Origin of the sequence: Andreprevotia chitinilytica DSM 18519, assembly GCF_000711875.1 — a bacterium.
Taxonomy (GTDB): domain Bacteria; phylum Pseudomonadota; class Gammaproteobacteria; order Burkholderiales; family Chitinibacteraceae; genus Andreprevotia; species Andreprevotia chitinilytica.
This window is the reverse complement of record NZ_JONM01000025.1, coordinates 1-57,671: the sequence shown is the minus strand read 5'-3', so window position 1 is coordinate 57,671 and position 57,671 is coordinate 1. Positions and strand designations below refer to the sequence as shown.

Sequence of the window (57,671 nt, the reverse complement as noted above, 5' to 3'; positions counted from 1 at the left end):
ACTCTTCGATGATGACCTGGGTGTATTCCTTGAGGTGCGCCTCGGCCAGCTCGGTAGAGAGCAATTGCGCCGCACCACGAATGCCGCCAAGCGGGTTCTTGATCTCGTGGGCGAGATTGCGGATCAGCTCGCGATTGGCTTGTTGCTGTGCTTGCAGGCGCTCTTCGTTGACGATCCGGCGTTGCTGGTCGATCTGGCGCACTTCGAGCAAGGCCGCCGCTTCCGGCGACTCAATCGGGCTGGCGGTGAGCGAGACATAGACCTCGCCGTGCGCCGTGTGCAGCAGCAGTTCGTGCTCGGTGATGCTGACGTTGTCCTTGAGTGCGGTGGCGACCGCTTGAACGAGGGCGCTTTCGGGGTTCAGGCAGGCCGAGAGCGTCAGCCCGGTCTGTTCTTCCTTGAGGCCAAGCAGGTCGGCGGCGGCCGGGTTGAAGTAGACCAGTGTGCCGCGAGCGGAGGCCGCAACGATGGCGGCGTCCATAAAATCCAGGCCTGAGAAAGGGGCGTATGTCATGCGGGGGTACCACGGTAAGGCATCTTGCTAGCAACTAAGCAATTACCGGGCCAGCAAGATACAAGTGAGTGAATGCACGGTTTGAGGCCGAAACGGGGCATCGAAAAGGGCGCCATGCCCAGCATCGTAGCGTATGGGTGCACCAGTTCTGTGCATTGTGGGCACTGAAGCGGACAAAGGGCGATGCAGGGTGAGGGAAGGGGAACAGAGCCTGTTCGTTGGAGGCGAACAGGCTCTGGTGGAGGGCCTATGACAGTTAGCGTGCCCGGGCCAATTCGTTGGTCAGTGCGGCGACGTTCTTTTCGTGCAGCACCACCGATTCGCGCAGGCGACCGAGCTTTTCGGTGTACTTGGATGTATTGGCGCGTTCTTCCGCAGTGCGATTGGTATCGGCATCGGCCAGGGCGCGGCGGGCGTCTGCCAAGGCTTGTTGCTCGGCGTTCAGCTCTTCTTGCAGGATCAGTTTGCGGTTGCTGTCGCGGCTGCGCTGCGTGGCGGCGTCGACCTTGGGGAAGTTGCCGGGCGACGGGCTGTTGACCTTCGGCGTGTTGCCCGATTTGGTGCGCGTCTTTGGTGCGTTTACCGTAACCGGGTCGGCGTAGATGCGCTGCGAGCCCTTCATGGGAATGTTGGAGAAGGTCACCCGCCCCTCTTCATCGACATATTTGTAGATGTCCGCAAAGGCAGGGGAAGCAACGAGCAGGAGGAGTAGAACGCGCAAAGTCATGGTGTACCTATATCACAGCGAGGCTTACTCGGGGTTACGGTCGCTGTGGCGGTCGTTATGGCCTAGGGGGCGATCAGGGGCGATTTGATCGCGCACGCGCTGCTTGAGTTCCTTGGCTTCAGGAAAGCCGCCATCGCGCTTGCGCTCCCACACTAGAACGTCGTCGCAATGGATTTCGAATACACCGCGGGTGCCAGGTAGCAGTGCCACTTCGCCCAATTCATCGCTGAAGGTGGAGAGCAGCTCTTGCGCCAGCCAAGCCGCGCGCAATAGCCATTGGCATTGGGTGCAGTAGCGGATGGTGACGCGTGGCTTGGTGGTTTCGCCGGCGCTTGGGATGGTTGCTGGTGTCATACCGGCAGGCCCCATGCCCGCAATTGCGTCGCGGTAGCGGCCGGGTCGGTGTGATGGATGGCTCGCCAGCCCAGAGCGCGGGCGGCATCGACGTTTTTCAGGACGTCGTCGATGAATACCAGCTGTTCCGGTTGTGCACCAGGATGGTGCTTGCGGATGCGCTCCAGCATCAGCTGATAAATCCGCGCATCCGGCTTGATCAATTTCTCGTGCCCGGAAACGAGCACGTCTTTAAAGCGACGCATGAACGGGTAGTTGTCCCACGCATACGGAAAGGTCTCTGCCGACCAGTTGGTGAGCGCATAAACCGGCACGTCATTGGTTTCCAGCGCTTCGAAAATCGCCATGCCTTCATCGAGCGTGCCGCGCAGCATTTCCGTCCAGCGATCATAAAAAGCCGCGATCAAATGGGCATGGTCTGGATATTTGGCGCTGAGTGCCGCCGTGGCGTCGGCGAGCGAGCGGCCGGCATCCTGCTGGATGTTCCACTCGCCATTGCAGACTTCGGCAAGGAACCACTTGCGCTCCGCCTCATCGGCGATCAGCTCGCGAAACAGGTATTCCGGGTTCCAGTCGAAGAGAACGCCGCCGAGATCGAAGACAACGATGGTTTGGGTGTCGGTTTTCATGTGCGCCATGATACCAGCGAGTATTTGGCACCAGCACTACGAACCCCGCCGTATCTGTTACGGCCTGTGAGCCGTTCATTCCGGCGCTTGATCCCGGAGCGCGCGCAACTGGCTTTGCATTTCCACATCCCAGCGTGGCATCCATTTCTGGAAGAGCGGGATGAACGCCGCCTGCTCCGTGTGGGTGAGTTGCAGCAGTTTTTTGCCGACCGGTGACGCATACAGGGCGGTGAGTTGTCGAAGCTCATCGAGCGAAAAATGGCTGGCGTAAAGATTGGCGGCAAATTCATCCAGATCGCGAATCAGCTGCGGGTTATGCAGCAAGGTGTGCGTCATTTCCGGGAGTTTGGCGGTCGCGATATCCAGTAGCTTGAGGCGCTGGTTTAACTGCCGCTCTATGTCTTCCGGCTTTGTTGCCTCTGATAGCTGTTCGTTTTCAGCCAGCAACTTGCCGATCATCACGCCCGATTTTGCGGCGAAATAGTCGTGTATCCCCGCTTCCATCGTATTGGCCATGACTTCGCCGTATTGCATGGTTTTCATCAACTGGCGTGCGGTTTCCAGCTCCTTTGATTCGGCCGCCCAAGTCGTGAGACTGAAAAATTGCATGGCAACGACCATGATCCATGTGAAGCAGTTTTTCATTGAACGTGCCTTGAATCGAGCGTTGGCTGCGTTGCGGTGCTCATTGGGGAGGGGGCGTAAAGCAGGAAATGAAAAGCCCCGCATTGCTGCGGGGCTTTCCGATTCGCGATGACTACTTGCTGATTACAGCGAGTAGTACATATCGAATTCAACCGGGTGGGTGTTCATACGGATGCGGTTGACGTCGTTCATCTTCAGTTCGATGTACGAATCAATCCATTCGTCGGTGAACACGCCGCCACGGGTCAGGAACTCGCGATCCTTGTCCAGCGCGTCCAGTGCCTCGTCGAGCGATGCGCACACGGTCGGGATCAGCTTGTCTTCTTCCGGCGGCAGGTCATACAGGTTCTTGTCAGCCGGATCGCCTGGGTGGATCTTGTTCTGGATGCCATCGAGGCCTGCCATCAGCAGGGCGGAGAAGGCCAGGTACGGGTTAGCCAACGGATCCGGGAAGCGCGCTTCGATACGACGGCCCTTTTCGGACTGAACGTGCGGAATGCGGATCGAAGCGGAACGGTTCTTGGCGGAGTAAGCCAGCTTCACCGGTGCTTCGTAGTGCGGAACCAGACGCTTGTAGGAGTTGGTGCCCGGGTTGGTGATGGCGTTCAGTGCCTTGGCGTGCTTGATGATGCCGCCGATGTAGAACAGGGCGGTTTCAGACAGGCCAGCGTAGCCGTTGCCTGCGAACAGGTTCTTGCCGTCTTTCCAGATCGACTGGTGAACGTGCATGCCCGAACCGTTGTCGCCAACGATCGGCTTCGGCATGAAGGTCGCGGTCTTGCCGTATTGGTTGGCCACGTTGTGCACCACGTACTTCAGGATCTGGGTCCAGTCAGCGCGGGTGGTCAGGGTGTTGAACTTGGTGCCGATTTCATTCTGGCCGGCGTTCGCCACTTCGTGGTGGAACACTTCGACCGGCACGCCCAGCTCTTCCAGCACGATGACCATCGTGGCGCGGATGTCTTGGTGGCTGTCGACCGGCGGAACCGGGAAGTAGCCGCCCTTGACGCGCGGACGGTGGCCGAGGTTGCCGCCTTCGAATTCTTCGCCAGTCGCCCAGGCACCTTCTTCGGAGCCGATCTTGACGAAGCAGCCGCTCATGTCGGCGCCCCAGCGGACGTTGTCGAAGATGAAGAATTCAGGTTCCGGACCGAAGTAGGCGGTGTCACCAATGCCGGTGGCCTTCAGATAGGCTTCAGCGCGCTTGGCGAGCGAACGCGGGTCGCGGTCATAGCCCTTGCCCGTTGCCGGCTCGATCACGTCACACGTGATGAACAGGGTCGGTTCGTCGTAGAACGGGTCGATCTTGGCGGTAGCGGTGTCCGGCAGCAGCAGCATGTCGGAAGCCTGGATGCCTTTCCAGCCAGTGATGGAGGAGCCGTCGAAGGCATGGCCATTGACGAACCACTCGTCGTCAACCACGTGCGACGGAATCGTCACGTGCTGCTCTTTGCCAATGGTGTCGGTGAAACGCAAGTCAACGAAACGGATATCGTTGTCCTTGATCAGCTTGAGAACGTCGGCTGCCGCCATGGTGTGCTCCTGAATACGTAATAGAAAATGGGTAGTGAAAACGAATCCGGTTATTCACCCGCCCTACGGGGCGTCGGAATGGCCGTAGCAGAAGCAGGAAGCGTGCCAGCTGAATCTGCAAGGCCGGCTTATTGTGCCACAAACGGCTGCAGACGCTTTGCACCGTTTGTAACCCGCATACAGGAATACCCTGACGCACCGTTTTTGTGCGTTTTGCGTGCATTGTGCGTGACTTTGGTGCGTTTGCACGCGCGCGGCTCCCCATTTGCGATACGCATTGCCTTGCGTGGCGTCGAGGAAGAAAATTTGAAGATCGATAGGGAGATTCAAGTCATGAGCCGCACCAATACCATCCTGCAAACCGCCCGCCAGCGTGCGGCAGAGCTTGGCCTGCCTTATTCCGGCGCAGTCACGCCCACCGAGGCGCAGGAGCTGGTCGCCCAGATGGGCGCAAAAATCGTCGACGTGCGCACGCATGCGGAATGGCAATTCGTCGGCACGATTCCGGGCTCGGCCCAGATTGAGTGGAAGCGTTACCCGGGCATGCAGCTGAATCCGGATTTTCTGAGCCAGCTGAAGCAACAGGTCGATCCGCAAAACGTGGTGCTGTTCTTGTGCCGTTCCGGTGCACGCAGCCACGACGCCGCCACATTGGCCGCGCAACACGGCTACAGCGAGGCATTCAACATCCTTGAAGGCTTCGAGGGCGACAAGGATGGTAGACAGCACCGTAACAGCGTCAATGGCTGGAAAGCGGCTGGGCTGCCGTGGGTGCAGGGCTAGCGCCTTGTTTGCAATCTTTTTGGTTATGCGCCTGCGGCGCGGCTAAAAGCGTTACAGCGGGAATCCGTCCCGCGGCCGGGGAAGGGACTTTGTCTCGCCAAAGCCCCCTCCACCCTAAAGGCGACCCCCGCTGGGCGGCCTTCCAGGCTACCCTCGGTCGGTCGCGAGCCTAAGGTCTCGCGGACACTCCCTCGGCGCTTAGCGAAAGGGGAGGAAAACCCGCAGCGCCACCATCGCGACAAAACGTGACGTCTTCTATGTAGGGCGCAATCCCCGCAGGGCATTGCGCCGCATCTTTTCCCTGAATCGACTTCTCAAAGATCTTAAACAGGCCCTAAGTGCCACGTTGAATCACTGTGGCGCCGTTGCCCGAGGCTGGATCGGCGCGTAGATGATCGCGCCAGCGGTGGGCGCGGTTTCGCGCGTCAAAGATTTGAAGTCCAGCGTCTCGTCGACGTCCGCGCTATCCAGTCCGATGCGATTGAGCCGGTAGGGCGTCAGATAAGGGATGATCGTTTTGCCGCTGGCATCGGTGCGATTGGCGAGTTGTCCCTCGGCGAGCACGTTGGGATAGCCCGGCGCGTCGACGAGGGCAATCGTGTCGCCCAGTGATTGGCCGAATACCACGCCGCCTGCATAAGCCACCACACTGCCTGCTATGTCCACACTGCGCTTGCTGTAGCTCTGCCCGCGACTATCCCGCCCTTGTTCATAACCGGCTTGCAGCCGGCCTGCATCAGCCTGATAGGCGGCAAAAACGCTGGTTTGCGCGCCTTCCTCGCGAGATCGCTCCTGGCTGAGGTTGTAGGTGAGGCGGGCGTCTTCCAGTGCTGATCCGGATAGCCGATTACTCCAGGACACCACGCGCTCGTCCGACTTCGCAAGCGAGGTCTCATAGCGCAAGGTGCCAGGCAATTTGGCGGTCTCCAGCGGAATCGACAAGCTGACCAGAAAGGCGTGATTGCGCCGAGTACCGCGTTGCGTCGCGGATGCTTGCAAATCGATGTCGAACTTGTCGCCCGACCAGTTCATGCCGATTTGGGCACTGATCCGGTCGGGATAGTCACCCTGAAACCGCCGGCCGACCACGGTGGCATACAGATTGCCCGCATCGCTGAACGATTGCTTGAAGGTCAGCGCCAGCCGGCTGGCCGGTGATACTTCTGGCGGCAACATGGCCATCCATTCGTCCCCATCGTAAAACTCGCTGAAGAGGTTGCCGTAGAACGCGATCTCCGTATCGCGCTGCAGCATGTCCTCCAGTGTGCGAAAGCGCCCACCCGTGAAGCGCTGGAAATCGATACTCAACCCGCTGCCTGTGCCTGGGAACGACTTGGCGTAGCGCACACGCCAGCGCTTGCCGATGGGATCGGCGATGTGTGTTTTGAGACGGGAGCGTGTCAAGTCGACCGACACCGCGCCGAAGGCGTCCAGATCCCAGCCGATGCCGGCCGCTTCGCTTTGGTAATCCCGCGCGGCCAGTACGCCGACGAAGGTGCTCAGTTTCAGCGGCAGGCCATACCCTAACGTGGCTTGCACGAAATCGGGGCTTGCCATGTCGTCTTCGTAACTGGGGGGGCGGTAACGGCCGGCGGTCAGCGCGTACTTCCACACGCCGCGCTGCGTCAGTAGCGGCATGGCGGCGTAGGGCACGATGAACACACGCTCGTCGCCATCTGCTTCACGCACGGTGACTTCGATATCGCCGCTGCTACTGGGCGGCCGGATGTCGGTCAGCTCGAACGGGCCGGGTGCAATGGACGTGCGATAGAACAGGATGCCGTCCTGCCGCACCGAGATTTCGGCATTGCTCTGGGCGATACCGCGTACCACGGGCGCATAGGTGTGCAGGTGGTCAGGCAGCAATTCATCCTCGGACTGCAACTGCACGCCGTTGAACGGCAGGCTGTCGAACAGGATGCTGTCTGAATCGCTTTGCCGTTGGCCTTGGCTTCACGCAGTTCGCCTTCAGCGTTGGTGATTTCAGCTTGCACGTGGCGAACGTCTTCCTGCTTGTCGGCCACCTTGCGTTCGGCGCGGGTCTTTTGGCCTTCCGGTGTGCAATTGGCTTGGGCTTCTGCCAGCGAGGCTTGCAGCCCTGCGGCCTTGGCGGTGTGGCCGAATTGCTTGGCCACTTCGATTTGCGACTGAATCACTGCAATCTTGGTTTCGCAGGAGTTCGTGCCGGCAAAAGCGGTGGAGGCGATCAGCATGCTGAACGGGATGACGGCGGCGGCGATGAGGGTCTTTTTCATGATGTTTTCCTTTGGGTTGGTGAGGGGTTGATTCAGCGCGTTGGCTGCTGACCCGTACTTTGCCAAAGGGGCTTTCGAGCGAACATCGAACAAATTCGAGATTGGGGGGGCGAAGGCTTTTCTCCTCTCGCCCTAGCGTGCAAGGCTTTGCCTTGCCCAGTAATAGAGGGAGAGGGGGCGAAATAGCGTGATCAATCCATCAAGTACGGTTGCAACGCCTGCATCAACCGCACCTGCTGTTTTTCCAGCGCGGCATGTTCTGCTCGTTGCGACAGCATTTCCAGCACCACGCAGGCTTGATCGACATCGGCATCTTTGACCACGCAGGCCACCGCGCCACGAATGCGGTGGGCGATGGCGGCAATGTCACTGCGGGCGACGGTTGCAACGGCGGTTGCCAGCTCGGCGCAGTCCGCACGCAGGCTCGCGGCCAAGTCCTGCTGTAGCGATGACAGGTCAGGCGGCGCAATGGGCGCGGCATCGGTACGGATCGTCACCTGATCGGGAAACCAATCTGCCAGCACCTGGCTGATGCGCACCAGTTCAACCGGTTTCACCAGCACGTCATCCATGCCGGCAGCGCGGCATTTCTGGTGTTCTTCCGGTAGCGCGTTGGCGGTGTAGCCGATCACCGGGATACGCGGCCTCCCTTCGCATGCTTCCTGCGCGCGGATGCGGCGGGTGAGCTCCAGCCCGCTCATGCCGGGCATCTGGCAATCGGTGAGGATCAGGTCCACACCTTCACCGTAGTGCTGCAAGGCACCGATGGCGTTGCCGACGCAGATCGGCGCATAACCGAGCCAGCTCAACTGGCTACCCATCACCTTGAGGTTCACCGGATGGTCGTCCACAACCAGGATGCGCAGCGGCGCGGTGGCGAACCACGTCTGTGCTAGCTGCAATTGGTTTTCTGCCGCCACCGGACAAGGCAGTACGACGCTTACCGTGGTGCCGGCCCCCTGTTGGCTGGCAATCGTGGCATGCCCGCCCATCAGTTCAGCGAGGCGCTTGACGATATTCAGCCCCAGCCCGGAGCCCATATGCGCCTGTGGAGACGAGGCTTGCTTGAACGGCTCGAAAATGGTCGGCAGATCGGTCGCTGCAATGCCGGTACCGGTATCGCGCACGTCGAATCGCACCCATTGGCCAGCCTCGTCGGGCATCGGCTCTACCCACGCTTGCAGTGTGATCTCGCCGTGTGTGGTGAACTTGACCGCATTCGAGAGCAGGTTGTGGAAGATCTGTTTGGCGCGCACCGGGTCGATCCAGACCCATTCGGCGATATCCGCTGCCACGGTGCAAATGAGGCGGATGCCTTTTCCCTGCGCGGCTTGCTCGAACAGGTAGACGGTGTTACTCACCAGCTCTGGCAAATGCACGGCGCGTGGGGAGAGCGCCAGTTCACCCGCCTCGATCTTGCGGACGTCCAGGATGCCGCCGACGATATCCAGCAGGCTCTTGGCCGAGGTTTCGGCCAGTGCCAGCGCTTCGTGATCCGTTATCCCGGCCCGGCTGTTCCGATTCGCCATTTCCAGCAAGCCGACCACGGCGCTCATCGGCGTGCGGATTTCGTGGCTCATCACCGCCAGGAAATTGCTTTTCTCGGTGCTCGCACGCTCGGCTTCGTCCTTGGCCTGGCGCAGCTCGCGTTCCAGTTGTTTGCGGCGGCGAATCTGGTACTGCAGCAGGCTGTTCCAGGCCACGATCAAGGCCGCCAGTCCCAGTGCCCACGGTAGGTATGGGAAGAGCGTTCGGCGCAGGCGCTCCCAGGTGCTGGTGGGGTAATTGATGTGCGCCAGCCACTTGGCGGAGATGACGGCGCGCTCGCTGGGAGACATGCTCAGCAGCGCTTTGTTGATGATGCCCAGCAATTCCGGGGCGGTTGCCGTGACGCCGAAACGGGCCTGATAGGGCTGCTCGAACGCGGTTGCCGCAACGTGCAGCGGCTTGTCGTCGAAATGCCGTTCGATGGCATAACTGGCGGCGGCCATGCTTTGCAGCGTCGCATCGGCCTTGCCGCGCACCACCATGTCCATGCCATCGGCGGCCGTGCGGGTGAATACCAGCTGAATGCCTGGATAGCGGGCGCGCAGTTGTGGCGCGAGGCCATGCCCTTGCACGATGGCCAGCCGCTTGCCGCGCAGGCTTTCCAGGCTGTCGATACCTGGGTCGTCACTGCTGGCGACGATGGCCCACGCCATCGGGGCCACGTCGACTGAAAATGCCATGAATAGCCGCCGTTCGGGGGTATCTAGCAAGGTGGTGGCCAGATCAGCGCGCCCGTCGCGCAAGTCACTTTCCAGCGCGCTGATCGTTTCGTGCGGCACCACCTCGAAACGCAGCCCGGTACGTCGGCTGATGACCTTGAGCAAATCGGCGTACATCCCGGCGAATTCGCCGGCGGAATCGATAAAGGTGTAGGGGGCGTCGGCTGTATCGACGCCCACACGCACGACAGGGTGGCGAGCAATCCATTCCCGTTCATGGTCAGTGAGCGCGAGTTTGTTCTCTTCCGTATCCAGTGCGATGCCGGACGCCCAGCGGCGCAGGATGTTGGCGCGCATCCATGAGGGAATGGCATCCAGCCCCTCGGCAATGATCTGATCCAGTTGCGACTCGTCGTTGGCGGTGAGGAAGGAGAACGTCGTCTCGGCGCGTTCGAGGCGGGAGACGCGCAGATTGAGAAACAGGTTTTGCTCGACGTAATAACTGGCGGAGATCGCATCGCCGACGAAGTAATCGGCCCGCTCCAGCGCCACGGCTTCCAGCGCCTTGAACAAGGAATGCTGGGGGGGGACGGTGGTGTCTGGCGCTTGCTTGGCGAATGCCAGCGCGGCCGGGGCTTCCTCGACCACGCTGGCCCGCCCGGCCGGTGTCTCTTCATCGGTCGAAACAGGACCGGCACGGCGCACGATGGCGAGCGGGATTTGCAAATAGGGTTCGCTTGAGACTTGCGGCGACAATCGTTCGGTGTCGCTGCTCTGGGTGCTCAATAGATCGATCTGGTGATCGGCCAAGGCGGCGTAGGCGGCTTGCCGATCCGCAAACCAGCGCACACGCACCGGTATCTGCAAGGCATTGCCGAGCAGGATCAGATAGTCGGCAGCGATGCCGACCACGGCACCATTGCCCGCCCGGAACTGGATTGGCGCGTAGTCGTCGCCCCACATGCCGACCACCAGATGCCCGCGTTGCCGCAACCAGGCGATATCGCTCGGGGCGAGGTCGACCTGAAAGCGCGTGGGGGCGATCTGGCTGTTGAGCGATAGCAGCGGCGGAATTGTGGCAACGGTGGCCAAGGCGCTGGTGGCGATCAGTGCGCCAAGCAAGCCGCAGCAGAGGGCTTTGATCGGACTAAACAATGCCGACCTCGTAGGCGTAGCAAATCAAATCCGCATTGCTGGCGATGCCGAGCTTTTGCATGGCGTTCTGCTTGTGGGTGGCCACGGTGGTGACGGCCCGGCCGAGATTGGCGGAGATGTCCTGCAAGGTGTTGCCCTGCGCAAATAGCCGGACGACTTCCAGTTCGCGCTGGGTGAGCAGGGCCACGGGTTGATTCGGGCGGTGTTGCGCCTGGCTGTCGGCCAGCCAGTTGCGCATGCTTGGCGAGGCATAAGCCTCTTTGCTGCCGCCCTCGATCTTGCGGATCGCCGTCACCACCTCGCTCATCTCATCGTTCTTGCTGACCAGCGCATGCACGCCCAGTTTGCTCAGCCGCTGCAATAAAGCGGGATTGGAGAGCATGGTGAAAACAATGATCTTCACCTCGGGATGCAGGCGTCGTACCCGTTCGATCATGGCGAGGCCATCACCGCCGAGTGCGCCCTGGTTCATCGAGTAGTCGGTGATCACGATGCTGCAAGGCTGGGCGTTCAACGCCTTCAGCAATTGCTCGCCGGTGCGCGCCTTGAAGGCGACGCAGCATTCGTTCGCGGCAGCCAGCGTCGCTTGCAGGGCATCCATGATGACGGGGTGATCGTCCGCCAATCCAATAATGCGCATGGGGTTTTCTCCTGGGCAGTACAGCCTGAGCGGCTGACTGGATGGCCCGGCGTGTCGGGGTTAGATGGGTCGGTCCAGTTTAAAAAGGGTGCTACGTGGCAGTCTGTGAAGTAAAAAGGGTGAATCACTGTCGCTGTTTGCTTGCAGTCATGCCAAGTAAGTGGGTTGGTTCATGCGCGCCCGCGATGGGGATGGAAGTGCTTTCGATTTTCGTCAAACGAAACTGCTCTAAAATGCACGTATTACAGTGCTCGATCCGGCACGTTGCGCTGAAATGCGCGATATCTGGATGACGGCGATAGAGTTGGGAGCAATATGGATCGGAACGATTTGCTGGCTGCGACACGCAGCGAATTCCTGCGTGCGTTTGCCGCCGAGCTGAATGGATTGACTGAGCGCTGCGTGCAGAGCCTGTTCGAGCGCGCCGACCATGCCGGCTCGATGGCGGATCAGCACAAGCTGCTCGATGCGCGCACCGTGCTGCTGACGGCTGGCCAGGATTTGAACCGCCAGCTATACGATGGCATGGAGCGGTTGCTGAACCGCAGTTTCCAGACCGCCTACAGCACGTTTCGCCCCTCGTTCTCCGACACCATTGCCAGCAGCACCTTGTCCCTGTCCCTGATCGACGTGTCCACCGTTGAAGGCGAGATCCGCCTCGATACGCTGACCAACCGCTTTAGGGCGGCGGCGGAAGAGCCGCTGCGTGATCTGAATATTCGCGTGGCGTTGTTGTTCGAACAGGAAAACATCAAGGAACGCGAAAACCCGTTCCGTCCTTATCTGTTCTCGCGCTGCATCGCCACCGTGGCCGAAGGGCTATCCGAATCGCCTGAGACGGCCTTCCTGTTGACCGAACATCTGGCCTTCGCCCTGGTCGACCGGATCGGCTACATCTACGAACGATTGAATGCCTTGCTGGCACAGCGGGGTATCGCGGCCGAGCTGCAGCTCAAGGTCAAGAAAATGCCTTCGCCGCGTGGCGGGGGCGCTGGCGCGTCGGCAGGCGCGGCAACGGCTGAGGCAGCTGCGCCGGGTGGAGAAGGCGACGCAGGCTTCGATGCGGGCGGCGCAGGGGGGGGCTTTCAAGGTGGTGGCTTTCCAGGTGGCGTTGCCCAAGGTGATGGCACAGGGGGGGGCGGCGGTGTTGTCGCACCCAATCTGGCGCAATTCAGCCAGGCACTGGCCGGGCAAGGCCGGGTGGAGTCGCTGATTCGCATGGTGCAGAGCCCCGGCGCGGCCGGGCCGCAAACCGGGGGAGGGGGATCGCCCGAAGCAGGCGGGGGTGCCCCGTTTGATCCGGCCGTGTTGGCGCAACTGGCGCAGGCGTTGAACTCGACCGGTGCCTTCCAGGCGGGTGTGCCACCGGCAGGGGCCGATAAGCCCAAGACGGGCTGGCTGAGCGGGGCTCATTCGGTTGGCGGTGTGTTGCGCAGCTTTTTTTCCGGCGCGCAGCGGCTGTCCTCCGAGCCGTCCCCGCTGGCACCGAACCAGACCGGTTCGTTTATGGCCGGTATGTCCGGCGCTTTGGCTGAGTCATCGCCGCTGGTCAATATCGTGCAGGAGTTGCAACAGGTCAGTGCGGCTGGCCGGATCGCCATGGTCAGCGACGATGGCGCGGTGCGTAACCTGATCCTGGAAGAGCGACCCCGGCTCAGCGGTCTGGCGGGCGATAGCAACGAGCAGATGATCATCGACATCGTCGGCATGCTGTTCGAGTTCATCCTGCGCGATGGGCAAGTCCCGGCTGAAGTCCGGGCCCAGCTGGGGCGGCTGCAGTTCCTGGTGTTGAAGATCGCCTTGCTCGATCCGGACCTGTTCTCGCACAAGAACCACCCGGCGCGGATGCTGGTGAACCGGATCGGGACGATTTCGGCCGGCCTGCAAAAAGTCGACCCGAGCGGCGAGCGCGTGGTGGAGGAAATCCGCAAGATCATCGAGACCTTACTGGCCGAGCCGACCGAAAATGTCTCGCTGTTCACCGCCATGCTGGACGAGCTGGATGCCTTTATCGCGCACGAGCTGCGCATGGCCGATGCGCAAGTCGATCGCGCGGTGCAGGTACTGGAAAACGCCGAAAGCCGCACGCTGCAATTCGCCCGCACCACGGCCATGATCGCCGATGGCTTGTCCGGCCTGACGCTCGATCCCTATCTGCGTGATTTCCTCGTCAACACCTGGGCGCTGGTCATCGAGCGCGCCGGGCGCGACGACCCCGGGCAGGCTGAGAAATACAAGCTATTGATTCCAGACCTGATTTGGAGCATCGCGCCCAAGGTCGATCCGCACGACCGCAAGCAGTTGTTCGCGCTGATTCCATCCTTGCTGCCCTCGCTGCAGGAAGGTCTGGCCATGATCGGCTGGAGTACCGCCCAGCAGCAGGAGTTAGTGCACTGGCTGGTCGATGCGCACAAGGACGCGCTGCGGCCCGTCGAGGTGCCGGCCCCGGTGCCGCCGCTCTCGATGATGCATGACCGCTTCGAGCCGGTATTCAGCCAGCCGATCAGTGAAATGCCGGTGCAGCTGCCGCCGGAACATCATGTGCTCGACAGCCGCTTCCTTGGCGAAGCGATCCAGGAGCTGGAGGCCGATCTACACCTGTTCGATCAACTGATCGACGCCGATCACGATGGCAAGACCCCACCCCCCGAAGTCGTGAAAAGCGAGGTCGCTGTCGACGAAGTGATGCTGCGCATGCAAAACGGCGTTACCGTCGAGATCAACCTCGACGGCAAGATGGCGCCGGCGCGCTTGAACTGGGTCAGCCCGGATGCCAAGACCTTGATCCTGACCATGGATGAGAGCCGCAAGCCGGCCGTGATCAGCGTCAAGGTATTCCGGCGCATGCTGGCCAGCGGCCGGGCGCATTTGCTGGAGGTCGCGCCGCTGTTCGAGCGCGCCGTACAATCGTTGCTCGAATCGGCCGACAAGGTGACATGAGCCGCGTTGCCGCAGTGCCATCCCCGCTCGTACGTTTGCCTGCGAATCACGCTGCGAGCCCGATCCCTCCATGTTTTCCCCTCATCTGAATCCTTCCATGCGCTATGTCGTCGTCGGCAATCCGGTTGCCCACAGCAAGTCCCCACAAATCCATGCTGCGTTCGCAGCCCAGTTTGGCCTGAGCGATTTCAGCTACGAGCGGCTGTTTGCGCCGCTTGATGGGTTCGAGGGCACGCTCCGGGCATTCATGTCCGAGGGCGGTCGCGGCTGCAATGTCACCGTACCGTTCAAGGAACAGGCGTTCGCATTGGCGGACGTGCTTACGCCGCGTGCCGAAGCGGCCGGTGCGGTGAATACGCTGTTACGGCAGGACGATGGCCAACTGCTCGGCGACAACACCGATGGCGCAGGGTTGGTGGCCGATGTGCTGCGCCACGCCACCTTGGTGGATAAACGCATCCTGCTGCTTGGCGCGGGCGGCGCAGCGCGCGGGGTGATCTTGCCGCTGGCGGAGCAAAAACCTGCCGCGATTGCCATTGCCAATCGCACCGCCAGCAAGGCCGTTGCGCTAGCGGACGAATTCGCCAGTCGCGTGACGCGACCTTTGACCGGGGTAGGTTTTGACGAGGTGTACGACGAGTTCGACATCGTCATCAATGCCACATCGGCCAGCCTTGGCGGCGAGCGTATTCCCTTGCCATCCGGCGTGTTTGCGTCCGGCGCACTGGCCTACGACATGATGTACGGCCGTGATGAAACGCCGTTTCTGGCGCAGGCGCGCGAAGCGGGCGTGGCATCACGCGTTGACGGGCTTGGCATGCTGGTCGGCCAGGCCGCTGAGGCATTTGCGTTGTGGACCGGCAAGCGCCCGGATATTGCGCCGGTGCTCACCGCCCTGCGTGCAGCGCTTTGACAGGTAGCCCGGAGACGGCTTTGCCGGCCGGGGGCGTTATGTCAATGAACCCTCGGCAAGGTCTTGCTTCACATGCAGCGGCCCCGGCCAGCAAGCTGTCCGGGCTACGAAGTGCTTCTTGTAAGCAAATCAATCGCAATGCCTGCGGCCCGGTATAATCCGCCCCGTTTCCTCTTGTTTTGATTGGCGAAATTCTTATGGCGAAGGCAAGGCATTCAGTCGGCTGGTGGGTGGGCCGCATCCTGCTGGCGCTTGTTCTGTTCGTGTTGCTGTGGAACCTGTGGATTTTCCTGCACGTCTGGTGGTGGCGCGATCACAACCCGGACGTCACTGCCTTCATGGAGGAAGGATTGGCACGGCTGCAGCAGGAAGACCCGGAGGCAGAGCTGCATCACAAATGGGTGCCGTACGGCCAGATTTCGCCCAATCTCAAGCGGGCGTTGGTGGCGAGTGAAGACGCCAAGTTCCTCGATCACGACGGTTTCGATTGGGAAGGTATTCAGGTGGCGTGGGAGAAAAACCTGAAAAAAGGCCGCATCGTGGCTGGCGGTTCGACCATCAGCCAGCAGCTGGCAAAGAACCTGTTCCTGTCATCCGGCCGCACGCCCTGGCGCAAGACCGAGGAAGCAGTCATCACCGTCATGCTCGAACACCTGCTCGACAAGCGCCGCATCTTCGAGATTTATCTGAACGTGATCGAGTGGGGTAATGGCGTATTCGGCGCAGACGCTGCGGCACGCCACTACTACAACACCAGCGCTGCCAATCTTGGCACGGGGCAAGCGGCCAAATTGGCGGCGATGGTGCCCAATCCGCGTTATTACGATGACCATCGCAGCGACCGCAAATTATTGCGCAAGGCGGCGATCATTCAGCGCCGTTTGCCCTACGCGGATATTCCATAAGCTGTTCGCCACTGGCCCTTGATGTGTCCAGAGTGTGACGCGCATGACAAACGAATACAAACCCTGTTAAATCAAGCTCCAATAAGCTGACAAATCAGCTATCAATTAAAGAATCTAAATAAAGCAGGATGTCGTTCACAAAAGCCCGCTGGCCAGGCCTGCGATGCGCAGACAGCGGGCTTTTGTGAACGGCACCCATGGGATTGGGGATGAAACGGGGAATCTGGCGGCGCGATTGGGTGGTCGGGCTGGTCGTCGTCGCGGTCTATCTGGCCGCGTGGTGGCTGACGCCGCTTATCTCCGGCATCGAAAGCCGGGCCTACGATGCAGGCGTGCGCATGACCTCGCGCACGCCGAACGACAAGATCGCCATCATTGCCATCGATCAGCAAAGCCTCGACAACATTGGTCGCTGGCCGTGGTCGCGTGAAATCCACGCCCAATTCATCGACAAGCTCGCGGCAGCCCAGCCGCGTGTGCTCGCTTCCACCATCTTCTTCACCGAGCCGCAAAAAGATCGCGGCCTTGTCGCGCTGCAAAAACTCAAAACACGCGTCGATGCCCAAGCCGCCTCGTTTCCGGCTGATTTTCCACAAGAACTCAATGCCTCGATTGCTGCGCTGGATGTCGACAAGCAATTGGCCAACAGCATTGCCCACGCTGGTAATGTGATGTTGCCGATGCTGTTTCAGGTCGGCGAATCCAAGGGCGCGCAAGACAAGCCCCTGCCTGATTTTGTCAGCAAGACCCGGCTGGATGCCGGCCGCGATGCGGCCAATAGTTGGCCCATTTCCGTCAATGCCGCCGTCTGGCCGATTCCGGAGATCGGCAGCAAGGCGATCGGCGTGGCGGGCGAGGCGGAGCTGCCGGACGTTGACGGCGTGGTGCGGACGATTCCGCTTGCCGTGCGCTATTACGACCAGATTTTCCCGACCTACCCGCTGCTGGGCGCGGCCTACGGGCTGAATCTGAAAGCGAAGGACATCAAGCTGGTGCCGGGTGAGTCGTTGTCGCTGGGCAACGTGCATATCCCGATCAGTCCGGACGCGACCTTCCGGCCGTACTTCTACCGGGGGGCCGACGGCGCATCGCCATTCCAGGTCGATTCTTTCTACGACGTTTACGCCGGCAAGATTCCGGTCGAGAAATACCGCGGCAAGATCGTGCTGATCGGCGCGACTGCGCTGGGCGTCGGCGCGTCGCTGGTCACCCCGGTCTCCGCTGCCGAGCCGCCAGTGCTACTGGCAGCGAATACCTTGTCCGCTTTGCTGGAGCAGCACTACTTCGTGTCGCCGTGGTGGGCGGTGCTGGCCAGCCTGATCGTCACCTTGCTCGTTGCCGTCTACCTGACGGTGGCATTGCCGCGACTCAAGGCCGGCGCGGGGGCGGGGATCACGGGCGGTGTGTTCTTGCTGCTGGTGGCCGCGCATTTCGTGTTGATGACGCAAGCGATGCTATGGGTGCCGCTGGTGGGGCCGGGTCTGTTGTTGCTGGTCGGGCATGGCGTGTTGACCACCAAGCGCTACCTGATGACTGAAGAGAAGGAGCAAAAGAGCTCCGCTGATTCGGCTGAATCCAACCGCATGCTCGGCTTGGCATTCCAGGGGCAAGGCCAGCTCGATCTGGCGTTCGACAAATTCCGCAAGGTGCCGCTCGACGACGGCATGCTGGAGATCCTCTACAACCTGGCACTGGATTTCGAGCGCAAGCGCCAGTTCAACAAAGCGGAAAACGTCTACCGCTACATGGCTGGTTTCAATCCCAAGTTCAAGGATCTGGAAGCGAAGCTCAAACGCGCCCAGCAGTTGTCCGAGACAGTGATTCTCGGCGGTGGCGGTTCCAGCCCCGGCGGCACCGTATTGCTGGCGGGTGGCGAAGTGGAAAAGCCGATGCTGGGCCGTTACCAGGTGACGAAGGAGCTGGGCAAGGGCGCGATGGGCGTGGTCTATCAAGGTACCGACCCCAAGATTGGCCGCGTGGTCGCAATCAAGACCATGGCGTTGGGGCAGGAGTTCGAAGCAGACATGTTGCAGGAGGCGCGCGAGCGCTTCTTCCGTGAGGCGGAGACGGCCGGCCGGCTCAACCACCCGAATATCGTCACCATCTTCGATGCCGGCGAGGAACACGATCTCTGTTACATCGCGATGGAATTCCTCAAAGGGCGTGATCTGACGCCCTATATCAAGGCCGGCCAATTGCTGCCGCTGCTCGATGTGCTGGCGATCGTGCGGCAAGTGGCCGATGCGCTTGACTACGCCCATAAGCAGAACGTGGTGCATCGCGATATCAAGCCAGCCAACATCATGTACGAACCGGAAACCAAGACCGTCAAAGTCACCGATTTCGGCATCGCGCGCATCACCGATTCATCCAAGACCAAGACCGGCATGGTGCTGGGTACGCCGTCGTACATGTCGCCGGAGCAGTTGTCCGGTCACAAGATCGACGGCCGCTCCGATCTCTTTTCGCTGGGCGTGATGCTGTATCAGCTGTCGGCTGGTGCGTTGCCGTTCACGGGTGATTCGATGGCGGAGCTGATGTATCGCATTGCCAATACCGACCCGACCGACCCGCGCACTCTGAACCCGAAGATGCCGGGCATGTTGGCGGCGATTATCATGAAAGCACTGCAAAAGAACATCGACACCCGCTTCCAGAGCGGCGCCCATTTTGCTGCGGCACTGCTCAAGCTGGAAACGGGCCTCAAGGCACGCGACGCGGCGGGTTGACGGGTTGATTGAAGACGCTCAAAAACGAACCAACGGTTAGATGAAAACAATATGGTTAGCCTGATTCAAGCATTGGAAATCGCTGGCCTGACCAACCCTGGCTTGGTGCGTGAGCACAACGAGGACGCGATCGGGTTCGACGCGGAAGCGGGCTTCGTGGTGTTGGCGGACGGCATGGGGGGCTATAACGCTGGTGAAGTGGCCAGCGGCATCGCGGTCGAGGTGATCAGCCACAACCTGCGGGAGCTGCTGGGCCAGCACCCGCCGCATCGCCCCTTGCGTGGCCGCACCTTGCCCGCTGCGTATGACTTGCTCGCGGAGTCGGTGCGGCAAGCGAACGTCTCCATTTACGGCACCGCACAAAGCCAGCCGCAATGCGCCGGCATGGGCACGACCTTGGTGGCGGGGGTGTTCTTCGATAACCGCATCCTGGTGGCGCACGTTGGCGATTCGCGGCTCTACCGCATGCGCGGCGAGGAGTTCATGCAGCTCACGCGGGATCATTCGCTGCTGCAAGAGCAGATCGATAGCGGGCTGATCACACCCGAAGAAGCCCGCTATTCGGCGAACAAGAATCTCGTGACGCGCGCAGTGGGCATCGAAGAAGACGTTGAGGTCGAATTGTCAGAATTCGAAACGCAACCGGGTGATGTGTATCTCTTTTGTTCGGACGGACTGTCCGATATGGTGGACGACAGCGAGTTGGGCGAACAACTGATGGCGCTGTCCGGCAATCTGCCGCTGGCGGCGGGGCAACTGGTGCAACAGGCCAACGACAACGGCGGCCGTGACAATATTTCCGTGATTCTGGTGGCGATCAAGCGCGAATACCCGGCGCATTGGGGGCTGTGGTCGCGTCTGGCCGCCTGGTTAAGCTAGCAACTGCTTCACCCGACTGGCCGGAGCGCTGCGCCGCGGGCTTTGTGAATGGTTTTGAGAACTGACGAGAAAATATCAATGGCCAAATTACTGCTCTGCCTGGAAGGCAACGTCATCAAGGAATTCCGCCTGAACCGCGACCGGTTCACCATCGGCCGGCGGGCCAACAACGACCTGCAGATCGACAATCTGGCGGTGTCAGGCGAGCACGCGGCGATTACCACCGTCGGACGCGATGTCTTCGTTGAAGACCTGGATAGCACCAACGGCACGATCCTGAACGGCAGCCCGGTCAAGCGCCAGCTGTTGCAAGACGGCGATGAAGTCACCATCGGCAAATACGTGATCAAGTTCTGGAAAGAGGCGCAAGACGCGCCCGGCAGCGCGACGGAAGGAACCGATTTTGAAAAGACCATGATGTTGCGTGCGCCACCTGGGGGGGGTGCCGCTGCGCCTCCCAAGCCCGTGCAGCAACCCGCGGCACCACAAGCGGCCGCTGCGCCGCAAGCACCCGCCGAGCCGGTCAAGCTCGGCGTCGTCAAGGTGTTGACGGGTGCCAATGCCGGCCGCGAATTGCCGCTGACCAAGAATCTGACCACGCTCGGCAAAGCTGGTGTGCAGGTGGCGGTGATTACGCGCCGTCCGCAAGGCTACTTCATCACCCATGTCGAAGGTGCGACCACGCCGCGGGTGAACGGCACGGAAATCGGCAATGCCGCGCGCCAGCTCAATGAGGAAGATCTCATCGAGTTGTTGGGGGTGCAGATGGCGTTCTTCACCCATTGACCGTGTCGCACTGATCGATCGACGGCGACCGCGATGAAACGCTGGCTCACACGAAATTGGCAGCAGCTCTTGATGAGCTGCGTGTGCATCGTGCTGTTGCTGGCGCACGTGGTTGGCGTCGTGCGGTTGCCGGCGATCGAACGGCTCGAGGACTACCTGTACGACGTCCGCCTGCGCTTGGCGATGCCGGGCGGGCATGATCCGCGGGTGGTCATCGTCGATATCGACGAAAAGAGCCTGGCAGCGCTTGGGCATTGGCCGTGGCAACGCAGCAAGCTCGCGGCGCTGATGGATTCGCTGTTCGACCGCTACCACATCCGCGCCGCCGGCTTCGACGTGGTGTTCGCCGAGCCCGACGAGAGCACCGGTTTGCCCGTGCTCAAGCAACTGGCGCAAACCACCTTCAAGGGCAATGCCGAATTCTCGGCTGAACTGGCCAAGTTGGCCCCCAAACTCGACAACGATCATCTGTTTGGCGCTGCGCTGACCAAGCGCGGTGTCGTCACCGGTTTTTACTACAGTAACGAAGCCGGCGCGGTGTCCAGCGGGCAATTGCCGCCGCCAATCCTGGGGGCCTCGGCTTTGGCTGCGGTGGCGAATGATTTGACCTCGGGTCAGCATTACGGCGCCAATCTGCCGGTGCTGCAGGATGCAACCCCACACGGCGGACACTTTGTGCCGGTCGTTGATGCGGATGGCGAAACCCGCCACGTACCCTTGGTGGCGCGGATTGGCGATGCCTATTACCCGGCGCTATCGCTGGCGCTGGCGCGGCTGGCGCTGGGCGATCCGCCATTCCGGCCATTGCTCGCCGAAGCCGGCCAACCAGTACTCGAAGGCTTCATGCTCGGTGATCGCCAGCTGCCCACCGATCCGCACGGTTGGGCGCTGGTGCCCTATCGCGGCAGCGAACGCAGCTTTCCTTATGTTTCCGTGATCGACGTGCTCGATGGCAAAGTCCCGGCCGACGTGCTGCGCGACCGGATCGTGCTGCTGGGCACCACCGCACCGGGCCTCAAGGATTTGCGGGTGACACCGGTGGGCGAGGCCTACCCCGGTGTGGAAGTGCACGCCAACATGATCGCCGGCATTCTCGATGGCAACTTGCCGCAGAAACCGGGTTACTTGCTGGGCGCGGAATTCCTGCTCCTGCTCTTCATCGGCCCACTGGTGATCTGGGTGCTGCTGACGCGAGCCCCCCTGGTGGCGACCTCAATCTGCGCCGTCGTGATCGCGCTGCTGGCGTTCGGCAACGTGTGGCTGTGGCAGCATGCACGGCTGGATTTGCCGTTTGCCAATGCGTTGCTGCTGGTGGCGATGCTGTATGTGCTCAACATGGCATATGGCTATTTCTTCGTCTCCCGCCGGTCACGGCAGTTTACAAAGCTGTTCGGCCAATACGTTGTGCCAGCCCTCGTGCAGAAGATGAGCGAGGACCCGGAAAAATACACCATGGTCGGCCAGAGCCGGCAGCTGACGGCGCTGTTCACCGATGTGCGCAGTTTCACCAAGATTTCGGAAGGGTTGCCGGCCGATCAGCTGGCGAATTACATGAACACCTTCCTGACCGAGATTTCCAGCGTGATCAGCCACAAGCGGCTTGGCACCATCGACAAGTACATGGGTGACTGCGTGATGGCGTTCTGGGGCGCTCCGGTTTACGACCCGGATCATGCCACCAACGCCGTGCTGGCCGCGATGGAGATTCAGGTGGCGATTGCCGCGCTCAACCCGAAGCTGGTCGCCGCCAACTGGCCGCCGATCAGTGTCGGGGTCGGTGTGAATACCGGGCATATGACCGTGGGCGACATGGGTTCGCAATTCCGCATGGCCTACACCGTGATGGGCGATGCGGTGAATCTGGCCTCCCGTCTGGAAGGGCAGACCAAGTACTACGGCGTTGGCGTGCTGGTGGGCGAAGAAACCCACGACGCTACGCGCGGCATCATCTATCGTGAAATCGACCGTATTCGCGTCATTGGTCGTCATGAAGCCGTGGCGATCTATGAGCCGCTTGGCGTGACGCCGGATGCCGCGGCGGAAAAAAGCGCCGTGTTGTTTGGCGAGGTGCTGCGCCTTTATCGGGCGCGTGAATGGGATTTGGCTGAGCTGCAGCTGTTGAACCTGCAACGTGCCGCGCCGGACAGCAAGCTTTTCAAGGTGTACCTGGAGCGGATCGCCGGCTTCCGGAAGAACCCACCCCCCGATGACTGGGATGGCGTGCACGTTGCTGAATCCAAGTGAGGCCGGCTCATGCCGTCCATCGACAATCATTCGATACATCAGATCGATCAAATAGCCCACACATCGAAAACCTAGCATGCGACTACGAATTCTCGGCTGCAGCGGCGGCATCGGCGGAGCGAACAGGACGACATGTTTCCTGCTCGACGACTCCGTATTGATCGACGCCGGCACGGGGCTCTCTGCGCTGAGCTACAAACAGCTACAGCTGATTGATCACGTGTTCCTCACGCACGCGCATCTGGATCACATCGCCTGCCTGCCGATGCTGTTGGATACCGTGGTGTCCAGCCGCACCATGCCGATTACCGTCCATGCCACGACCGAGACGCTGGATGTGCTCAAGACCCATATCTTCAATTGGCGGGTCTGGCCTGACTTCACCACCATTCCAAGCGCGGAAGCGCCGGTGTTGCAATTTGCCACCATGGAGCTGGGCGAAACCCGCGCTGTGCCGGGTGGCAAGGTGACGGCGCTGCCGGCCAAGCACACCGTACCGGCCGTGGGCTATTTGCTGGAAAGCAAGCGCGGGGCGCTCGCGTTCAGCGGCGATTCGACCGATTGCGCCGCTTTTTGGGATGCGGTCAACACCGGCCCCAAGCTCGACTACCTGATTCTGGAAACCGCCTTCAGCAACCGCGAGGAAAAAATCGCTCGCGCGTCGCGCCATTTCTCGCCCGCATCGATGCTCCACGCCATCCACGGTTTCAAGCAGGATGCCGAAATCCTCGTCACCCACCTGAAACCGGCGGATGCCAGACTCACGATGCGGGAAATCCTGCGGGATGGCCGGCACCGCTCGTTTTCGCGCCTCAAACAAGGCCAAGTGCTGGAATTTTGATCCATGAACGCTGAATCCCACGACCAAAAACATGCACTGGAATTCATGCGCCAATTGCAGGCGCTGACCAACCGTATCCACGCCACGGCGAATCTGGATGAGTTGCTGCTGGAGATCAGCCCGGATGTGTGCAGCGTGTTTCACGCCGAGCGCTTGTCGATCTATGTGACTTCCGAAGATGGCCGGGAAATCGTCTCGCGCATCAAGACCGGGCTGGAAGGCTTCAAGGAATTACGCATCCCGATCAACGACAAAAGCATCGCCGGCTTCGTGGCCAACCAGAAGCGGCTGGTCAACATCCAGGATGTCTACGATCAGAGCGAGCTGGCGAATTACAGCAGCACGCTGCAGTTCTTGCTGGCGGTCGACAAGCAGACCGGCTATCGCACCCGCGAAATGCTGGTCGCGCCGATCCAGGCCGAGGCCGATGGCACGCTGATCGGCGTGGTCCAGCTGATCAACCACGTGCCCAAAGTGCCGTTTGGGGTATTCGCCGAAGAAGGCGTGCGGCTGCTGTCCAAGACGCTGGCGGTGGCGTTGCGCCAGCGCCAGCAACCTTTTCCGTTCCTGGCGACCGGCAAGTTCCAGGGCCTGGTGGCCAGTGGTGCCATCACGGCTGCAGCAATGCAAGTCGCAGCCAAGGAAGCGGCACGCAATCACGAGGATCTGGAAGCGGTCCTCACCAATAACTACAAGATCAAGGCCGCCGCGCTGGGTACGTCGCTGGCCTCGTTCTATGGCGTGCCCTATGAGCCGTTCAAGCCGGATCGCATCAAACCGCTGGATTTGATCCGGCTGGTAAAACGCGAGCTGGCGACCGAGAACGAATGGGTGCCGATCGATGGCGATGCCAGCGGCATCATCATTCTCAGCTCCGACCCCGAGAAGTCCCGCGCCAGTCACACCATCGGCCATGTCTTTCCGGGCCGCAAGGTGGAATTTCGCGTCTGTTCGGATCAGGAATTCCGTCAGACGCTCGACCAGTTTTTCGGGGCGCAAGGCGGCAGCGGAGAGTCGATCGACTCCTTGTTGTCCACCATGGGCGAGGACGAAATCGAAGCGCTCTCCGCCGAAGACATCTCCGCCGCGCAGGACAACGAGCTGGTCAAGCTCGTCAACCAGCTGATCGTCGAAGCGCACAAGCTCGGCGCATCCGATATCCACATCGAACCATCGCCCGGCAATGAGAAGACCCGCATCCGCCTGCGCCGCGATGGCAGCCTGATGCAATACCGCGATGTGCCGGCCAGCTACCGCAGTCCGCTGGTGACGCGGCTCAAGATCATGTGCGATCTGGATATCTCCGAGCGCCGCAAGCCGCAGGACGGCAAGATCAAGTTCAAGAAATACGTGCCTGGTCTCGATATCGAACTGCGGGTGGCGACCATCCCGACCGCGGGCGGGGTCGAAGATGTGGTGATGCGGATTCTTGCCGCCGGCGAGCCCTTGCCGCTGGAAAAACTTGCGCTGTCGCCGCACAACCTCGAAACGCTCAAAAGCGTGATCTCGAAGCCCTATGGCCTGTTTTTCGTCTGCGGGCCGACCGGTTCGGGCAAAACCACCACACTGCACTCGGTGCTCAAATACCTCAATACGGTAGAAACCAAGATCTGGACCGCCGAAGACCCGGTGGAAATCACCCAGAAGGGCCTGCGGCAAGTGCAGGTGAACGTGAAGGCAGGCCTGACGTTCGCCAGCATCATGCGCTCCTTCCTGCGGGCCGATCCGGACGTGATCATGGTCGGCGAAATGCGCGATGCTGAAACCACCAGCCTTGGCATCGAAGCCTCGCTGACCGGTCACCTGGTGCTCGCCACCTTGCATACCAACAGCGCGCCGGAATCGATCATCCGGCTGTTGGACATGGGCATGGACCCGTTCAATTTCGCCGACGCGGTACTGGGCATTCTGGCGCAGCGCCTGGCGAAGCGGCTTTGCAGCTGCAAGACGGCGTATGCCGCCACGCAGTCCGAAATCAAACTGATCCTGGCCGAATACTGCGAAGAGCTCAAAAATACCGAGAGCTGGCAGAAAGACCCCAAGGTCGCGTACGAGAGCCTCTACAAGGACTGGGTCAAGCGCTTTGCCAACGACAAGGGCGAGTTCACGCTCTACAAGGCCGTTGGCTGCGATGTGTGCAGCAACACAGGCTACAAGGGTCGGGTTGGTCTGCACGAATTGCTGGTGGGCTCCGATGAAGTGAAACGGCTGATTCAGGAGCGGGCCCGTGTGCCGCAATTGCTTGGTCGAGCGCTGGAAGATGGCATGCGTACGCTCAAGCAAGATGGCATCGAGAAAGTGCTGGGTGGCCTGACCGATATCGCACAGGTGCGAGCGGTCTGTATCAAATAGCCGGGGGACGCATGAAAAATCTGCACCGCCAGCTGGAAGCCCTCAACACCATTGGCATTGCGCTGTCCCGCGAAACTGACATCAACCGCTTGATGGAGCGCATCCTGTCTGCTGCGCGCGAGCTGTCGAATGCGGATGCCGGCACGCTGTACCGGGTGGAAAACGACGCGCTCAAGTTCGAGATCGTGATGACCGAATCGCTCGGTATTGCGCTCGGTGGTACGTCAGGCAAGCCGGCCAAGCTGCCACCGGTGCCGCTCATGCACGAAGACGGCAAGCCCAACCTCAACAACGTCGTCGCCTGTGCGGTCAATCAGAACCGTACCATCAATATCGAGGATGCCTACACCGAAGAGGGCTACGACTTCTCCGGCACCAAGCGCTTCGACGCCGCCAACGGCTACCACTCGCAATCCTTCTTGTGCGTGCCGATGAAGAATCATGAAGGCGAAGTCATTGGCGCACTACAGCTCATCAATGCCCAAGACAAAGATGGCCGCGTGATCGGCTTTTCCGACGACAGCCAGCACCTGGTTGAATCGTTGGCGTCGCAGGCGGCGATTGCGTTGACCAATCGCCAGTTGATCCAGTCACTGGAAACGCTGTTCGAAGCCTTCATCGGTTTGATCAACTTGGCCATTGACGATAAATCGCCCTATACCGGCGGCCATTGCCAACGTGTGCCGGTGCTGACCATGCTGCTGGCCGATGCGGCGAGCAAGGTGAAAGAGGGGCCGCTCGCAGGTTTCAGTCTGACCGAGCGAGACCGCTATGAGTTGAAAATAGCCGGCCTGCTGCACGATTGCGGCAAGGTGACGACGCCGGTGCACGTGGTCGACAAGGCGACCAAGCTGCAAACCATTGTCGATCGCATCGGCTTGGTCGATACCCGCTTCGAAGTCCTCAAGCGCGATGTGGAAATTGCCCGGCTCAAGGGTGAGCTGGACGAGCCGACCTACCAAGCGCTGCTGATGCAACTGGATGAGGAGCGTGAGTTCATCCGGCAAGTGAATATCGGCGGCGAGTTCCTGAGTGATCAGGCGGTCGAGCGGATTGCAGCGATTGCTGCCCGCCAGTGGCGCGGCCCGGATGGCACGCAGCAGCCGCTGCTCACAGCCGAAGAGCTGGGCAATCTCTCTATCCGCAAAGGCACGCTTAACGATGCCGAGCGGGAGATCATCAATCACCACATCGTCGTCACCATCCAGATGCTCGAAGCACTGCCGTGGCCGCGATACCTGAAAAACGTACCCGAATATGCTGGTGGCCACCACGAACGCATGGACGGCAAAGGCTACCCACGTGGCCTGACGCGTGAGCAGATGAGTGTGCAGGCCCGCATCATGGGGATTGCGGATATTTTCGAAGCGCTCACCGCGCGCGACCGGCCGTACAAGCCTGGCATGAAGCTATCGCAAGCGCTCACCATCCTTGCCCGCATGTGCAACGATCACCACGTCGACCCGGATCTGTTCGAAGTATTCGTCAAGGAAGGGGTGTGGAAGGAATACGCCGACCTGTTCCTGAATCCGAACCAGATCGACTACGTGGATATCGGGCCGGTGTTGGCGATTGCGCGGGGGTAGGGCGCTCTCCTCGGTCCCATGAGTAGGGCGCAATCCCCGCAGGGCATTGCGCCCTACTACCTACCACCACACCGTGCCGGCTTGATCAGTACACCGAAGGCCCATTCGGAGAAGCTGGCGCGGTAGTCGGATGAGCTGCTGGTTTGAACCGCTTGGCGAGCGCCTCCGCCTGCCGGGCCAGCAAGGTGGTATCGACACCGACCGCCACGAAGGTTGCACCCAGTTCGATGTAATGCCGCGCCAGTGCTTCATCCGCGCACAGAATCCCGGCTGCCTTATCGGCAGAGCGGATGCGGCGGATGGCGTCGGTAATGGCAGCTTGTACATCCGGGTGGCCCGGATTGCCGAGATGGCCCATGTCGGCGGATAGATCCGCCGGGCCGATGAACACCCCATCGACGCCATCCACGGTGAGGATCGCATCCAGCTCCGCCAGACCTTGGCGCGTTTCGATCTGCACCAGCACGCACAATTCATCCGACACGTTTTTCAGGTAACCATCGACGCGGTTCCAGCGCGAAGCGCGAGCAAGCGCACTGCCGACTCCGCGGATGCCTTCCGGCGGATAACGGGTGGCGGCGACGGCCAGCCGTGCCTCGTCAGCCGATTGCACCATCGGCAGCAGCAGGGTTTGCACGCCGATATCCAGCAACTGCTTGATGCGCACCGGGTCATTCCACGGCGGGCGCACGATGGGGTGAGCGGGGTAGGGCGCGATGGCTTGTAGCTGCGCGAGGATGGTCCGCACGTCGTTGGGTGCGTGTTCGCCGTCGATCAAGAGCCAGTCGAAGCCGGCACCGGCCAGCAGTTCGGCGCAGTAGGGGTCGCACAGGCCCAGCCAGAGGCCGATCTGGGTTTGGCCGTGCTGGATGGCGCGTTTGAAGGGATTGATGGGGAGTTGCATGGGCGGATTCCTAGGTGCCGTTCCAAATATCGCTGGCGGGTTTCTCCCCTCGCCCATTTATGGGAGAGGGGCGGGGGGGGGGGGGGTGCCAAGCGCACTGTTGTTTCAAGCACCCTCTCCCTAACCCTCTCCCATAAATGGGCGAGGGAATAAAAATGCCGGGCCACTCAAATGAAATGGCAGCTGATCGCCCCCAGCGGGCCATAGTCCACATGAAACGTATCGCCAGGACGCGCATGTACCGGGCGGGTGAACGATCCACCCAGAATGACCTGCCCCGGCTTGAGCTCGACATCGAACGGCGCGAGCTTGTTGGCCAGCCACGCCACGCCATTGGCCGGATGGTTGAGCACGGCCGCCGCAACGCCGGATTCCTCGATCACGCCGTTGCGATAACAGATTGCGCTGACCCAGCGCAGATCGAGCTCATCCGGCCGAATCGGTCGGCCGCCAAGTACCACGCCCGCATTGGCGGCATTGTCGGCAATGGTGTCGAACACCTTGCGCGGGCGTTTACTGTCCGGGTCGATCGATTGGCTGCGGGCATCGATGATTTCCAGCGCCGGCACCACGTATTCGGTCGCGTTATAGACATCGAACAAGGTGACGTTCGGCCCCTTGAGCGGCTTGCCGAGGATGAAGGCCAGCTCGACTTCGAGGCGCGGCACGATGAAGCGGTCGGTCGGGATGCTGCCGCCATCGGCGAAGAACATGTCGTCCAGCAAGGTGCCGTAGTCCGGCTCGTCGATCTGCGAGGTGTACTGCATCGCCTTGGAGGTCAGGCCGATCTTGTGGCCTTTGACGGTGCGGCCTTCGGCCAGCTTCATGTCCACCCACGTGCGCTGGATCGCGTAGGCATCCTCGATGGTGATCTCGGGATGGTCGAGCGAGAGCTGGCGAATCTGTTCGCGGCTTTTTTCGGCTTGATGCAGGCGGCTGGCGGCATCACGGATGATGGATGGATCGAGCATATTGGTTCCTGTTTGGTTTGGCGCTCGTGCCAAGCTTTTGTGAGCAAGGTCTTGCGCCGTCATCCCCCCCTTTTTGTGCCGTGCGAATCTTTTGATTCGTACAGGCAGAGGGGGCTAGGGGGGATTTCTGCGGCATTTCACAAGCAATGACTTCGAAATCCATCGCGGCCCTCTTTGCAAAGAGGGAGAAGAACTGCCTTGTTAAGGCGCTTATTGGTTAATGCCGCCGAAGCAGATGTATTTGATCTCCAGATAGTCATCGAGACCATGCTTCGATCCTTCTCGTCCCAGACCAGATGACTTGACGCCCCCGAACGGCGCGACTTCGGTCGAGATCAGTCCTTCGTTCACACCCACCATGCCGACTTCCAATGCCTCGGCCACGCGCCAGATGCGGCCGATGTCGCGGCTGTAGAAATAGCCGGCGAGGCCGAACTCGGTGTCGTTGGCGAGGCGGATGGCTTCGGCTTCATCCTTGAAGCGGAATAGCGGCGCGAGCGGGCCGAAGGTTTCTTCCTTGGCGACGAGCATGTCGGCGGTGACGCCGGCCAGCACGGTCGGCTGGAAGAAGTTGCCGCCGCGGGCATGCGGCTCGCCACCCGTCAGCACCTTCGCGCCTTTGGCGAGTGCATCGGCAATGTGCTCGGTCACTTTGTTGACGGCCGCCTGATTGATCAGCGGGCCTTGCTGGAATGCGCCTTCCAGTGCCGGGCCGGCTTCAAAACGGCGTACTGCAGCGGCGAGTTTCTCTGCAAAGGCATCGTAAACGCTGTCCTGCACCAACAGGCGATTGGCGCAGACGCAGGTCTGGCCGGTATTGCGGAATTTGGAAGCCAGCGCGCCTTCGACGGCGGCATCCAGATCGGCGTCATCGAACACGATGAACGGCGCGTTGCCGCCGAGTTCGAGCGACACCTTCTTGATCGTCTCGGCACATTGCGCCATCAGCAACTTGCCAACCCGGGTCGAGCCGGTGAAGGTGAGTTTCTGCACCGTCGGATTGGCGGTGAGTTCGCCGCCGATCTCGCTGGAGCGGTTGCCCGTCACGATGTTGAACACCCCCGCCGGGATGCCGGCTTGTTCGGCCAGCACCGCCATTGCCAAGGCGGACAACGGCGTTTCCGTCGCCGGTTTGAGCACCACGGTGCAGCCAGCCGCCAGCGCCGGGCCGACCTTGCGGGTGATCATGGCATTGGGGAAATTCCACGGTGTAATCGCAGCAACCACGCCAATCGGCTGCTTGATGGTGACCAGTCGCTTGTTGCTGGCGGGCGTTGGAATGGTCTCGCCGTAAGCGCGTTTGCCTTCCTCGGCGAACCACTGGATGAAGCTCGCGCCGTAGGCAATTTCGCCCCGGCTTTCTGCCAGTGGCTTGCCTTGTTCGGCGCTCAGCAGGCGGGCGAGGTCTTCCTGATTCTCCAGTAGCAACTCGTACCATTTCAGTAGCAGGTTGGCGCGGGCTTGCGCGGTGAGCGCACGCCATGCTGGCAATGCATCCGACGCGGCGGCAATGGCCCGGCGGGTTTCCTGTGTGCCAACTGCGGCGACGCGGGTAATGCATGCACCGCTGGCCGGATCGAGCACATCGAAGGTGCGACCGTCGTCGGCAGGCACCCATTGGCCGTTGATGTAGGCGTTGTGCTGCAGCAGGGCGGGGTTGTTCAGTTTGAGAGTCATGGTGCGGTGTTCTCCATTGCCAATTTCAGGCGGGGCGGCGGCGCGGTTAACAAAAGTCAGCGAAGCGGTGCTGGCAAGGCGCGCGCCGCGCAGACAGTACGTTTAGTACGGCAAGCAAGCGCAACGCAGCCAGCAGGCTTTTGTTAACCGCGCCTAACGAAACCGGTCGTGAACGTTGTTTTGCTTGTAGTTCAGCTCGGCATGCAATTCGGTGATCTCGAACGACAGCGCCAGATAGCGCTCGGCACTGATCGGCGCGAAGTGCGCCTTGATGAGCGCGAACAGTTCTTCACCAACCCGCTTGCGGTCTTCGATGCTGCGGCCATGGCCGATCTTCAGTGTCATGTGCGCGAAGGCGTAATCGTCTTTGCCATCGATCTTGGCCCCATCTGCCATGCGCCAGGTATCCAGCCAGATGGCTCGGCTACGGATGCCGCCGAGCGGGAACAGGCTAGTGCCGGCGAGGTAGGTGTGGACTTTTTCGAACAGGCCCGGCAGATCAGCGGATTCGCGCAGGTTGTCGGTGCATTCGGCGATGAAGTGCGGCATGGGGATTCCTTCGTTGGTGCAGGTCAGACCGGGAACACGGCGTTGATCTGGCCGGTGCCGGAGCTGGGGAACAGGTCGGTGATGATTTCGACTGGTTGGTCATAACTATCCCAGCCCAGCAAGCCCAGCAGCATCGCGGTGTCGTGCATCTTGCCTTCGCCGTTACAGCAACTGGCGTAGTCGGGCAGCATTGCGCAGAACTCCTTGAAGCGGCCTTGCTGCCACAACTCGACTACGTGCATGTCCACCTGCCGATCGAATTCGCGCGTGTAGTTATTCATGTTGCCCAAGGCGATGCGGTCGGGGATGAAGGTGTGCGAGAGCGAGCCGCTGGCGAGCACGGCCACCGTGCCGTCGTAGGCGTCGATGGCGTCTTTCACTGCTTCGCCAAAGCGCTTGCTGTCTTCCAGCTCGTGGGCATTGCACCACGCCGCGATGGAGATGACCTTGAAGTGCTGGTCTTCATTCATGTAGCGCATCGGCACCAGCGTGCCGTATTCCAGCTCCAGGCTCGGAATGTTGTGCGCTTGTGCCCGCACGCCGCGCTCGACAGCGAATTCGGCGATGCGCCGGCCGAGTTGCGGGTTGCCGGGGTAGGCGAAGCGCAAGTCCTTGATGAAATGCGGTAGCTCGTTGCTGGTGTAGATGCCCTCGAACCATTCGCCGCAGTTGATGTGGTAGGCGCTATTCACCAGCCAATGCGTATCGAACACGACGATGGTATCCACGCCCAGTTCACGACAGCGGCGACCGATCTCCTTATGGCCATCGATAGCGGCCTTGCGGCAGCCATTATTGGGGCCGGGTAGCTCGGACAAATACATCGACGGGACGTGGGTAATCTTTGCTGCGAGTGCCAACTTGCCCATGATTCTGACTCTCCATCTGCCGGTGTTTGCACCGGTGATTTGTTACTCAACGGAGTAGAGGTTTTTGTAGGAGCGAGCTTGCTCGCGATGGCGAGGTCTGAAATGGCGCTATCGCGAGCACCCCAAGGGTATTTCCACGCTGAGCGATGCCAAGGCATCGCACGCTTGCGGGGCACAAGCTCGCTCCTACAGGGGTATCCAGCTAACGAGGGAAGCGTGTTGTGATTTCGGGTGCTCGCGCGAAGTGGCCGCGCAGACAGTACAAACTCGTACGGCAAGCGGCCAACGACAAAGCGAGCGCCCGAAAGCGCAATACGCTTAGAGGCCCCAGCGGGGGATGTGGTGGCCGCCCATCGAGATACACACGTTCTTGATCTCCGCGAACACCTCGAAGCTGTATTCACCGCCCTCACGCCCGGTGCCCGATGCCTTCACGCCGCCAAACGGCTGGCGCAGGTCGCGCACGTTCTGGCTGTTGATGAACACCATGCCGGCCTCGATGCCACGGGCGAGGCGGTGGGCCTTGCCGACGTCCTGGGTCCAGATGTAGGAAGCGAGGCCGTATTCGACGTCGTTGGCCAGCCGTAGCGCATCGGCTTCGTCCTTGAACGGAATCAGGCAGACCACCGGGCCGAAGATTTCTTCCTGCGCGATACGCATGCGGTTATCCACATCCGCGAACACGGTCGGCTGGATGAAGTTGCCCTTGGCCAGATGCGCCGGCAGGCCAGCCGGGCGGTCCAGACCACCCGCGACGAGGTTGGCACCTTCTTCGATGCCGATTTTGATGTAGCCGGTGACCTTGTCGTAGTGCTGGCGGGTGATCATCGAGCCGACTTGCGTCTTCGGGTCTTGCGGGTCGCCAACGAGGATGCGCTTGGCGCGGGCAGCGAATTCGGCGACGAATTCCTTGTAGATGCCTTCCTGAATGAAGATGCGCGAGCCCGCGGTGCAGCGTTCGCCATTGAGCGAGAAGATGGTGAACAGCGCGGCATCGAGCGCGCGGCCGACGTCGGCGTCGTTGAAGATCAGCACCGGCGATTTGCCGCCCAGCTCCATCGAGTATTTCTTGATACCAGCCGATTGCATGATCTTGCGACCGGTGGCCGTGCCGCCTGTGAACGAGATGGCGCGCACGTCATGATGACGAACCAGCGCATCACCGGCCGTTGCGCCATAGCCCTGCACCACGTTGAGCACGCCCGGCGGTACGCCGGCTTCGAGTGCCAGCCGGCCCAACTCATTGGCGGTCAGCGGCGAGAGTTCGGACATCTTCAGCACGGCGGTGTTACCGAGCGCCAAGCATGGCGCGGTCTTCCACGTGGCGGTCATGAATGGCACGTTCCACGGCGACACCAGCCCGCACACGCCCACCGGCTGGTAGAGCGTGTAGTTGAGCATCTGGTCGTCCACCGGGTAGGTGCGGCCATCCATGCGGGTGCAGACTTCGGCGAAGAAATCGAAGTTGTGCGAGGCGCGCGGGATCAGCACGTTGCGGGTCTGGTGGATCGGCAGGCCGGTATCCAGCGTTTCCAGCTCTGCCAGTTGCGGCACGTTCTTGTCGATCAGCTCGCCCAGTTTGCGCATCACCTTGGCGCGTTCCTTGGCGGGGGTGTTCGACCATTTCGGGAAAGCTTCCTTGGCGGCTGCAACGGCAGCGTTGATTTCTTCCGCGCCGCCAGCGGCGACTTCGGCGATGACTTCGCCAGTGGCCGGGTTGAGGGTTTCGAACACCTCCGCGCTTTCAACTTCGCGGCCGTTGATCCAGTGCTTGATCATGCTTGTTGCTCCTGTGCAGAGACGGAAAGCGTTGCCTCGTAGTCGGCTTCGCTGACGATGTGGTTGACGAGACGGCCGACCTGTTCGACCTCGACGATGACTTCGTCGCCGGGCTTCACGTCCGCCAGCCCTTCCGGCGTGCCGGTGGCGATCATGTCGCCGGGGGAGAGCGTCATGAAACCGGACAGGTATTCGATCAGGTAGGGAATGTCGAAAATCAGGTCACGCGTGCTGCCTTGCTGGCGTAGCTCGCCATTCACATAGGTGCGCAGCGTGAGGTTGCCGGGGTCGGCCACGTCGGCGGCATCGACGATCCACGGGCCGATCGGGGTGAGCGTGTCGCGGCTCTTCACCCGCAAATTGGGGCGGTAGTAGTTCTCGAGGAAATCGCGCACGGCATAGTCGTTGCAGACGGTGTAGCCACCGACATAGGCCATGGCGTCTTCACGCTTTACGTTGCGGGCCGTCTTGCCGATCACCACCACCAGCTCGGCTTCGTAATGCATGTATTCGACGTTGTCCGGCCGCACCGAGACTTGGCGATGGCCGGTGAGCGTGTTCGGCGCCTTGATGAACACCAGCGGCTCGGTCGGCGCCTTGAAGGCGAGTTCGGCGGCGTGGTCGGCGTAGTTGAGGCCGAGCGCGAAGATCGTGCCGCTAGCGGGCGGCAGCCATTGCACTTCGGTTTCGGCCAGCGTGCGGCCATCGGGCAAGGTGACGCGGTTGTCGTCGCCCACCGTTACGTCGTAGGCCTGGCCTTGCCAGTGGATGCGGGCGCGTTTCATGCGGTTTCCCCTGTGGTGGCAAACGGGCTGGCAACAATGTGGTTTTCCAGGCGGCCAAGCCCGTCGATTTCAATGGCGACGGTATCGCCGGCAGCTAGATCGATGCGCGGCGCGGCTGGCCCACAAATGATCAGGTCGCCCGGATTGAGCGTGATGAAGCTGCTGATGAAGGCGATCAATTCGCCGATCGGCCGCAGGAAATCGTGTGTGTTGGCGATGCCGCTCAATTCGCCGTTCACGTAGGTGCGCACTTCCAGCCCGTGCGGGTTGGTGATGGCGGCGGCGGGGGTGACGAGAGGGCCGATAGGGCAGAAACCGTCGCGGCATTTCGCCTTGATCGCCGGCCGGTAAACGCTGTCTTCCGGCAGGCTGAGTTCGTTGACGATGGTGTAGCCGGCAATCACCTGCCCGGCGTTTTCCGCCGTGATGTGGCGGGCGCGTTGGCCAATCACCACGCCGAGTGCGCCGCCACTCTGAATCGGCGAGCCATCTTCCGGCAGCGCCACGGCAGTGTTGTGCCCGGTATGGGTATTGGCCGGCTTGACGAACAACACTGGCGTTTTCGGTGGCGTCTTGTAGGGCGCGTCGTAGAACCGTGAATTCCAGGCCGCGCGCTGGCCGGTGTCATTCAGCGCCACACCGAACACCGTGCCGCTGACCGGTGGCAGCCACTGCACCACGTCACTACTGACTTCGCGGCCGTCATCGAGCCGGGTGATGCCGGTTGCTGTTGTTGCGACGTCGACTGCCTGCTGCGCCAACAGGATCTTTCCTTGTCTCATTGGGTGCTCGAATCTGAAAAATATTAATATGTTAAATTTATAAAGTTTTGCATCGGTTCGTGTCAAGCGCCGTGCAGGAAAATTGTGCTTATGGTGGAATTTTTCCTTTTTAAACCTTGTATTTTTGAGGAATTTTTAAGAAATATTGCTGCATGTGCACATTTCATGGATGTTTTGTCCGGCAGGGTAGACGTCGGGAAAGTACCAATATGTGTCGATAAAATCTCGGAATAACGTTCATAAAATTAATATGTTAATAAAATGCTGAGGCTGCTTGTTTCGGCAGGTGCGGGAGCGGATTGTTTCGTGGGTGCAGCACAAAGGAAGGGAGTGCAATGAAGAACGCCGCGGTAGCCAAGTCACCGATTCCAAACATCGACATCGGCAAGGTCTATGACCAGCGTTATGCCGACATGGACGTGCATTGCGAGGTGTTTTCGCGGCTGGCGGCTTTCTTCGGCCGCAACATGCCGGTGCATTGGCATGACCGCTACTTCCAGGTCCATTACCTCGAGACCGGACAGATCCGCCTGAATCTGGAAGACCGCTTCCACATTGCGCGTGCGCCGCTGATTGTCCTGACGCCGCCCACGGTGCCGCATGCGTTTGTGACCGAATCGGATAGCGAGGGCTATGTGCTCACGGTGCGACAAGAGCTGATCTGGGCCTTGTTGCCGACAGTTGGTGATTGGTATGGCGATCCGCGGTCAGCGCAGCCGGCCTGCGTAGAGCTTGTTCAAGTACCGGCCGAAGGTGCGCGGCTCTCTAGCTTGTTCCGCTTGCTGAGCGATGAGTTCGAGAGCGAGCGGGCCGGGCGGGCTGACAGCCTGATCATGCTGGCGCGCATGGTTTTCCTGACCCTGTTCCGCTTGGCAGGTAGCGCGAATCGGGGTGATGACGATGCGCGTGTGCGTGGTTGTGAGCTGGCCTTGTTCCAGCGCTTCAATGTCTTGATCGAGGCGCGCTTTCGCGAACATTGGACGTTGACCCGCTATGCCGCCGAGATCGGCGTGACCGAAACCCGCCTCAATCACATCTGTCGGCGGGTGGCGGGCATGCCGTCCAAACGGGTGATTCATGAGCGCCTGCTGCAAGAGGCCAAGCGTCTGCTGTGCTTCTCCCTGGCCCCGGTCAGCCAGGTGGCTTACGAGCTGGGCTACACCGACCCGGCTTATTTTTCCCGTTTCTTCAGCCGTGAAGCCGGCGTGAGTCCGCGTGACTTTCGCCGTGGTCACGGTGAAACCGTGTTCGATTCAGGCTGTGCCGCAACGGCTGTGGCCGCAGCCTGAATCGGTTTTCAAGCTGCCCTCGTGAGCGGGCAGAACCGTAGTCGTAGTCCTGTCAGCGCCCGACTGGTTGGGCTGGTTAGGCCGGGTTAGGCCCATTTAGATAAGAGGGGAGTCTTTCCATGAACGATGTTCAGTTGCGCAGCATTGCGCAAAACGCCGATTTTCAGCGGCTGGTACGCCGGAAGTCACGCGGGTCTTGGGGTATGACTGCCGTCATGCTGGTCATCTATTTCGGTTTTGTCGGCCTGATGGCGTTTGCACCCGGTCTCATGGGCAGGCCACTGGGCGCTTCGGTGGTGACGCTAGGCGTTCTGCTTGGCGTGCTGGTGATCGTGTCGTCCTTCGTCTTCGCTGGCTTGTACGTGCGCTGGATGCGGGTCGAGATCGAGCCGCTGACCCGGCGTATCTTGAAGGAGCTAAAGGTATGAAGCGCGCGCTTGCTGTTTTCGTCTCGGGCCTCGCTGCCCTGCTGCCAACGCTGGCCTGTGCTGCTGGCACCATCGATGGGCCGGTGACGGCCCGGCCGACCAACTGGATCGCCATCGGCATGTTCTTGCTGTTCGTGCTGTTCACCTTGGGGATTACCTGGTGGGCGGCCCGGCGCACGCGTTCGGCAGCGGATTTTTATACTGCTGGCGGCGGCCTGAACGGCTGGCAGAACGGCCTCGCCATCGCTGGGGATTTCATGTCTGCCGCCGCTTTCCTTGGCGTATCCGCGTTGATCTACGCCAGTGGTTTCGATGGCTTGATCTACGCGCTGGGTACGGTGGTGGCGTGGCCGATCATCCTGTTCGTGATTGCAGAACGGCTGCGTAATCTTGGTCGCTATACCTTTGCCGACGTCGTGTCGTTCCGGTTGGCACAAAAGCCGGTGCGCATCGTGGCGGCAACGTGCACGCTGGCGGTCACCATCATCTATCTGACCGCGCAAATGGTCGGAGCGGGCAAGCTGGTGCAACTGCTGTTTGGCACCAGCTATCTGTCGGCGGAACTGCTGGTCGGCACGCTGATGGTGTTGTACGTGATGTTCGGCGGCATGTTGGCCACGAGCTGGGTGCAGATGATCAAGGCGGTGTTGCTGATCTCCGGCGCGACTTTCATGGCTGGCATGGTGCTGGCGCATTTCGGATTCAGCTACGAAACACTGTTCCGCGCGGCTATTGCCACCCATCCAAAGGGCGACGCCATTATGGCGCCCGGCCTGATGGTGAAATCGCCGGTGGATGTGTTCTCGGTTGCCGTGGCATTGCTGTTCGGCACCGCCGCGCTACCGCACATCCTGATGCGCTTCTTCACCGTGGCAGATGCGCAAGAGGCGCGCAAATCGGTGTTCGTTGCGACGGGCTTGATCGGCTATTTCTACCTGCTGTGCTTCACCATTGGCGTCGGCGCGATCATCTTTGTCAGCACCAATCCCGAGTTCCGGGATGCCGCCGGCAAGTTGATCGGTGGTGGCAATATGGCGGCCGTGCACTTGGCACAAGTGGTCGGTGGCGACGTGTTCCTCGGCTTCATCTCGGCGGTGTCGTTTGCAACGATTCTGGCGGTGGTGGCGGGATTGACGCTCTCCGGCGCATCGGCCATTTCGCATGATCTTTACGCATCGGTGGTCTGCAAAGGCAAGGCGAGCGAGGCGACGGAAATGCGCGTATCGCGCGGCGCAACACTCATGCTGGGCGTGATTGCGATCTGCATGGGCCTGCTGTTCGAGCGCCAGAACATCGCCTTCATGTCGACGCTGGCGATGTCGATTGCCGCCTCGGCCAATTTCCCTGTATTGATCTTGTCGATGTTCTGGCGCGGCCTGACCACACGTGGGGTGGTGGCAAGCAGCATCGGCGGGTTGGTCTCGGCCGTCGGCCTGATCGTACTCGGCCCGGCGGTGTGGGTGGATGTGTTCAAGCACAGCGAGCCGCTGTTCCCGTTCTCCAACCCGGTGCTGTTCTCGATGCCGATCGGCTTTGCTTGTGCGTGGCTGTTCTCGGTGCTGGATACGTCCGAGCGTGCCAACGAGGAGCGCGGACGCTTCCTGGCGCAGTTTGTGCGGTCGATGACCGGACTGGGGTCGGCTGCGGCAGCGAAGCACTGAGGCTTCTTCGCGATTACACCCGCTGTAGCCCGGACGGCTTTGCCGGCCGGGGTGGCGTTATTGCAAGTGACGTCCTAGCCGTGGTTTGTTCATGCCGCTGCCCCGGCCGGCAAAGCCGTCCGGGCTACGCGGGTTGCTTTTGTAGGGCGGGTTACTCCCTGTCGCTGAGCGACGTAAACGTCGCTCAGCGACAGGGAGTAACCCGCCGGACAATTCCGTGGCAGATCGCACATACGGCGGGTTACGCAGCAAGCTGCTAACCCGCCCTACGAAACTTCATGTCCACGGATTGGGCTCTCGGAAAGTGCAAGCGATTACCCGGTTTTGCCATTCAAGCGGGCAACCGGCGTCACTACAGTAGGTGCCTCGCGGTTTGTTCCGTCGCCGCTCACCTGTCTGGAGTTCCACATGAAGCCCGAACAAATCCATCTCAATCCCGAAGATTTCCGCGCTGACGCCAAGCGGCCGTTTACCGGCGCGGAATACCTCGCCAGCCTGCGCGATGGTCGCGAAATCTATATCTATGGCGACCGTGTGCACGATGTCACCACCCATCCGGCGTTCCGTAACGCCGCCGCATCGATGGCCAAGCTGTACGACGCCTTGCACGACCCGGCCTCGAAAGACGAACTGTGCTGGGACACCGATACTGGCAACGGTGGCTATACCCACAAATTCTTCCGCTATGCCCGCAGTGCCGACGACTTGCGCCAGCAGCGCGATGCCATCGCGGCCTGGTCGCGCTTGTCCTACGGCTGGATGGGGCGTTCGCCGGATTACAAGGCGGCGTTTGGTTGCGCGCTGGGCGCGAACCCGGAGTTCTACGGACCCTACGAAGCCAACGCGCGTACCTGGTACAAGCGCATTCAGGAAGCGTGTCTGTATCTGAATCACGCCATCGTCAATCCGCCGATCGACCGCGACAAACCAGTCGATCAGGTGCGTGATGTCTATATCTCGATCCAGCAAGAAACCGAAGCCGGTATTTACGTGAGCGGCGCGAAAGTGGTCGCGACCAACTCGGCCCTGACCCACTACAACTTCGTTGGCCAAGGCTCGGCGCAAGTGCTGGGCGACAACACCGACTTCGCACTGATGTTCATCGCACCGATGAACACCAAAGGCATGAAGCTGATCTGCCGGCCGTCCTACGAGCTGGCGGCAGGCGTGGCCGGTTCGCCGTTCGATTACCCGCTCTCCAGCCGTTTCGACGAAAACGATGCCATTCTCGTGCTGGATAACGTGTTTATCCCTTGGGAAAACGTGCTGATCTACCGTGATTTCGACCGTTGCCGAGCATGGTTCCCGCAGGGTGGTTTCGGCCGCTTGTTCCCGATGCAGGGCTGCACGCGGTTGGCGGTGAAGCTGGATTTCATCTCCGGCTTGCTGGTGAAGGCGCTGGAGGCAACCGGTTCGCTGGAATTCCGCGGCGTATCCGCCTCGGTCGGTGAAATCCTCGCGTGGCGCAATCTATTCTGGTCGCTGACCGATGCCATGCATGGCGCGGCAACACCGTGGAAAAACGGCGCTTGGCTGCCGAGCACCGAAGCCTTGCAGTCCTATCGCGTACTCACGCCGCAGGCATACCCGGAGATCAAGAAGATCATCGAACAGGTGGTTGCCAGCGGCCTGATCTACCTGCCATCGAGCGTGCGCGATTTCCAGAATCCAGAGGTCGACAAGTACCTGCAGCAATACGTGCGCGGCTCGAACGGCATGGATTACAAGCAGCGCATCAAGATTCTCAAGCTGCTGTGGGATGCGATCGGCACCGAGTTCGGCGGCCGGCATGAGCTGTACGAGATCAACTACGCCGGCAATCAGGACGAGATCCGCTTGCAGTGCCTGCGGCATGCGCAGGGCAGCGGCAACCTGGGGCGGATGATCGGCATGGTCGATCAGTGCTTGTCTGACTACGACGAATTCGGCTGGACGGTTGGGCATCTGACCAACCCGGATGACATCAACGCACTCGACCGCATCCGCCAATAAGCGCCACTCACAAAACCCTGCTGGCTGCGTTGCGCTCACTTGCCGTACGACTTGTACTGTCTACGTTTCGCGCGCCTTGCCAGCACCACTACGTTGGGTTTTGTGAGCGGCGCTTGCCGGGCAGCTTGCAGAACTATGCCAGGAGAAACAGCCATGACGATCCAAGATCCCATGAAACAAACCTTCCGCAACGCGATGGCGCGGTTTTCCGCTGCCGTGAGCGTGCTGACTACCCAGGGCGAAGCCGGCCGCTGCGGCATCACCGCCACGGCTGTGTGTTCGGTCACGGATTCGCCGCCGACGGTGTTGGCGTGCATCAATCGCAATAGCGCGATGAATCCGGTGTTCAAAGCCAACGGCCGCATGTGCATTAATGTGCTCAATGGCGAGCAGGAAATCGTGGCACGACATTTCGCCGGCATGACGGATATCGATATGGATGCCCGCTTCGCGCATGAGGCGTGGCGCGAAGGTCGCGATGGCCTGCCGGTGCTGGATGGGTGCCTGGCCTCGATGGAGGGCCGGATCGAGCAAGTGACCGAAGTCGGCACGCATTCGATCTATCTGGTGGTGCTGGACGAGATCACCGTCACGGAATGCGGCGATGGGCTGGTGTATTTCGAGCGCGCGTTTCATCGGTTGGCGAGCAAGGCTGAGGTGTTGCGGGCGGCTTAGGGGGCATGATCTTTTAAATGGCTTTCAAATGCTTGGGTTCCCCCCCTTCGCGGAAGGGGGGCTAGGGGGGATTTCGGTGGACTTTCAGGTTGAGGAAGAAAAAGGCCACAATGCTGGCGTTGATGGGGGAAAGTGGCACTTAGCAAACGCAACTTGCTGTTGAATCAAAATTCCCCCTCGCCCCTCTGGCTGGACGAATCAAAGATTCGCACGCCACCGCGAAGGGGGAATAACTTCTGCCCCTATCTCATCCCACCGCCAGATTCCCAGCCATGCCCCCAATCCACGTCATCGCCCTTGCCACACTCCGCAACGCCCGCCTGCTCACCGTGCGTAAACGTGGCACGCGGTTATTCATGCTGCCGGGCGGCAAGCCGGAAGTGGGCGAAACCGATGTGGCTTGTTTGCTGCGCGAAGTGAAGGAAGAGCTGCGCTGCGAAGTCGACCCTGCCTCATTACAGTTCTTGGGAGCGTTCACTGCGCCGGCTGCGAATGAGGTCGGCAGGCTAGTTGTGGCGCGGGTATATCGCGGGGATTTGCTGGGCGAGCCGGCATTGGCGACGGAAATCGAGGAGATGATGTGGGTCGACCCGGCGCAGCCTCATGTAGCGCTAGCCCCGCTGCTGCAAGTGCACGTGTTGCCGACGCTATTGGAACAATGCGTCGAATAGCTACGGTCGGCGGTGGTGCCGCACGTGTTTCTTGAGCAGCGGTTTTTTGACGGCGCTGACTTCCTGAAACGGCCGTGGCCCGGACCAACGCCCGGCATCGGGCAGATGCAAGGCATAGGGATAAAGCTGATGCACCCGGCGCACGTATTGCTGCGTTTCGGCATAGGGCGGAATGCCGTGATGCCGATCCACTGCTTTTTCCCCCGCGTTATAACCGGCCGCGGCGAGCATCACGTCGCCGCGATAGCGATCCAGCAACCAGCGTAAATAGCGCAAGCCGCCGCGAATATTCTGGCTGGCGTTGTAGGCATCGCGTACGTTGAAGCGGTCGGCTGTCGCCGGGATCAGCTGCATCACCCCCATCGCCTTCATCGACGAACGCGCACCGGGCTCGAAGCGTGATTCGACCGTGGCAATCGATAGTGCCAGGCGCGGGTCGACTTCGTACCAGGTCGCCATCCTTTCCACCAGTGCCGCGACCCAGCGCTTCTTTTGCGGCAGGCTCGCCAGAATCTGATCCAGGCTGGCATTGCCGGTCAATTCAGGCTCGGCATGGGGTGGATTCACATCGGCCAGCACGCAATCGGGTAGGGCGTCGGCGCTGTAATGGATCGTTTCCAGCATGACCTGCGCTTCGGCATGGCCTTGCTGTGCGGCCACCGAGAATAGCGATGCGGCGGCTCGGCGGTCTTCCGGCACGCCGACACCAAAGGCATAGAGAATGCCGAGCCGGTATTGCGCTTCGATCACGCCAAGCCGGGCGGCACGGCAGTACCGTACCGCTGCGGCCCACGGGTTCTGGCCTTCCAGTTGGGCTGCTGCTTGTATTTCCTGCTTCAGTGCGGCGGGTTCGTCCGGGTTGATGGTGGGCGAGCTGCTGGCAAGCAGGGCAACCAGTGCGGTTGCGAGCATGCTGGACTCCTTGCCGCTGACAGGCGCAGGGCAAAGAAAGAGATGCTGAAAGCATACGCTGGCGATGGGCGCGGGTTGTAAGCTGGCTGCCGTGCGGTTGGAGTTGCTCGGGTGTTTTCAGTGAGTAGGTTGGGCTAAATGAAATGCAGCCCAACATTTGCTGTGCATGCATGAATAGCCATGCTGGGCTTCGCGTTGCTCAACCAAACCTGCTCACTTTGTCCCTTCACCCTGTTCCGCCCCAACCTGCAGCTGCTTCACTTCTTCCAGCAACGCCATCAATTGCTCCAGATGCTCGTGCGAGAGCTGCATTTCGATGTCGTGATAGCGCTGCTCGATTTCCGGGCTGACGGTTTCGTAGAGGTCTTGCCCTTCGGCGGTCAGGGTGATGAACACTTTGCGCTGATCGTTTTCCGGGCGGAGTTTCAGGATCAGGCCATCGCGCTGCATGCGCGTCAGGATGCCGGTCATGCTCGGCGGCAGGATGCAGGTGACGTCGGCCAGCTGCTGAAAATCGACCGTGCGGCGCTCGATCAGCACGCGGATGATGCGCCATTGCTGTTCGGTCAAACCGTGCCGGTTCAGGATCGGCCGGAAAAAGCCCATGGTGGTTTCGCGGGCTTGCAGCAGTGAGAGGGTGAGGGATTTGGTCAGCCGGGGCATGGTGGCGATTTTTATTATGATCGTAATGAATTCGCCATTATAGCGATGCGCTGTCACTGCCCCAGTATTTTCTGATCTGGTTTTGCGCTTGATCTGCTTAAATCTGAAGACAAAAAATAACGCCGGGTATGCCGGCGTTATTTCATTTCATTTCAAACAAAAGTCGAACAAAGGTCGGTCTGGGAATCAGCCCTTCGCACGTTGCTCCAGGATTTCCACTGCCGGCAACACCTTGCCTTCGAGGAACTCAAGGAATGCGCCGCCACCGGTCGAGATATAGCTCACGTCGTCGGTGATGCCGTACTTGGACACCGCTGCCAGCGTATCGCCGCCACCCGCAATCGAGAACGCCGGCGATGCCGCGATGGCGCGGGCGATGGCCTCGGTGCCGTGGCCGAACTGGTCGAATTCGAACACGCCGACCGGGCCGTTCCAGACGATGGTGCCGGCGCTCTTGAGCAGGTCTGCCAGCTGGGCGGCTGAATCCGGGCCGATATCGAAAATCATGTCATCAGCAGAGACGGCGGCCAGCGGCTTGGTGACAGCCGGCTCGCTCGGGTCGAATTTCTTGCCGGTGACTACGTCGGTCGGCAGCGGCACGTTGCCGCCACGGGCGCGGATTTTGGCGATCACGGCTTTGGCGTTGTCCACCAGATCGGCTTCAGCCAGCGACTTGCCGACCTGATGGCCTTCCGCCAACAGGAAGGTGTTGGCGATGCCGCCGCCGACGATCAACTGGTCGACCTTGTCGGCCAGCGAATCCAGAATGGTCAGCTTGGTCGAGACCTTGGAGCCCGCCACGATGGCGACCAGCGGGCGAGCCGGTTGGGCCAGCGCCTTGCCGAGCGCATCCAGCTCAGCCGCCAGCAACAGGCCGGCAGCGGCGACCGGCGCGAACTTGGCGACGGCGTGGGTGGAGGCTTCGGCGCGGTGGGCGGTGCCGAAGGCATCGTTGACGAACACATCGGCGAGCGCGGCGTATTTCTGGCCGAGTTCGTCGCTGTTCTTCTTCTCGCCCTTGTTCACGCGTACGTTTTCCAGCAGCACCAGCTCGCCCGGCTTCACTTGGTAGCCTTCCCAGTTGGCGATCACCGGCACATCGCGGCCGAGCAGTTCGCCCAGGCGCTTGGCAACCGGAGCCAGCGAGTCTTCCGGCTGGAATTCGCCTTCGGTCGGACGGCCCAGGTGGCTCATTACGATCACGCCAGCACCGGCTTTCAACGCCGTTTCAATGGTCGGCAACGAAGCGCGGATGCGGGTGTCGTCGCCGAGCACGCCGTCTTTTACCGGCACGTTGAGGTCGGCGCGGATCAGTACGCGGCGGCCGGAAAGGTCGAGTTCGGTCATCTTGCGGTAGGCCATGACTTTTTCCTTCTGGAAGGGTGGGGGTTCGGGTGATGGATTGGGATAAATCAAATGAGAGGATTCGACATCGCAATGCATGGGGGGCGTCGATAGAATTGCCTAATCGACCCGAAGTTTAGCATTCGTCCCATGACCAATCTCATCTCCGATCCCATCCCTGTACCCATCCCCCTTGCGGTCCCTGCCGGGGATCAGCTCGCCCATCCGCCATCCCTGCTGCGCAATCGCAATTTCTTTCTCGTTTGGCTGGCCAGCGTGGTCGGCAATTTCGCGCTGGCCGTCGCGACCATTGCCGAGACGTGGTTCGTGGTCAAAACGTTGGGCGCCAAGGAACAATTGGGGCTGGTGATGATCGCCGGCTCGGTGCCGCGCATCGTGCTGATGTTGCTGGGTGGCGTGGTGGCGGATCGGATGAAGCGCAGCCGCATCATCTTGGGTTCGCTGGGCATGCGCGTACTGCTGATGTTCGCGCTGGTCGGCCTGCTGGCGATGGGCAAGCTGGATATCTGGGTGATGACCGGCTTCGCCTTCATTTACGGCTCGCTCGATGCCTTCTTCTGGCCGGCGCGTGATGCGCTGTTGCCCAGTCTGGTCGGCCCGCAAGACCTGACCCGCGCCAACTCCATCATGCTGACCACCAACCAGATCGGCCTTGTTTTCGGCCCGGTGCTGGGCGGCGCGCTGCTGGCGCTGGTGTCCTACGAATGGGTGTTCTCGATTACCGGCATCCTGCTGTTGATCGGGGTGGCCTGTATTGCCTTGATCCGCGAACCGGCCTTGGTCGCCAATGGTGAGCGCCGCCACGTGCTGCACGAGCTGAAAGAGGGCATTCAATACGCGCTCAGCACGCCGGTCTTGCGCAGCCTGATGTTGATCTACGCCATTGCCAACCTGCTGTTCATGGGGCCGCTCGGGCTTGGGATTCCCATCGTGGTGACGGATCACCTCAAGGGCGAGGCGAGCACGCTGTCCTTCCTGCAAAGCGCCTTTGCGGTCGGGATGGTAGTCGGCGGCACGCTGTTGACTATTTATCCGCCGCTCAAGAAACGCCTGCTGATGATCGTGCTGGTGATCGCGGCCGAGGGCGTGCTGCTCGGGCTGCAAGGGCATTCGTATCTGCTGTGGGCCTCCATCGCCATCCAGTTCCTGCTCGGCTTTGGCGTGGTCAGCAACAACGTGCCGATGATGTCGCTGCTGCAGCAATACACCGATCGCGACAAGATCGGCCGGGTGATGAGCCTGAACACCGTGGCATCGATGGGCCTGTCGCCGATCTCCTACGCGATGGTCACGGCCTTGCTGTCCTTGCATGTCGATATCGGCTGGATCATGCCGGTGTTCGGTTTGACGATGACCGTGCTGGTGCTCGCGATGGCGGCCAAGGTGCCGACGATCCGGCAGGTGGATTGACGGTGGGTAGGTTGGGTTGAGCAACGCGAAGCGCAACATCAGTTCAAGCGTCGATGGTGGAATGTGTCGCATAGTGAATGTTGGGCTTCGCTGCGCTCAACTCCAACCTACGAACTGCGTAACCTGCCGCATGTGCTGTTTGTCACGGCATTGTCCGGCGGGTTACGCCGTTGACGGCTAACCCGCCCTACGAATGATGTAGCGAAAAAAAGGGGAGCATCTGCTCCCCTTTTTCATGTCCATCCCGAACAAATCACTTCGCCGCGACAGCATCACCCGCAGCAATCGGTGCTTCGTATGGCGCGACCATATAGCCATACACGGTTGCTGGGGAGATTTGTACTTTCTCCGTCGTTGCACCGGCCAGATCGACGTCCATGCCCACATGCACGGTGTCACCTGGCAGCAAATACGGCTTCGGCAGCATGCCCTTGGTGTTGCCCGGCAGCACGGTCACTTCCTGTGACAGGCGCACCACGTACGGGGTGTCGTTCGAGACCCACAGCTTGCCATCCGCCACTTTCCACTTGAGCAACGTCCACGGTGTGTTGTTGAACGCCAGCGACTTCGGATGGATCACCACTGGCAAATTCTGGCGTACCGACAAGGTGATCTTGTTGGTGTCGCTCGGCTTGCGCTCGGAAATGCCGTCGAAAATCACCCGGGCCAGCCGTTCGGTCTGGAGTGGTTCCTTGTTGGTCAGGATGAAACGCACCAGCTGCGTGCCATCCGGCTCCACCCGTGCGACGGGCGGGGTGATCTGGATCAGCGATTCCTGGTCTTCGGCGATGTGCTGGATCGTGGTGTGCAGCAAGGCCACGGTCGGGTCCGCGTTCTTGACGCTCATCACGGCTTCGCCGTCGGCTTCCTTGATCAGCAGCACGGACGTTTCCGGCACCATGCCGGCGGCGTTGGCCAATTGCACTGCGCCGGCGACCAAGGCGCAGGCCAGCCACTTCATCGAATGGTGTTGAATTGCTTTCATGGTGTTTCTCCAGGGTTAAGAACAAAAAAATGGCATCCCGGCTGGGTACGGGCCGTCTGGTGGGGCTAAGGACGGGTGAGCAAATCAAAATCGCCAAGCGCTTCGAACCCGGTGGTATCCGCAACGCCAAGGGCCGTATTCGGGATCGATGCCGTGATTTCCAGCTGCACATCGAACCGCTTGCCGCGCACTGCCGCGCCACCGGCCGGCGCAATGCCGTCCTCGGGCTTGAGCACGAATCCGCCGGCTGGCGTTTCCGGCGCATCGTCCAGATTGGCGACCCGCACCGGCTGCACCGATTGACTGTCGAGCTGGGCACTGACCACACGGATGGCGTAACTGCCGCCGCCGAAGTTCAGCGCCTTGCCGCTGCCGGCATTACCGCGAAACGTGATGGCCAGCTGCGTGGGGGTCGGGCAGACGGCGGAGAGGGTGCGGCGCATCGGGCCATACGTGGCCAGCGTGCTGTGCACCGAGCCACGGGAGCGGGTCAGCCGCCCGTAGTCCACCTTGGGGTTGTCGAAGCTCAGTTGGCACTCGGCCGCCTGAGCGATGGAAATGGCGCAGGCGATGCAGGCCACGGCAATGAGCGCCAGAGGCTTGCGTTGCCGCGAAGACTGCATATGGGTCATGTCGTACTCCATGCCAGGGCGTGGGGAGGCTGGGATCAGGTTGCGCATTTGGCCTCCACGCTTTCGTAGGGTCGTTCCGTGTCTTGCTTCTCGGGCAGCGAGAAATCGAGCCGGCAGATGCCGCCGTCGGGCTTGGTGGCGTGTAGCGATGACTTCGGCACGGTGTCCAGGAACACCACGCCGTCATCCACCGAGGTCGTCACATAGTTGCCTTCGCCATCGAGAATCATCGAGCGGCTGGGTAAAGGCGTGCCGTCGTGCAGCTTGGTGTCCAGCAACATCCGCCGCACGCGGACCATGCCGAAATCGACCAGATTCACCGAGCCACGGCCGGCGTTGAGCATGCTGATGCCGTTCTTCACGTCGATGCTGCGCGGCAGGCTCTTGGTGACGACTTCCACGCGCGACGTCTTGAAGGCCGGCAGGTTGGGAATGGCGGCATGGCCCCACGGATCGGTCCAGACCGTGCCCTGCGGCGTGCTTATCCGAACGCCGCTTTCGCCATCGGCGGAAATCATCCCGAACGTATCGCCGATCTGATGGGGCGAAGGCGTAATGCCGGCACGGGTGGCGACCACGCCGCCCTGCAACTGGGCCGAGAAGGTGTTGCTGTCCGTGCCGCTGCGGGCGTAGCCGAAGCCGGCCTGCGTATAACGCGGCAATACGCTGACGTTGCCGGAGAAGTTGGGAGTGCCGCGTGACGAGGTATCCGCGCTCACGTTGTAGTTGAGGTAATCGCTGACTGTCTGGCTGGCCGCCGCGCCGTATTTGGTTTCCCCGTTGCCGCTGGTATTGACGTAAGTACGGGCGCTGGCCGAACCCAGCGGGAACGACAACATGGCGTAGACACGGGTCTTGCCGTTGAGCGAATAGCCGCCCAGATTCCGCTCCACGTTGACGGACAGCGTGGTGCGTTTCACCTGCTTGCTCCAGGCCGCCATCATCCGGCGCGATGACGAACCATTGAAATAGCTCGATTGCGAATACGCCATCGTGAACCCGCCCAGCGTGGCGTTTTGCCAGGTGGCCGATATGCCGTACTGGCTGCGCATGGCCGGGGCCGAATTGGCGTCGCTGGTTGCGCCGATCACGTCGGTCAGGTCGCGATAACCCCGGGTTTGCTGGATGGCGTACGCATTGGCGGAAAGCTGGTAGGCCGGCAGTGCGCCGTAGACATTCATATCGACCTTCGCCCCGCGCTGGCCATCCTGCTGCGCGTTTGAGAAGGTCGTCGTGGCGGTCCCACTCAAGCCGGGGATCGGTTCGCTGGCAAGGGTCACCACGGCGGCCTGATAGCCACGTGCGGCCAACACCCCGCCACCCACGTTGAGCCGCTTGCTGATGGTTCGGCCATCGGTCGCCGTGATCACCCACGGCCGGTCGCCATTGCCGGTTTCCCGCGCCAGCCCGGCAGCCATCGACAGCCTTTGCGGCGCGCCCAGCCAGCTCTGCACTTGCGAGGCGGGCAGGGAATAACGCTGCTGGCCGCCGCTGGCTTCGGTAATGGTGACTTCCACCTCGGCCGTCGTATTCAGCAGCGGAACGTCTTTGAGCGAAAACGGGCCGCCCGGCACCATGGTCGAGTAAATGATCGCGCCGAGCTGCCGCACCTCGACCCGCGCCTGACTATTGGCAACGCCGTCGATCGAGCCGCTGCTGTTTTGCGGTGTCAATGCGCTATCGGGAAACCACTGCGCGCCGATCAACGACGGCAGCGCAAACAGCGTGCTGTTGGCATTGATTTCGCCCACTTGCAGCAAGGCGCGCTGCTCGACGAAGGTCTTCTGCGCGTAGGAGTACAGATACTGGAAGCGCCCCTCGCCACGGTCGGACGAATAGCTCTGGCGGCTGCGCACCATCCAGTCGCCCGCGTTGAAACCGACTTCGGTATTGGCGTAGGTGAAGTTTTGCTGGGTATCGAGCGACTGGGTCTTCGTGCTGACGATGTCGTAGTTCAACATCGCGCCGACCCCGCCGCTGCTGTGCGCAATGTTGAGCTCTTCCTCGCGCAGCGCGTCTGAGGGCACCACCAGGCTGATCTCGTTCTTGTTCGGATCGAGCGTGGTTTCGGTTTGCGGATAGGCGTCGCGATAGTCGTAGCAGCCGGCCGGCGTGGCTGAATCGTCCTTGGCATCCCGCTCCAATGCGGCCGGCAGGATCAGGCCGGCTTGGTCGATGAATGCACGGTCGAAGCACAGATTGCCCTTTTCATCAAAGCGGGCCGTGACCGATCCCTTGGGTTTGCCGTTCAACACCAGCGCAACCCGGGTCCGGCCAGGATGGAAGCGGGGTTTCTTGGAAAAATACGCCGCAACCGCCGGATCGATGCCGCGGCTTTTCAATGCCTCGAGATCGAACGCCGTGGCGCTGTCCTCACCAACTGAATTTGCTGCTGCCACGCCAACCGGGGTCGGCTCCGCTGCGTAAGCAGCGAAGGACGAAAACATCGTCAGAATGAACAAAGTGATCGGGCGAAATGGGAATAATGGCTGAGGAAATAAGCCGGATATTCCATAGGGCGCCGATACGGGTTGATTTTTCATGGGCTGCAGCTGGTTATTTAAGCTGGTAATCGTATGGGGTTATCACTGCTGGCTAAATAAGACGATTCTTAATTCTGGTGGGTTGAAGTGCTGAATAATCCGTATGGCATAAATTGACCGCATGCCCTCGTGAGCACTAAAAAGCAGTAATGGCGCGGTTCTTGGCGATGTTGCAGCCCGATCCATAGCGTGTTTGTGCGCTTCAATGACGGTCTATTTTTAATGATGTTGGAATAATCAAATGGGCGCGGATGGTTGCGATTGATACAAAACTACGCGGGTCGATGCGTGATCTGAATATTCATTTCAAATTTATAAATTCAGGGTGATTTAAGCGGGGAAGGCAGGAAGTCAAATGCAGGATGGGGTAATTGGGATACTGTTCGCACGCTTCTGGCAAAATGGGTAAAGCAATGGCTTTTTTGTTGCCAATGAGCTGGCGAGGACGGGGGCTAAGCGCTTGTTTGCGATCTTGCAAAACCGCGTATTCGAAGCGCTTCAAGGTGTTGCCTCCCCCTTTTTGAAGGGGGATTGAGGGGGATTTCGACGCCGTGGCAATTTGAGATGCCGCAGAAATCCCCCCTAGCCCCCCTTCGAAAAGGGGGGAACAACAGCGTTTGCTGCCATTTGAGAAGATCGCGACCAAGCCCCCAACATGCTCGACACAAAACGCGTACGCAGCACCAATGCAACAGGGCGCAAGGGGTTCCCCCCTTGCGCCCTGTATTTGCCCCCCGAAGCAGAGGGGCATCGATGCCAAAGTGTGATCAGGCTCGTGGCCGGATCAGCTCGGGGTCTGATTGAGATCAGATGACCCGGGCACGACCCCGATCAAGTGCATCAGAGGTAAGACACCTCGAACTGCGCTGCGCCATCCAGCGTGATGTCCTTGGTGGTCGGCAGCACATTGCCCTTATTCGCAACCGCATGCAGCGTCATCGGGAACTGGGTGACCAGACCGGAGATGTTTGCGTTTGCAGCAGTGCCGGCGGCGTAGAACTCGGAGCCATCGGCGGCCAGGAACTGCGCCGTGGCCGCCTTGGCCCAGGTCTTCTTGTCAGTGGTCGTGATGGCCGAGCTGGACGCGGTGGCATCCACGGTCGGGGCGGATTTGATCTTGATGTTGTAGGAACCGATCTGCACATCCTTGTCGGTTGCGTCCTTGACGGTGCCCAGGCCGAACAGTTTGGTGGCGGCGACGTTATCGAGCGAACCGACCGCTGTGGCGATGGTGGAGGTGGCGCGGCTGTCGGTCACACGCATCACGGCGACCACCGGGGCGTCGCAGGTGACTTGCAGCGTGACGTCGCGGGTGCCGAGGTCTTTGTAGCCATCCGGCGTCAGGCTGGAGGCATACGTTGCGCCGAAGTTGACGGCGCTGCTGCCGCCAACGAAGGTCGGTGTGCAGGCCGCCGGGCTGACGGTGCCCCGGACGGTCAGGGTGGTGGCGGCAAAGCCGGCGGATGCAGCGGCGAACAAAGCCCCGCCGAGCAGGGCGGTGGTGATGGCGCGGGTCAGTTGAGTATGTGTCATGGTCAGTCTCTCAAATATCAATGAATGGGTTGGGTCGTCAGCGCGTCGGGTCGATTACAGGTAGACCATTTCGAACGTAGCCGAGCCATCGAGGTTGATGGTGTTCACCAGGTTCAGCGCTTCGCGCTTGTTGAGCGCGGCGTGAATGCGGATCGGGTAGGTCATCACTCTTGCTGCTGCAGGCACCAAGCCGCTACTGGCAGCGGAGAAAGTGACAGTACTCGGTGTGAACCAGTTGGGGCTCGCACTCCAGCTCGTGCCGCCATTGGTGCTGTAAAGGTTCTGCGCCATCTTCGTGCCGTCAAAGGTCGCCGCGTCCGAGAAATACATGATGTATGCACCGATGCTGGTGGTGCCTTGCGTACCCAGGCCATACACGTCGGTGGCGGTGGGGGTTTTGGCATCGGTCTTTAGCGCGGTCAGCATGGCTGCATCTTTGAGGGCGGACGATGCTTTGTCGTCGACGGATCTGAGGCCAACCTTGATTGCAGCGCTGCAAGTGAGGGTCGCCGTTGTGTCCTTGGTGCCCAGATCGTAATAAGCGCCGGCCTTCAGGAGTGATGCCTTGGTCTCGCCGAAATCCACCGTGTTGCCAGCGCTAAAATCCAGCGTGCACGGTGCGGGGGAGATGGTGCCGCCGACGGTGAGGTCGAGGGTACTGGTCGCGGCCGCCGCCGCCAGGGAAGCGGAGCCGATCAGCAGGGTGGCGAGCAGGGTTTTGCGCAGATTCAATTGTTTCATGGTGATTCCTAAGTCTGGGTGAATGGCGCCCATCCTGTTCAGCCAACCGTTGTATTCGAGATCAAGGCATGGATTGGGGCGGGTCAAGTTATAGGCAAGATTTTCGTTGGATACGGGGTAGCAACGAAATAAGAAAAGTCTTAATTCTTGCGCCGGTATTTAATATTTATTTGGATATGCCATAGGTGTTAATCAATCGTTGAGATTCATATCAATTTGCAATGACATGTGAATGGGGTGAATCCATGCTTTAAATCGGTGGCCATTGCGTTTTTCTGATTGCAAGATCACTGAATTGCCCTGTCTTTGAATCATCGACTCACTTGGAACTTGTTTACGACCATTTGCAAATGGCAGCAAATGCCGTTGTTCCCCCCTTTGCGAAGGGGGCTAGGGGGATTTCTGCGGCATCTCAATATCTACCGGTGTCGAAATCCCCCTCACTCCCCCTTCGAGAAGGGGGAAGTAAAACCCCCGTAGCGCTTCAAATTGACGGTTTGCGAGACTTTGAACAGCCCCTTACAGGTAAGACACTTCGAACTGCGCCGCGCCATCCAGTGTGATATCGGCTGTGGTCGGCAGCACATTGCCCTTGTTCGCGACGGCATGCAGCGTCATCGGGAACTGGGTGACCAGACCTGAGATGTTTGCGTTCGCAGCAGTGCCGGCAGCGTAAAACTCGGAACCGTCGGCGGTCAGGTACTGCGCCGTGGCCGCCTTGGCCCAGGTTTTCTTGTCGCTGGTCGTGATGGCCGAGCTGGAAGCGGTGGCATCCACGGTCGGGGCGGATTTGATCTTGATGTTGTAGGAGCCGATCTGCACATCCTTGTCGGTGGCGTCCTTGGCGGTGCCCAAGCCGAACAGCTTGGTGGCGGCGACGTTATCGAGCGCAATGTTCGCTGCGGCGATGGTGGAGGTGGCGCGGCTGTCGGTCACGCGCATCACGGCGACCACCGGTGCATCGCAAGTGACTTGCAGCGTGATATCGCGGGTGCCGAGGTCTTTGTAGCCATCCGGCGTCAGGTTGGAGGCATAGGTCGCGCCGAAGTCGACTTTGCTGCTGCCGCCAACGAAGGTCGGTGTGCAGGCCGCCGGGCTGACAGTGCCTTTGACGGTCAGGGTGGTGGTGGCAAAGCCGGCGGATGCAGCGGCGAACAAAGCACCCCCGAGCAGGGCGGTGGTGATGGCGCGGGTCAGTTGAGTGTGTGTCATGGTCAGTCTCTGTAAATAGCAATATTGAATGGGTTGGGTCGTCAGCACGTCGGGTCGATTACAGGTAGACCATTTCGAACGTAGCCGAGCCGTCAAGGTTGATGTCGTTCACCAGATTCAGCGCAGTGGATTTGTTCAGTGCGGCGCGAATGCTGAGCGGGTAGCTCATGACCTTGCCGGCGGCCGGTGTGGTGCCGGTGCCTGCGCTGTAGCTATATCCGGAGGGTGAAATAAACCCCGGGGTTGCGATCCAGGTGCTGGAGCCGGTGGCTGTACCGCTGGTGTACATGTTGTTTCCGGTCTTTTTGCCGTCAAAGGTCGCCGCGTCGGTGAACCGGATTGCATAAGCACCAATATTGGCCGAGCCAGCGGTACCCAAGCCGAACAGTTGGAATGCGTCGGTGCCCGAAATCAGCGTTGCCATTGTCGAATCGTTGATGACAGTTGCGGCACGGTTATCAATCGTCTTGAAGGCGACCTTGATGGCCGCGCTGCAGGTGATATTGGCGCTGGTGGTTTTGGTGCCCAGATCGTAATAAGCGGTCTTGCTCAAGGCGGATGCCTTGGTCGTGCCGAAATCCACCGTGTTGCCAGCACCGAAGTCCAGCGTGCAAGGCGCCGGGGAGATGGTGCCGCCGACGGTGAGATCGAGTGTGCTGGTGGTGGCCGCGAACGAGGTGGCGGCTGCGCCGGTCAGCGCCAGGGCAATCAACGTGTTACGCAAATTCAGATGTTTCATGGTGTTTCCTGACTGGGTTGGCTGCTGCTCATGGCACGCCGTTGGGGTTTCAAATTGGTTGGGCGATCAATGCGCCGAGGTCGATTACAGGTAGACCAGCTCGAAGGTGGCTGCGCCGTCGAGGTTGATGTCGTTCACCAGATTCAGCGCAGTGGATTTGTTCAGCGCGGCGTGAATGCTGAGCGGGTAGGTCATGACTTTGCCGGCAATCGGCCCGGCCGCAGCGCTTGCGCCTGCGGAGTAGGTGAAATTTGGGGTCATCCACTTCACGTTGATCGTCCAGACTTTGTTGTCGCCCGAGTACAGATTGGTAGCGAGTTGCGTACCGTCGAAGGTGGCCTTGGTCGACATGTCGATCACATAGGAGCCGATCTGCGCGGTGCCGACGGTGCCCAGCCCGTACATCTCCCCTGTGCCCGGATTGCCGAGCGTCGTGCTCATGGCGGTATCTTTGATGGCGGACGCGGCGCGGTCATCGGTGACCTTGAAGCCGACCTTGATGGCCGCGCTGCAGGTGATATTGGCGCTGGTGGCCTTGGTGCCGAGATCGTAATAAGCAGTCTTGCTCAAGGCGGATGCCTTGGTCGTGCCGAAATCCACCGTGTTGCCAGCGCCGAAGTCGAGCGTGCAGGGCGCCGGGGAGATGGTGCCGCCGACGGTGAGGTCGAGCGTGCTGGTGGTGGCGGCGAATGAGGCAGCGGCCGCGCCGGTCAGCGCCAAGGCCATCAAGGTGTTACGCACATTCAGATGTTTCATGGTGTTTCCTGACTGGGTCGGCTGCCGCTCAGGGCGCGCCGTTGGGGTTTCAAATCGGTTGGGTGGTCGCCGGCTCGATTACAGGTAGACCAGCTCGAAGGTGGCCGCGCCGTCGAGCTGGATATCGTTCACCAGATTCAATGCAGTGGCTTTATTGAGGGCGGCCTTGACCTTGATCTGGTAAGACATATTCCGGCCGGCGGCTGGTGTCGTGCCGGAGCCGGCCGAATAGAACGTTTTGCCCGACGGGTCGAGCCACGTATTGGTGTTGTTTGTCCAAGCGGTGCCGTTCGTGCTGAGCATATTGTTCGCCTGGGTCGTGCCGTCGAAGACCGCGGCTTCGGTGAAATAAATGCCGTAAGCGCCGATGTTGATCGAGTTGGCCTGACCCAAACCAAACAAATAACTTTGGCCGAAGTTGCTAATGAGGGCGTTCATGCCGTCATCCCGGATCGCGGATGCCGCGCGGTTATCGACGATCTTGAATGCGGCCTTGATCGGCGCGCTGCAAGTGATGTTGGCGTGGGTCGACAGGATGCCGAGGTTGTAATACGCCGTCTTGCTCAAGGCGGATGCCTTGGTCGTGCCGAAATCCACGGTATTGCCGGCGTCGAAATCCAGCGTGCACGGTGCGGGGGAGATAGTGCCGCCGACGGTAAGGTCGAGCGTGCTGGTGGTGGCCGCGAACGAGGCGGAGGCTGCACCGGTCAGCGCCAGGGCAAGCAACGTGTTACGCACATTCAGATGTTTCATGGTGTTTCCTAAGCCAGTGTTGAGTCATACCCGTCTCGCCCGGCGCGGCACATTGGCCGTTTGGGATGCCCTGTTGCGGCTGCCGATTGGGATGACGTGATTTTCGCGGTTCAATAAGCGCTATTGATATAGGAAAAGTCTTAAAAATAAGAATATTCTTAATGGTTCCTCAATCATTCAATTCGCAAAATGGCTGCAAATTCAGCGTGGCTGCCGTGGTATGCCAAATGAATTGCAGATCAATTGACATATCCAAAAAAATGCCCGAATGCCAGACAACGCGATTGCCCCGTGCTGACAATCGATGACATATTGCGGAAATTGGGTAGCGAGCAAAAACCAAATTGGGCGACGTATTGGCTACCGTTGTATTGATATGAGTCATGCTTGCTTACGTGACTTTCTTACATTCCACGGCGCGGGAGGGGGCCGATGGCAGCCGGGTAGGTTGAGCAGAGCGAAGCCCAACAAGCATCGGTAAGCGTTGGGCTTCGCTCTGTGTTCAGCCGGGAGACATAGGTAACACTTGTCGGGAGACATGGGTAACACCTTTTATGATCATCGCCTTACCATTCACAGGAGCAGGCGATGCCTTGGAAGGAGTATTCCACCATGTCCTCACGCCACGAATTCGTCTTGCTGGCCCAAGCCCCCGGCGCCAATGTCCGTGCGCTGTGCCACGCCTTCAACATCAGCCCCAAGACCGGCTACAAATGGCTGGCCCGCTTCGCTGAACACGGCGCCGCCGGGTTGCAGGATCGCTCCCGCCGACCCCTGC

49 protein-coding genes and 1 pseudogene (1 of these 50 running past the window's edge) are annotated in these 57,671 nt (G+C 60.6%); 19 read left to right on the top strand and 31 right to left on the bottom strand.

Features of this window, described 5'->3' with window-relative positions; translation table 11 throughout:
- The 6 genes from glnL to glnA form a co-directional block, all read right to left on the bottom strand.
- Positions 1 to 481, bottom strand: the 5' end (the start) of a protein-coding gene (glnL, locus tag BR41_RS19120; RefSeq protein WP_308417280.1) for a nitrogen regulation protein NR(II). 554 nt of this gene lie to the left of the window's left edge; the window shows 481 of its 1,035 coding nt (coding positions 1-481); its start codon is at positions 479 to 481; its stop codon lies beyond the left edge, outside the window.
- A 289-nt stretch (positions 482 to 770) separates the two neighbouring features.
- Positions 771 to 1,241 (bottom strand): DUF4124 domain-containing protein, encoded by a 471-nt coding sequence (locus BR41_RS19115; RefSeq protein WP_035060243.1) that lies wholly within the window; start codon positions 1,239 to 1,241, stop codon positions 771 to 773.
- Positions 1,242 to 1,265: 24 nt separating this feature from the next.
- Complete coding sequence (locus BR41_RS19110) at positions 1,266 to 1,595, bottom strand: Rdx family protein (RefSeq protein ID WP_051711380.1); 330 nt, start codon at positions 1,593 to 1,595, stop codon at positions 1,266 to 1,268.
- A complete protein-coding gene (locus BR41_RS19105; RefSeq protein WP_035060240.1) occupies positions 1,592 to 2,224 on the bottom strand; it encodes an HAD family hydrolase in 633 nt (210 codons plus the stop codon). Before BR41_RS19105 ends, BR41_RS19110 begins: the two co-directional genes overlap by 4 nt.
- A 75-nt stretch (positions 2,225 to 2,299) precedes the next feature.
- A complete protein-coding gene (locus tag BR41_RS19100) occupies positions 2,300 to 2,869 on the bottom strand; it encodes a DUF2059 domain-containing protein (protein WP_035060239.1) in 570 nt (189 codons plus the stop codon).
- A gap of 123 nt (positions 2,870 to 2,992) precedes the next feature.
- On the bottom strand, positions 2,993 to 4,402 hold the full coding sequence (glnA, locus tag BR41_RS19095) for a type I glutamate--ammonia ligase (RefSeq protein ID WP_035060237.1): 1,410 nt from the start codon (positions 4,400 to 4,402) through the stop codon (positions 2,993 to 2,995).
- Between the two features lie 333 nt (positions 4,403 to 4,735).
- Here glnA and BR41_RS19090 point away from each other — a divergent pair, with 333 nt between their 5' ends.
- Positions 4,736 to 5,185 carry a rhodanese-like domain-containing protein gene (locus BR41_RS19090; RefSeq protein ID WP_035060267.1) on the top strand — a complete coding sequence of 150 codons (450 nt, stop codon included), beginning with the start codon at positions 4,736 to 4,738 and terminating at the stop codon, positions 5,183 to 5,185.
- Between the two features lie 351 nt (positions 5,186 to 5,536).
- On the opposite strand, the gene BR41_RS19085 is transcribed toward BR41_RS19090, so the two are convergent.
- The 4 genes and pseudogenes from BR41_RS19085 to BR41_RS19070 all read right to left on the bottom strand — a co-directional run bounded on the left by BR41_RS19085 (position 5,537) and on the right by BR41_RS19070 (position 11,442).
- The gene (locus tag BR41_RS19085; protein ID WP_245615996.1) at positions 5,537 to 7,075 is read right to left on the bottom strand and encodes a fimbria/pilus outer membrane usher protein; all 1,539 of its coding nucleotides are present in this window, start codon (positions 7,073 to 7,075) and stop codon (positions 5,537 to 5,539) included.
- A 65-nt stretch (positions 7,076 to 7,140) separates the two neighbouring features.
- Positions 7,141 to 7,398, bottom strand: a pseudogene (locus tag BR41_RS25300) (DUF1090 family protein); the annotation flags it as partial.
- A 233-nt stretch (positions 7,399 to 7,631) separates the two neighbouring features.
- On the bottom strand, positions 7,632 to 10,802 hold the full coding sequence (locus BR41_RS19075; RefSeq protein ID WP_035060231.1) for an ATP-binding protein: 3,171 nt from the start codon (positions 10,800 to 10,802) through the stop codon (positions 7,632 to 7,634).
- Entirely contained in the window at positions 10,795 to 11,442 is a 648-nt protein-coding gene (locus BR41_RS19070; RefSeq protein ID WP_035060228.1) for a response regulator, read from the bottom strand. The genes BR41_RS19075 and BR41_RS19070 overlap by 8 nt, the downstream gene beginning before the upstream one ends.
- 315 nt (positions 11,443 to 11,757) lie before the next feature.
- On the opposite strand from BR41_RS19070, the gene BR41_RS19065 reads away from it, so the two are divergent.
- The 10 genes from BR41_RS19065 to BR41_RS19020 all read left to right on the top strand — a co-directional run bounded on the left by BR41_RS19065 (position 11,758) and on the right by BR41_RS19020 (position 27,617).
- Positions 11,758 to 14,382, top strand: a complete 2,625-nt coding sequence (locus tag BR41_RS19065) for a DUF1631 family protein (RefSeq protein WP_035060226.1) — start codon at positions 11,758 to 11,760, stop codon at positions 14,380 to 14,382.
- A 70-nt stretch (positions 14,383 to 14,452) separates the two neighbouring features.
- Positions 14,453 to 15,295, top strand: a complete 843-nt coding sequence (aroE, locus tag BR41_RS19060) for a shikimate dehydrogenase (protein ID WP_245615994.1) — start codon at positions 14,453 to 14,455, stop codon at positions 15,293 to 15,295.
- A gap of 197 nt (positions 15,296 to 15,492) precedes the next feature.
- On the top strand, positions 15,493 to 16,200 hold the full coding sequence (mtgA, locus tag BR41_RS19055) for a monofunctional biosynthetic peptidoglycan transglycosylase (protein WP_051711377.1): 708 nt from the start codon (positions 15,493 to 15,495) through the stop codon (positions 16,198 to 16,200).
- 209 nt (positions 16,201 to 16,409) lie between these two features.
- The gene (locus BR41_RS19050; protein ID WP_211251810.1) at positions 16,410 to 18,929 is read left to right on the top strand and encodes a CHASE2 domain-containing serine/threonine-protein kinase; all 2,520 of its coding nucleotides are present in this window, start codon (positions 16,410 to 16,412) and stop codon (positions 18,927 to 18,929) included.
- 51 nt (positions 18,930 to 18,980) lie between these two features.
- Entirely contained in the window at positions 18,981 to 19,808 is an 828-nt protein-coding gene (locus BR41_RS19045; protein WP_051711373.1) for a Stp1/IreP family PP2C-type Ser/Thr phosphatase, read from the top strand.
- 78 nt (positions 19,809 to 19,886) lie between these two features.
- Entirely contained in the window at positions 19,887 to 20,594 is a 708-nt protein-coding gene (locus BR41_RS19040) for an FHA domain-containing protein (protein ID WP_035060221.1), read from the top strand.
- A gap of 33 nt (positions 20,595 to 20,627) precedes the next feature.
- Positions 20,628 to 22,838 carry a CHASE2 domain-containing protein gene (locus BR41_RS19035; RefSeq protein WP_035060220.1) on the top strand — a complete coding sequence of 737 codons (2,211 nt, stop codon included), beginning with the start codon at positions 20,628 to 20,630 and terminating at the stop codon, positions 22,836 to 22,838.
- 76 nt (positions 22,839 to 22,914) lie between these two features.
- Positions 22,915 to 23,679 carry an MBL fold metallo-hydrolase gene (locus tag BR41_RS19030; RefSeq protein WP_035060218.1) on the top strand — a complete coding sequence of 255 codons (765 nt, stop codon included), beginning with the start codon at positions 22,915 to 22,917 and terminating at the stop codon, positions 23,677 to 23,679.
- A 3-nt stretch (positions 23,680 to 23,682) separates the two neighbouring features.
- Positions 23,683 to 26,031: a GspE/PulE family protein gene (locus BR41_RS19025; protein ID WP_035060216.1), complete on the top strand. Its 2,349-nt coding sequence runs from the start codon at positions 23,683 to 23,685 to the stop codon at positions 26,029 to 26,031.
- An 11-nt stretch (positions 26,032 to 26,042) separates the two neighbouring features.
- Positions 26,043 to 27,617, top strand: a complete 1,575-nt coding sequence (locus tag BR41_RS19020; RefSeq protein ID WP_035060214.1) for an HD domain-containing phosphohydrolase — start codon at positions 26,043 to 26,045, stop codon at positions 27,615 to 27,617.
- An 85-nt stretch (positions 27,618 to 27,702) separates the two neighbouring features.
- Here BR41_RS19020 and hpaI read toward each other — a convergent pair whose 3' ends face one another.
- The 8 genes from hpaI to BR41_RS18980 form a co-directional block, all read right to left on the bottom strand.
- Positions 27,703 to 28,521 (bottom strand): 4-hydroxy-2-oxoheptanedioate aldolase, encoded by an 819-nt coding sequence (gene hpaI / locus BR41_RS19015; RefSeq protein ID WP_035060211.1) that lies wholly within the window; start codon positions 28,519 to 28,521, stop codon positions 27,703 to 27,705.
- Between the two features lie 167 nt (positions 28,522 to 28,688).
- Positions 28,689 to 29,492, bottom strand: a complete 804-nt coding sequence (gene hpaH, locus BR41_RS19010) for a 2-oxo-hept-4-ene-1,7-dioate hydratase (RefSeq protein ID WP_035060209.1) — start codon at positions 29,490 to 29,492, stop codon at positions 28,689 to 28,691.
- Positions 29,493 to 29,702: 210 nt separating this feature from the next.
- Complete coding sequence (locus tag BR41_RS19005; RefSeq protein ID WP_035060206.1) at positions 29,703 to 31,169, bottom strand: NAD-dependent succinate-semialdehyde dehydrogenase; 1,467 nt, start codon at positions 31,167 to 31,169, stop codon at positions 29,703 to 29,705.
- 153 nt (positions 31,170 to 31,322) lie between these two features.
- Positions 31,323 to 31,718, bottom strand: coding sequence for a tautomerase family protein (locus tag BR41_RS19000; RefSeq protein ID WP_035060204.1), 396 nt, complete (start codon positions 31,716 to 31,718; stop codon positions 31,323 to 31,325).
- A 23-nt stretch (positions 31,719 to 31,741) separates the two neighbouring features.
- On the bottom strand, positions 31,742 to 32,587 hold the full coding sequence (gene hpaD / locus BR41_RS18995; protein ID WP_035060201.1) for a 3,4-dihydroxyphenylacetate 2,3-dioxygenase: 846 nt from the start codon (positions 32,585 to 32,587) through the stop codon (positions 31,742 to 31,744).
- A gap of 318 nt (positions 32,588 to 32,905) precedes the next feature.
- On the bottom strand, positions 32,906 to 34,366 hold the full coding sequence (hpaE, locus tag BR41_RS18990) for a 5-carboxymethyl-2-hydroxymuconate semialdehyde dehydrogenase (RefSeq protein ID WP_035060199.1): 1,461 nt from the start codon (positions 34,364 to 34,366) through the stop codon (positions 32,906 to 32,908).
- The gene (locus tag BR41_RS18985; protein WP_035060197.1) at positions 34,363 to 35,151 is read right to left on the bottom strand and encodes a fumarylacetoacetate hydrolase family protein; all 789 of its coding nucleotides are present in this window, start codon (positions 35,149 to 35,151) and stop codon (positions 34,363 to 34,365) included. The genes hpaE and BR41_RS18985 overlap by 4 nt, the downstream gene beginning before the upstream one ends.
- Entirely contained in the window at positions 35,148 to 35,933 is a 786-nt protein-coding gene (locus BR41_RS18980; protein ID WP_156970797.1) for a fumarylacetoacetate hydrolase family protein, read from the bottom strand. The genes BR41_RS18985 and BR41_RS18980 overlap by 4 nt, the downstream gene beginning before the upstream one ends.
- A gap of 335 nt (positions 35,934 to 36,268) precedes the next feature.
- On the opposite strand from BR41_RS18980, the gene hpaA reads away from it, so the two are divergent.
- The 6 genes from hpaA to BR41_RS18950 all read left to right on the top strand — a co-directional run bounded on the left by hpaA (position 36,269) and on the right by BR41_RS18950 (position 42,649).
- A complete protein-coding gene (gene hpaA / locus BR41_RS18975; RefSeq protein WP_051711371.1) occupies positions 36,269 to 37,222 on the top strand; it encodes a 4-hydroxyphenylacetate catabolism regulatory protein HpaA in 954 nt (317 codons plus the stop codon).
- 119 nt (positions 37,223 to 37,341) lie between these two features.
- The gene (locus BR41_RS18970) at positions 37,342 to 37,650 is read left to right on the top strand and encodes a DUF485 domain-containing protein (protein ID WP_035060195.1); all 309 of its coding nucleotides are present in this window, start codon (positions 37,342 to 37,344) and stop codon (positions 37,648 to 37,650) included.
- The gene (locus BR41_RS18965; protein WP_035060193.1) at positions 37,647 to 39,311 is read left to right on the top strand and encodes a cation acetate symporter; all 1,665 of its coding nucleotides are present in this window, start codon (positions 37,647 to 37,649) and stop codon (positions 39,309 to 39,311) included. Before BR41_RS18970 ends, BR41_RS18965 begins: the two co-directional genes overlap by 4 nt.
- A gap of 408 nt (positions 39,312 to 39,719) precedes the next feature.
- Positions 39,720 to 41,303 (top strand): 4-hydroxyphenylacetate 3-monooxygenase, oxygenase component, encoded by a 1,584-nt coding sequence (gene hpaB, locus BR41_RS18960; RefSeq protein WP_035060190.1) that lies wholly within the window; start codon positions 39,720 to 39,722, stop codon positions 41,301 to 41,303.
- A 153-nt stretch (positions 41,304 to 41,456) separates the two neighbouring features.
- A complete protein-coding gene (gene hpaC, locus BR41_RS18955; protein ID WP_035060188.1) occupies positions 41,457 to 41,978 on the top strand; it encodes a 4-hydroxyphenylacetate 3-monooxygenase, reductase component in 522 nt (173 codons plus the stop codon).
- Between the two features lie 272 nt (positions 41,979 to 42,250).
- Positions 42,251 to 42,649, top strand: a complete 399-nt coding sequence (locus BR41_RS18950) for an NUDIX hydrolase (RefSeq protein ID WP_035060187.1) — start codon at positions 42,251 to 42,253, stop codon at positions 42,647 to 42,649.
- Here BR41_RS18950 and BR41_RS18945 read toward each other — a convergent pair whose 3' ends face one another.
- The 3 genes from BR41_RS18945 to BR41_RS18935 form a co-directional block, all read right to left on the bottom strand.
- Complete coding sequence (locus BR41_RS18945) at positions 42,650 to 43,561, bottom strand: lytic transglycosylase domain-containing protein (RefSeq protein ID WP_084187423.1); 912 nt, start codon at positions 43,559 to 43,561, stop codon at positions 42,650 to 42,652.
- 213 nt (positions 43,562 to 43,774) lie between these two features.
- Positions 43,775 to 44,224: a homoprotocatechuate degradation operon regulator HpaR gene (gene hpaR / locus BR41_RS18940; RefSeq protein WP_211251809.1), complete on the bottom strand. Its 450-nt coding sequence runs from the start codon at positions 44,222 to 44,224 to the stop codon at positions 43,775 to 43,777.
- A 186-nt stretch (positions 44,225 to 44,410) separates the two neighbouring features.
- Positions 44,411 to 45,586, bottom strand: coding sequence for a phosphoglycerate kinase (locus BR41_RS18935; protein ID WP_035060185.1), 1,176 nt, complete (start codon positions 45,584 to 45,586; stop codon positions 44,411 to 44,413).
- A gap of 132 nt (positions 45,587 to 45,718) precedes the next feature.
- Between BR41_RS18935 and BR41_RS18930 the strand changes: the two genes are divergently transcribed.
- On the top strand, positions 45,719 to 46,999 hold the full coding sequence (locus BR41_RS18930) for an MFS transporter (RefSeq protein WP_035060182.1): 1,281 nt from the start codon (positions 45,719 to 45,721) through the stop codon (positions 46,997 to 46,999).
- Between the two features lie 253 nt (positions 47,000 to 47,252).
- Here the strand turns inward: BR41_RS18930 and BR41_RS18925 are convergent, their stop codons facing one another.
- The 10 genes from BR41_RS18925 to BR41_RS18885 form a co-directional block, all read right to left on the bottom strand.
- A complete protein-coding gene (locus BR41_RS18925) occupies positions 47,253 to 47,984 on the bottom strand; it encodes a fimbria/pilus chaperone family protein (RefSeq protein WP_035060180.1) in 732 nt (243 codons plus the stop codon).
- A 65-nt stretch (positions 47,985 to 48,049) separates the two neighbouring features.
- A complete protein-coding gene (locus BR41_RS18920; RefSeq protein WP_156970796.1) occupies positions 48,050 to 48,664 on the bottom strand; it encodes a DUF1120 domain-containing protein in 615 nt (204 codons plus the stop codon).
- Complete coding sequence (locus BR41_RS18915; RefSeq protein ID WP_051711369.1) at positions 48,652 to 51,063, bottom strand: fimbria/pilus outer membrane usher protein; 2,412 nt, start codon at positions 51,061 to 51,063, stop codon at positions 48,652 to 48,654. Before BR41_RS18915 ends, BR41_RS18920 begins: the two co-directional genes overlap by 13 nt.
- A gap of 397 nt (positions 51,064 to 51,460) precedes the next feature.
- On the bottom strand, positions 51,461 to 51,661 hold the full coding sequence (locus BR41_RS24340; RefSeq protein ID WP_156970795.1) for a hypothetical protein: 201 nt from the start codon (positions 51,659 to 51,661) through the stop codon (positions 51,461 to 51,463).
- A gap of 338 nt (positions 51,662 to 51,999) precedes the next feature.
- Entirely contained in the window at positions 52,000 to 52,692 is a 693-nt protein-coding gene (locus BR41_RS18910; RefSeq protein ID WP_035060176.1) for a DUF1120 domain-containing protein, read from the bottom strand.
- Positions 52,693 to 52,746: 54 nt separating this feature from the next.
- On the bottom strand, positions 52,747 to 53,433 hold the full coding sequence (locus BR41_RS18905; protein WP_035060174.1) for a DUF1120 domain-containing protein: 687 nt from the start codon (positions 53,431 to 53,433) through the stop codon (positions 52,747 to 52,749).
- 519 nt (positions 53,434 to 53,952) lie between these two features.
- A complete protein-coding gene (locus BR41_RS18900; RefSeq protein ID WP_035060172.1) occupies positions 53,953 to 54,645 on the bottom strand; it encodes a DUF1120 domain-containing protein in 693 nt (230 codons plus the stop codon).
- A 58-nt stretch (positions 54,646 to 54,703) separates the two neighbouring features.
- Entirely contained in the window at positions 54,704 to 55,384 is a 681-nt protein-coding gene (locus tag BR41_RS18895) for a DUF1120 domain-containing protein (protein ID WP_035060169.1), read from the bottom strand.
- An 84-nt stretch (positions 55,385 to 55,468) separates the two neighbouring features.
- On the bottom strand, positions 55,469 to 56,140 hold the full coding sequence (locus BR41_RS18890) for a DUF1120 domain-containing protein (RefSeq protein ID WP_035060167.1): 672 nt from the start codon (positions 56,138 to 56,140) through the stop codon (positions 55,469 to 55,471).
- A 78-nt stretch (positions 56,141 to 56,218) separates the two neighbouring features.
- A complete protein-coding gene (locus BR41_RS18885) occupies positions 56,219 to 56,893 on the bottom strand; it encodes a DUF1120 domain-containing protein (RefSeq protein ID WP_035060164.1) in 675 nt (224 codons plus the stop codon).
- Positions 56,894 to 57,481: 588 nt separating this feature from the next.
- Between BR41_RS18885 and BR41_RS23790 the strand changes: the two genes are divergently transcribed.
- A partial coding sequence (locus BR41_RS23790; protein ID WP_156970670.1) for a helix-turn-helix domain-containing protein occupies positions 57,482 to 57,671 on the top strand: 190 nt, incomplete at its 3' end.

Excerpts from the sequence above, each read along its gene's own strand:
- BR41_RS18945 (WP_084187423.1), bottom strand. The coding sequence starts at position 43,561 with ATGCTCGCAACCGCACTGGTTGCCCTGCTTGCCAGCAGCTCGCCCACC.
- hpaR (WP_211251809.1), bottom strand. The coding sequence starts at position 44,224 with ATGCCCCGGCTGACCAAATCCCTCACCCTCTCACTGCTGCAAGCCCGC.
- hpaI (WP_035060211.1), bottom strand. The coding sequence starts at position 28,521 with ATGCAACTCCCCATCAATCCCTTCAAACGCGCCATCCAGCACGGCCAA.
- hpaD (WP_035060201.1), bottom strand. The coding sequence starts at position 32,587 with ATGGGCAAGTTGGCACTCGCAGCAAAGATTACCCACGTCCCGTCGATG.
- BR41_RS19040 (WP_035060221.1), top strand. The coding sequence starts at position 19,887 with ATGGCCAAATTACTGCTCTGCCTGGAAGGCAACGTCATCAAGGAATTC.
- BR41_RS19100 (WP_035060239.1), bottom strand. The coding sequence starts at position 2,869 with ATGAAAAACTGCTTCACATGGATCATGGTCGTTGCCATGCAATTTTTC.
- glnA (WP_035060237.1), bottom strand. The coding sequence starts at position 4,402 with ATGGCGGCAGCCGACGTTCTCAAGCTGATCAAGGACAACGATATCCGT.
- hpaB (WP_035060190.1), top strand. The coding sequence starts at position 39,720 with ATGAAGCCCGAACAAATCCATCTCAATCCCGAAGATTTCCGCGCTGAC.
- BR41_RS18970 (WP_035060195.1), top strand. The coding sequence starts at position 37,342 with ATGAACGATGTTCAGTTGCGCAGCATTGCGCAAAACGCCGATTTTCAG.
- aroE (WP_245615994.1), top strand. The coding sequence starts at position 14,453 with ATGTTTTCCCCTCATCTGAATCCTTCCATGCGCTATGTCGTCGTCGGC.
- BR41_RS18935 (WP_035060185.1), bottom strand. The coding sequence starts at position 45,586 with ATGGCCTACCGCAAGATGACCGAACTCGACCTTTCCGGCCGCCGCGTA.
- mtgA (WP_051711377.1), top strand. The coding sequence starts at position 15,493 with ATGGCGAAGGCAAGGCATTCAGTCGGCTGGTGGGTGGGCCGCATCCTG.
- BR41_RS19090 (WP_035060267.1), top strand. The coding sequence starts at position 4,736 with ATGAGCCGCACCAATACCATCCTGCAAACCGCCCGCCAGCGTGCGGCA.
- BR41_RS18900 (WP_035060172.1), bottom strand. The coding sequence starts at position 54,645 with ATGACACACACTCAACTGACCCGCGCCATCACCACCGCCCTGCTCGGG.
- BR41_RS18985 (WP_035060197.1), bottom strand. The coding sequence starts at position 35,151 with ATGAAACGCGCCCGCATCCACTGGCAAGGCCAGGCCTACGACGTAACG.
- BR41_RS19105 (WP_035060240.1), bottom strand. The coding sequence starts at position 2,224 with ATGAAAACCGACACCCAAACCATCGTTGTCTTCGATCTCGGCGGCGTT.
- BR41_RS19110 (WP_051711380.1), bottom strand. The coding sequence starts at position 1,595 with ATGACACCAGCAACCATCCCAAGCGCCGGCGAAACCACCAAGCCACGC.
- BR41_RS19050 (WP_211251810.1), top strand. The coding sequence starts at position 16,410 with ATGAAACGGGGAATCTGGCGGCGCGATTGGGTGGTCGGGCTGGTCGTC.
- BR41_RS19005 (WP_035060206.1), bottom strand. The coding sequence starts at position 31,169 with ATGACTCTCAAACTGAACAACCCCGCCCTGCTGCAGCACAACGCCTAC.
- BR41_RS18930 (WP_035060182.1), top strand. The coding sequence starts at position 45,719 with ATGACCAATCTCATCTCCGATCCCATCCCTGTACCCATCCCCCTTGCG.
- BR41_RS18965 (WP_035060193.1), top strand. The coding sequence starts at position 37,647 with ATGAAGCGCGCGCTTGCTGTTTTCGTCTCGGGCCTCGCTGCCCTGCTG.
- hpaH (WP_035060209.1), bottom strand. The coding sequence starts at position 29,492 with ATGCTCGATCCATCCATCATCCGTGATGCCGCCAGCCGCCTGCATCAA.
- hpaA (WP_051711371.1), top strand. The coding sequence starts at position 36,269 with ATGAAGAACGCCGCGGTAGCCAAGTCACCGATTCCAAACATCGACATC.
- BR41_RS18925 (WP_035060180.1), bottom strand. The coding sequence starts at position 47,984 with ATGAAAGCAATTCAACACCATTCGATGAAGTGGCTGGCCTGCGCCTTG.
- BR41_RS18980 (WP_156970797.1), bottom strand. The coding sequence starts at position 35,933 with ATGAGACAAGGAAAGATCCTGTTGGCGCAGCAGGCAGTCGACGTCGCA.
- BR41_RS19030 (WP_035060218.1), top strand. The coding sequence starts at position 22,915 with ATGCGACTACGAATTCTCGGCTGCAGCGGCGGCATCGGCGGAGCGAAC.
- hpaE (WP_035060199.1), bottom strand. The coding sequence starts at position 34,366 with ATGATCAAGCACTGGATCAACGGCCGCGAAGTTGAAAGCGCGGAGGTG.
- BR41_RS18895 (WP_035060169.1), bottom strand. The coding sequence starts at position 55,384 with ATGAAACATCTGAATTTGCGTAACACGTTGATTGCCCTGGCGCTGACC.
- BR41_RS18910 (WP_035060176.1), bottom strand. The coding sequence starts at position 52,692 with ATGACACATACTCAACTGACCCGCGCCATCACCACCGCCCTGCTCGGC.
- BR41_RS19070 (WP_035060228.1), bottom strand. The coding sequence starts at position 11,442 with ATGCGCATTATTGGATTGGCGGACGATCACCCCGTCATCATGGATGCC.
- BR41_RS18915 (WP_051711369.1), bottom strand. The coding sequence starts at position 51,063 with ATGTTTTCGTCCTTCGCTGCTTACGCAGCGGAGCCGACCCCGGTTGGC.
- BR41_RS19020 (WP_035060214.1), top strand. The coding sequence starts at position 26,043 with ATGAAAAATCTGCACCGCCAGCTGGAAGCCCTCAACACCATTGGCATT.
- BR41_RS18920 (WP_156970796.1), bottom strand. The coding sequence starts at position 48,664 with ATGCGCAACCTGATCCCAGCCTCCCCACGCCCTGGCATGGAGTACGAC.
- BR41_RS18890 (WP_035060167.1), bottom strand. The coding sequence starts at position 56,140 with ATGAAACATCTGAATGTGCGTAACACCTTGATGGCCTTGGCGCTGACC.
- BR41_RS19115 (WP_035060243.1), bottom strand. The coding sequence starts at position 1,241 with ATGACTTTGCGCGTTCTACTCCTCCTGCTCGTTGCTTCCCCTGCCTTT.
- BR41_RS19025 (WP_035060216.1), top strand. The coding sequence starts at position 23,683 with ATGAACGCTGAATCCCACGACCAAAAACATGCACTGGAATTCATGCGC.
- BR41_RS18905 (WP_035060174.1), bottom strand. The coding sequence starts at position 53,433 with ATGAAACAATTGAATCTGCGCAAAACCCTGCTCGCCACCCTGCTGATC.
- BR41_RS18885 (WP_035060164.1), bottom strand. The coding sequence starts at position 56,893 with ATGAAACATCTGAATGTGCGTAACACGTTGCTTGCCCTGGCGCTGACC.
- BR41_RS19035 (WP_035060220.1), top strand. The coding sequence starts at position 20,628 with ATGAAACGCTGGCTCACACGAAATTGGCAGCAGCTCTTGATGAGCTGC.
- hpaC (WP_035060188.1), top strand. The coding sequence starts at position 41,457 with ATGACGATCCAAGATCCCATGAAACAAACCTTCCGCAACGCGATGGCG.
- BR41_RS18950 (WP_035060187.1), top strand. The coding sequence starts at position 42,251 with ATGCCCCCAATCCACGTCATCGCCCTTGCCACACTCCGCAACGCCCGC.
- BR41_RS19065 (WP_035060226.1), top strand. The coding sequence starts at position 11,758 with ATGGATCGGAACGATTTGCTGGCTGCGACACGCAGCGAATTCCTGCGT.
- BR41_RS19000 (WP_035060204.1), bottom strand. The coding sequence starts at position 31,718 with ATGCCGCACTTCATCGCCGAATGCACCGACAACCTGCGCGAATCCGCT.
- BR41_RS19045 (WP_051711373.1), top strand. The coding sequence starts at position 18,981 with ATGGTTAGCCTGATTCAAGCATTGGAAATCGCTGGCCTGACCAACCCT.